Genomic DNA, 57671 nt, shown 5'->3' with positions numbered 1-57671 from the left:
TCGCGGCCCCAGAAAGCGCCAACAACTCGGCTGTCGGCGGTTCGATGATCCCTCTGCTGGCGCTTGGCATCCCGGGCAGTGCCACGACCGCGGTGATGCTTGGCGGGCTGACAATCCACGGGATCATCCCCGGACCGCTTATGATGACCGAGAACCGCGACCTCGTCTATTCGGTATTCATCGGCATGTTCTTCGCCAATATCCTGATGCTGGTTTTCGGCTTGCGCGCGGCCCGGTATTTTGCACGCATTCTCGATCTTCCCTACACGCTTGTCGGTCCGGCGATCGTGGTGTTGTGCATGACCGGCGTCTTCGCATTGGAAAACAACGTTGGGAATGTCGCGATCATGCTGGTCTTCGGGGCGGTGGGCTTTGGCCTGCGGCGCTTCGGCTATCCCATCGCGCCGCTGATAATCGGTCTGGTCATGGGCCCCATCGCCGAGAAGAGCCTGCGACAGGGGCTCTTGCTTACCGATTACAATGTGATCGATATGGTCAGCCGTCCGATCACAGCGGTTTTGCTGACCTTCAGCCTGTTGTCCCTGATCTATGGCTTCTACGGGCAGTTCAGAAAACCGAAGAGCTGACCATGCAGCGAGGGGTCACCAAGCGAGCCCGACCACGGACCTGAGTTTAATTTATATGCTAAAGTATGCATATCGCGCTTGGTGGTGATGGATGTGCGTCAAAATTTCAAAATTAAAGCAAAAACTTAGCGTCGTATAGGTTAAATGCTCGAGCATTTCCCTTGGCCGGCAATGTGGTGGTTCAGAGCTTGTTGGGGGCCGAATTTACCTAATGGATGTATCCAACATACTAAATTATGCTTTTCTCCACTGCATTTCGCTGTATACTGCCAAGTGGTGTAGTGAGTAGTAGTTCTATCTGCTTTTGTATAATGTTCCTTGTAGCGCCTGCAGGTAAGTGCCTGCAGGCGGTGCGGGATCACTTGGAGGCCTGAGGGCGTGGTGGCGAAAAAGGGTAAGCACGAATCGGTTGAGCGCGTCGGAGAGAACGGTACGCCGTCTTTCTCGGTGAGTGTGCCCGAGTCCTATCGGCAGGGGCCTCTGTCCAGCCTGAACGGGGCCGCGGCCAGCGCCATTGGCATGGGTCTGGTCCTGCAGAGCGGCCGGGCCGAGGCGCGTACCACCGAAAGTGGCGAGGCCGTGGTGCCGGACGAGGCGGTCCGCACCGAGGAACGTCAAAACATCATGGTCTAGGACACCGAGACCGTACCCGAAGCACCCGATTTGCAAGTGATGGCGCAGGCGTCTTCAGGAGAGATCGTGGAGGAGCCGGAGTCGGAACCGCCGGTCGAGGTTGCCGAGCTTCCGCCGTCCGGATCTGTCGCCGCTTCGGGCCGCACGTCAGAGATCGAGGATGCCGGCGAGGCAGCTGAGTCCGCCGCTGCCATGCTGGCGGAAGGCGACGAAGAAGAGTCCGGTATCCCGCGCGCCCAGGCCCCCACCGAGCCGCCGGAAGTTTATGTCGAGATCGAACCAACGGACGAGGAGGACGGCCTGTTGGGGTCGGTCCTCGATCCGGTGCTTGACCCGGTTCTGGGCGAGGACGGAGTCGTTGACAGCTTGTTGGGCGCGATTGCCGGTGAAGGCGGTATCCTGGACAGCCTGCTTGGCGAAGGAAGTGTCATTGACGATGTGATCGGTACCGTCGTCGGCGAGGGTGGCCTGCTGGACCTCGACGTGCTGGAAGACCTGCTGGGCGAGGACGGCTACCTTGGAGGCGCCATCGATATCGTGCTCGGCGACGAGGGATTGGTCGCGGATATCCTTGGCGAAGACGGGGTCGTGGACGACCTGCTGGACCCGCTGGTCGGGGATGAGGGCGTGCTGGACAGTATCCTGAGCCCGGTGCTCGGCGATGGCGCGGTCGATGACCTGCTGGGCGAGGACGGGGTCGTTCCGGGCCTCGTCGAGGACCTGATCGGTGACGACGGCCTTGTGGATGAGATCGTCGGAGATATTCCTGTGGTGGGCGACCTGCTTGGGTCAGACGGGTTGCTCGGGTCGGTGCTTGGAGAGGACGGCGCGCTGGGCGGGCTGCTTGGGCTGGGCGGTGGTGGCGACGATGGGTCGTCCGGCGACGGCTCCGGCTCCGACGGCTTGCTGGGTGGCGTGCTTGGCGATGATGGCCTGCTGGGCGGTGTGCTGGGATCTGGCGGTGGCGATGACGGGTCCGGCGACGGCTCCGGCTCCGACGGCTTGCTGGGTGGCGTGCTTGGCGATGATGGCCTGCTGGGCGGTGTGCTGGGATCCGGCGGTGGCGATGACGGGTCCGGCGACGGCTCCGGCTCCGACGGCTTGCTGGGTGGCGTGCTTGGCGATGATGGCCTGCTGGGCGGTGTGCTGGGATCTGGCGGTGGCGATGACGGGTCTGGCGACGGCTCCGGCTCCGACGGCTTGCTGGATGGCGTGCTTGGCAACGACGGTCTGGTTGGTGGCCTGCTGGGTGCGGGCGGCGATGATGGCGCAGACGAGTCTGGTGGCGGGTCGGCGTCTGGGTCTGGCGGTTCGGATGCGGATGGCAGTGACGACGCAGATTCAACTGGTGACGGTTCCGGTGGTCTGCTGGGCAGCGTACTGGGCGAAGACGGCCTGGTGGGCGGCTTGTTGGGAGCGGGCGGCGATGATGGCGCAGAAACGTCCGATGCCCAGTTGGCCGACGGGTCGGATACCGATGGCGACGACGACGGACAAGACGATTCCGGTGGTGATGCTGTGTCGGCAGATGGCGGCGACGGTGATGCCGCGCCTTCGGATGACAACGAGTCCGGTACGGGTGCCAGTGGTCTTCTGGGGTCGCTGGCCGGGAGCGCAGGGCTGCTTGGCAGCATATCCGGCTTGGTCGCTGACAGTGGAGCCGATGGCGATAACGCCGATATCGGCGATGATGGTGTCATAGATGACGGTGCGGATGATGTTGTCGCGTCTGGCGCCGGGGAAGGCGACAGCGCGGATGACGCCTCGGCGGAGGCTGGTGCATCTGACGTGCTGGACGCGAGCGCGGGTGCTACTGATCCCCAGCCAGGACCGGAAACGGTTTCTGACACTGACACGGACGTGCCGCAGGACATTGCGGAAGAGTCGGGAGATGACGGCTTTCTCGACAGCCTTGTCGGAGCGGGTGACGATGTTATCGCGGATCTGCCCGATAACCTGACGCAGATTGGCGGGAACATTTCGCTCGACGGGATGGATGATGTCCTGGCCGGGCTCCTTGGGGACGACGACACGTTCGGTGTCGAGGTCCCCGACAGCGAGATCGATGGCTTTGACGACCTTTTTGCCGGCCTTGTCGGTGACAGCAGCCTGACCGGCACGCTGGTCGGGACGGGCGGTGACTTGTTGGCTGATGGCGAGGTCGACGACCTTCTGAGCGAGATACTCGGGCCTGCGAGCGCGGATGTCACCGGCGGGGACGGCGACGTGATCGGGGCCCTGCTGGGCGATGCGGATGCCGATGGCGGGGTTTCGCAGGTTGGCGGTCTGCTGGCCGATATGGGCGGCCTGTTCGCCGACGCTGCCGGTGGCATGAATGCGGACAGTACGCTTCTGGATGACCTGTTCTCTTCTCAGGACGATAGCGTCTAAAGAACACAACCATCGGGTTCCGTTCTATTGAGGCTTAAAAGTATGGTGCACTACATCCAATTTGGTGCTAATTGTTATTTGTAGTTCTTTCGGCTGTAGGAGATCTTTCTTTTGCGGTTGAATCGTGTAACGTGGCTGAGTGTGGGGGTTGAATTTCAGGGAGGTGCCGTCCTTTTTGCAGTGGGGCGGCGCTAGTGGTGTTTTGGTATGAGCAAGCAGCGCGAGCTGTTATTTCGTAGGGTGGGTGCTTTTGAAAGCAATGACCGGGGCTTTTCCGCGGTGGCGGTCTTCGATGCATTGAACTGGCCAGTTGCGGCCATTGCCCTGTCTTTCCTTTTCATTCTTGCCATTGCCAGCCCGGCGCGGGCGCAGATGTCGTTGCAGGAGGCGGTTCTGCTGGCTGCGCAGACGGATCCGGGCGTCGAGGCGCTGCGACAGGAGGTTGCGATAAAGAGCGTGGATATCGATGCCGCGCGCGACGCGTATTTTCCTGCGATCAGTCTGTCCGGTGAAACCAGCACGACCGCCAGCGACGGGCCCGGCCTGGTGCTGAGCGTCACGCAGCTGCTTTTCGACTGGGGCAAGACGAAGGCGGAGATCGAGCAGGCCTCGCAGGTGCGGGTGCAGGCGATGGCGGACCTGAAGATGGCGGTCGAGGACCTGTCCTTCGAGATCGCGGGCTATTTCCTTGATGTCGAGGTGCTGGATCGCAAGATTGCCTATACTCGCGAATACATGAGCTTTTCCCGTCGACTGGCAGGGCAGGCGCAGGACCGTGCCAGGGGCGGTGTCGGCGATAACAGCGAGGTCGCTCGCGCCCGGTTGGAGATCGCGCGGGCGGAAGAGCAGATGTCGCAGCTCATGGCGAACCGGCAGATTGCGCTGGCGCAGCTGGAATATCTGGTGGGCCGGCCGCTGGGCGATGTGCGCACGCCGCCATCGATCGGGTTTGCGCAGCACTACGGGACGGTCGAGAAGATCCGGGCCGCCATCCGGATCGCGCCGGAATACACTGCGGCCCGGGCCGAGGTGGCCGAGGCCGAGGCGGGAATCGATACCGCGAAGGCGCAGCGCTTTCCCACTATCAACCTGCAGGCGCAGGGGCGCGCCGACCTGAATGGCGGAGATACGCAGACCGCGCTTGGGATCTCGGCCGGGGTCGATCTGAATTCGCGCGGCTTCGGTCAGCGACAAATCCAGAGCGCGCGGCTGGAGCTGGAAGGCGCAAAGGCTTCGATGCGCGGGGTGGAGCGCGAGTTGCTGAACACTACGACGACCGCGCTGGAGCGGCTGCAGCTGCTGCGGACGAGCGAACGCTCGAAGGCGGCGCAGCTGGTGGAATCGGAAAAGGTTCTGGCCTCGTACGAAGAGCAGTTCATCGCGGGACAGCGGGAGATCCTGGATCTGCTGACCACGGGGCGTGACCTTTACGACGCGCAGATCGACGAGATCGATACCTATGACGAGAGAAAGAGGACCGAGTACGAGTCCGCAAAGGAGCTTGGTGTCCTTGGCACGATGCTGTCGGCGGGCACGGTTGCAAGATGACGGGCAGAACAATCAGGGAAGAACGCAATGACTGACGTGGAAATGCACGATCCGCTTGTACTGGGGCTGCTGCAGCTGTGCCGGATCCAGGGCGTTACCACCTCTTCGGCACAGCTGACGGAGGGGCTTCCGCGGGAGGCAGGCAGCCAGCTGTCCGCGGACCTTGCCCCGCTGGCTCTGAGGCGGGCAAACATGAGCTGCCGGACGACCCGCGAGCCGCTGCAGTCACTGCCGGAGCACAGCTTTCCGGTCCTGGTTTTCCTGAAGAACGGCCGCACGGTCATCGTGGAGGCCTACAACGAGGGTCGGGCCAAGGTCATTCTTCCGGAATCCGGTGGTGGCAGGGCCGTCTGGACCGCCGAGGAACTGGACCGGTTGCGCGACGACAGGGTCCTGATCTCGAAACCCATCGACATCGTGTCGGGCCGCCTGGATGGCAAGAAAGAAGGGCGCGGGCACTGGTTGCTGGGCCCGGTCTGGGAAAACTGGTGGATCTATCGCGACGTGATGATCGCCTCGATGGCGGCAAATATCCTTGCGGTGGCCACGGCGCTGTTCTCGATGCAGGTTTATGACCGCGTGGTGCCGAACAACGCGATGGATACGCTTTGGATCCTGGCCAGCGGTGTCGGGATCGCCATCGTTCTGGAGCTGGTTCTGCGCCTGATGCGGTCATCGCTGGTGGACGTGTCAGGACGGGACCTGGACCTGCGTTTGTCGGCGCAGCTATTTGACAAAGTCGCGAATATGCGGCTGATCAACCAGCCTGCCTCGACCGGGGTGTTTGCCAACCAGGTGCGGGATTTCGGCACGGTGCGGGAGTTCTTTACCTCGAACACCGTCACGGCGATCTGCGACCTGCCCTTCGTGATCATCTTTCTTGGCGTGATCTGGTTCATCGGCGGACCCATCGCACTGGTTGTGTTGGCGGGCGTGATCCTGACCGTGCTGCCGGGGCTGCTGATGCAGAAGAAACTGGCAAACGCCTCGCGCGAGAACACCAGGGAGGCGGCGGCGCTGAACGGCCTGCTGCTGGAGACGATCTCGAATCTGGAGACGGTCAAGGCGGCCCGGGCCGAGGGCCGGCTGCAGCGGTCGCACGCGCAGCTGACGGCGACCATGGCGACCACGGCGGTCAAGACCCGCAACCTGACCGCGCTGATGACGCAGCTGGTCAGCACGGTGCAGCGGTTGGCCTATGCCGGTGTGGTGATTGTCGGCGTCTACCTGATCAGCGCCGGCGAACTGACCGTGGGCAGCCTGATCGCCTGCACGCTGTTGTCCACCCGCGCGATGTCCCCGATGGGGCAGGTCGCAGGCCTGCTGGCGAAATGGCAGCAGGTGCGCGCGGCGATGGAAGGTCTGAACGAGATCATGGCGTTGCCAGTCGAACGGCCAACGGACCGTCATTTCGTACGCGCCACGGACATGAGGGGCGATTACCACATCCAGGATGTGGTGTTCCGCCACGATCCGCAGGCGCCGCCCGTGCTGGCCATTCCCGAACTGAAGATCGACGCGGGCGAGCGCATTGCAATGCTGGGCGGAAACGGGGCGGGGAAATCCACGCTGCTGAGACTGCTGGCCGGTCTGACAGATCCGCAGGCAGGGAGCGTCCTGGTCGACAACCTTGCGCTGAGCCAGGTCGACCCGATCGATCGCCGGCGCCAGATCGGTTACCTGCCGCAGAGCGTCGCGCTGTTCCAGGGGACGTTGCGGGAGAACCTGCTGCTCGACCACGGGCTGCATTCGGACGAGGAACTGCTCGAGGCGCTGGACGCGGTGGGGCTTGGCACCTTTGTCCGGCAACATGTGCGGGGTCTCGACCTGCAGATCCAGAGCAACGCGAATGTCTCGGGCGGCCAGCGGCAGTCCATCGGACTGGCCCGCGTGCTGCTGCAGGATCCCAAGCTGGTCTTGCTGGACGAGCCGACCTCTGCCTTCGACCACGTGACCGAGGCGAAAGTGATCAGCTATCTGAAGGAGTGGTTGAAGGGGCGCACGACGATCATCGCCACGCACAAGCGCGAGCTTCTGGGGCTTACGGAACGGGCGCTGGTTCTCAAGGACGGAAGGGTCGCGCGTGACGGTGACCTGTTGGAGATCTTGAACGCGGCACGCGCCAACACGGCACAGAAGAAACCGGTGCAGGCAGTGACATGAGCCACGCGGACCTGGAAACCACGAGCCACCTGGACGGCACCTATCGTCGCCAGACGCTACGGCGGGCGCGCTGGGTGATCCGCACGGTCGTTCTTTCGCTGATCATCGCCGTGGCTTGGGCGGCGATGGCCGAAATCAACGAGATTACGCGCGGCGATGGACGCGTGGTTCCCTTGCGGCGCTTGCAGTCGATCCAGAGTCTGGAGGGCGGTATCCTGTCGGAGCTGCATGTCAGCGAAGGCGACATGGTGGAGGAGGGGCAGCTGATCGCGCGGCTTGATCCGACGCGGTCGGAGACGGCCTTCAATTCGACCCAGGCCGAGATCACCGCGCTGACGGCAGAGGTCAAGCGGTTGGAATCGGAGGTTCTGGAAGTGCCAGAACTGGATTTCGGACCGAACCCGAGTGAGACCGAAGCCACCGAATTGCGCCTGTTTGAAGCGCGGCGCAAAAAGCTGGATGCCTCGCTGGCGTCGCTGGAGCAGGAGCGCGAGACGGTCCAGAGTCAGATCGACATCACCAGCCCGCTGGCGGCTGGCGGCTCGGTCAGCCAGATCGACCTGTTGCAGTTGCGCCAGCAGAAGGCCGAGCTGGACGGGAAGATCAACGAGGTGCGCAATGCCTATGTGCAGGAAGCCTACAAGGACCTTGCCACGCGGCGCGCCAAGCTGACGACCTTGCGGCAGGACCTGATCCAGAAGCGCGACGAGTTCCAGCGGACGGAAATCAAGTCGCCGGTGTCGGGGCGGGTGAACAACATCAAGATCACCACGCTGGGCGGCGTCGTACAGCCGGGCGAGCCGATCATGGAAATCACCCCGACCGACGATCAACTGCTGATCGAGACCAAGGTCAAGCCGCAGGACGTGGCCTTTGTCGCGCCAGGGATGCCGGCGAGCGTCAAGATCACGGCGTATGATTTCGCGACGTATGGCGACCTGCTTGGCGTTGTCGAACAGATTTCCGAGGATACGGTCGAGGAGGAAACCGCGCAGGGGATGCAGGATTTCTACCGGGTGATGGTGCGGACCGAGAGCAGCTTCCTGGAGAGCTTCGGCGAGGAGTACGCCATCCGTCCGGGGATGGTCGCGCAGGTCGATATCGAAAGCGGGAAGCGTTCCATCCTGAGTTACCTGACGCGGCCGCTGACCCGTGCTAGGCTGAGATAGACGCCCGGAGGGGGCAGGCCGAAGCGTGCGGCAGGGGAGCCGCCGCGTGATGGCTTACTGAAAAGAAAGACGAATATGCTGCCGCCAGAAACCAGTTCTTCCCGGCGATGTCCGGGGGCACGCCTATGTTTTGCCGTTTTCTTCGCTTTTTTGATGTCGCTGACACCGGCGGCCTTTGCGCAATCGGTCCGGACGTTTGACACGGTCGAGGTGCGCGGTGCGGAATTCATCCCGGAACAGGACATAAAGGATACCTGCGGCGCAGTTCCGAACGTGCCTTACCTGGAGCTTGAGTTGCGGGCGATCGAGGAATGCCTGATGTCGACGGGCGTGTTCGAGAGTGTCGCGCTGATCCCCGAGGGGGACACGCTGGTGATCCAAGTCGAGGAATTGAACACGCGTCCCGGACGGATCGAGGGATCAATCGCATATGCATCCGATGACGGTCTGATCGCCGGCCTGTTCTTTGAGCGGTACAATCTCTTTCCCGACACTTACGGCTCGGCCCGCCTGGAAGTGAACGAGGATGTCAGGCGCGTGCTGGGACGGCTTTATCGTGCGGACGTCTTCGGTGATTCCATCGACCTGGGTTTCAAGGCGGGCTGGGAAGACACGTCCTATGACGACAACGCGTTTTCGCAGGAAACCTATCAGGCGGAAGCCTATTTGGCCTGGACGCCGAACGACACGACGCGGCTCGAGGCCGGGCTGGGGTACCGGGATCACCGGCTTTACGACGTGGCGCCGGCGACCAGCGCGCTGTTGCTGAAAGAACGGACGTCGGGCATCGAGGCGCCGTACCTGCGGCTGGGACTGGAGCACAGTTCGCTGACCGCGGAAGAGACCGGCTGGTCTTCCATGGAGTACAGCGTGGGAGTGGATCACTACTTCTGGAACATCGGCACCAGCGACCGTCTGTCGGATTTCAGGCTTGAAACGCGGTCCTACGTGCCGTTGACATCGAAGATGCGTCTTGTCTTCGGCCTGGACGCGGGGAAGGTTTCGAGCCTGGGCAGCAATCCGACCCGGGCGATCGACCGGTTCGCCTCCGGCGCCAACGGGTTCCGCGGTTTTGCGCCCCGGGGGATCGGCCCGCGCGACCAGGGGGCTGCACTGGGCGGGCAGAATTACCTTTTATCGACCATTGAATTGCAGCGAAACCTGGAGGACGTGTTCGAGGCGCCGCTGGTCGGGGGAGTGTTCTGGCAGACCGGTGGGGTCTGGGATCTTGACGACACGCTTGGCGGCTCGATCGATGACAGTTTTCATCAACGCAGTTCCGTGGGGATGTCGGTCTCTTTCGAAGTGGGTGAGACGCCGGTGTCGGTGTTCGTCGCCGTACCGGTCGAGAAGGAGCCGGGCGACAAGGAACAATTGTTTGGTCTGAGCCTGACCACGAGGTTCTGATTACGGGGCAGCGGCGGCGGTGAGATACAAGGACGGAAACTGTCTGTCCGGGGCAAGGCATGCAGCCGTAGCCTGGCGTGCGAATCATCCTGAGTTTCAAGACGTTGTCAGCGTGTCCGCATGCAGGAACGCGCCGGGCCGTCCCGTTTGCCGGGGCGCTCAGCGCGTTGGACGGCACACGAGGTGCCTGGATTTACGGCAGTATCCGAACCCTTTTATACAAGGGGATTGCACGCTGGAATGCGACCGGCATCTTAAGTGATATATACTAAAGAATGTATTATAAATAAATTAACTAGGCAAAAGTTCGTCCATGGTGTAAAAAGTATGTAGTCCGTGGTGTTTGAAAAGCTGCCGTTTTTACAAGACGCCGGGAATAATTTTTATCTGGTTTCGGTTCGATCCGAAGCCTCAGGGATGTTGATATTAGGATGAAATGGCTTCGATCCGCTCGGGCGAAATATGGGCCCTCTTCGGCACCCAGTCTTGCTGACCGCATTTTTCACCGCACCGAAGTCGAGATGGAGAGCGCGTGCTGCCTGCGCGCGGATGTCATCGGGCTGCTGCGTGTGAACCCGGATGCTGCCATTTCTGCGTGTACTGATCGAAAGAACAGGCCGACATCAACATCCGTCGACTGGATTTCCCGGGTTGGTTCCGGAGCGGTCAAAGACCTCGCGTGGGGTTCGTGACAGAGAATTTCGGAGGGGATGTTTCATGCTGCTGCACAATTTTGAAATGGAAACCGCGATACCCGTCGCCGGAAAGCCCCGGCAGGAGGAGCGGCGGGTCCTGGCCTTTCTCGACTGGGACCATCTGCCCTACGAGCTGAGCCGGCCCGGGCAGGGGTTTCGGATGTGGCTTTTGCGCGGGGAGGATTCGGACCGCGCGATGGGCCTTTTGAGAAAGTGCCAGGCGCCGCTGGACGTGTTGATCGTAGACGAAGATTTCTTCGGCTTTCCCGAGGATGCCGCCGACATTTGCCTGCAGATCCGCCGCATCTATCCGGATATCCGCATCGTCGCGGTCGAAAGCGAGATGTCCGAGGGCGACTCGGTGCTGGTGTCGCTTGGGCTGTGCGACCGGACGTTGCCGGCGGCCCCGGATGCCGGGGCAATCGCCGGCGCGTTGCAGACGCCGGACACAAGCCGCCCGCGCGCGGCCGCCGACGGACGTCAGATGTAATTCATGTCGCGCGCCACGATGACCGCCTGCGTCCGGTTGCTGGCGCCCAGCTTGGTGCAGATTGATTTGACGTGCATCTTGACCGTCGCCTCGGCCAGCGACAGCGCCTCGGCGATCTCGCGGTTCGGGCGACCTTCGGTCAGAAGGCCGAGAACGTCCATCTCGCGATCCGACAGCGGGGCCTTGGTGGTGCCGCGCGACTTGAGCCGCTGCTGGTCGATCAGTTCGACCGGAACATATCGGCCCCCCGCGGCCATGAAGCGGATCTCGTTGGCCAAGTCCTTGAGCGAGGCGGTCTTAAGAATCACGCCGGAGCTGCCCATCTGAAGAATTTCCGAGATTACCTGTGCCGCCGGGTCACTGGTGAGAAGGCCGGTCGGGCGACCGCCATTCGCTTCCATCGCCCGGGCAAGACCCTCGGTGCCGTCCATCCCGGGCATGTTGAGGTCCACGAGGACCAGATCAAACGGATCTTCACTATCGATGATCGAAAGGGCCGTATCGAGATCGGGGGCCGTGGTGACCTCGAAACCGGGCAAGTTGGAAAAGAAATGCTCGAACATTTCGAGCACCAATGCATGGTCATCGGCTATTAACACACGAATGATCGACGTCTGGAAACTTCCAGATGATGCAGCTGTCGTCACGTGCTTTTTCCTCTACGCTGTTACTCGCCTTTCGGCATCACTGATGCGCCACCGGGCGCGATGGCGGCGACGTTTACATGCAATGAACTAAGGCTTCATAAAGAAAATCATGTCACAAATACGATACGCGCGGAAGTGTGCGCTTTTTGAGACTCTGGAATGCAGAAGACTCTCAATCAAGTCTTTCAAGAGCGGCTTTCGTCTCCACGATCGCGGATTCTAGCTGAACGATGCCCGGTTCAGTTGATTGCTGATTCTCCAGCGCTAGCTCCAAGGCCCGCAGTGCGGCCTCGACCATCGAAAGTCCGGTCAGCGTACACGCTCCGGTGGCCGCGTGTAACATGCGGCCCGTATCCGGGCCGATGCCGTCGTCGCGCAGGCGGGACAGAACATCGGAAGCCTCGTTGAGGGCGCGTTGCATGAAGGAGATGGCTCCGGACTTCCCGAATTGCTCTAGCAGGTCGTTGACGATGTAGCTGTTGAGCGGGATTGGCTGCTCCTGCGGTGCGCTGGCGGACGTAAGGGCCGCGGGTGCCGCGTCGGCGCCATCCGCGCGGTTGGAGTCGATCACATTCAGGATGACTTCGCGCAGGATCGCGGGGCGCACGGGCTTCTCGAGGACCTTCTCGATGCCGCCGGCGTGACAGGCATCGACGATCTTCTGGCCGACATGCGCGGTCAGGGCGATGATCGGGCCGGTCCAGGGCACGCTTATCTCTTTACGGGCGCGATGTGCGAATTCGACACCGGTCATATAGGGCAAGGTCATGTCGGTGATTATGAGGTTCAGTTTGTCCCGAACGTCCGGGCAGTCCAGCAGCGACAGCGCCTCGGCCCCGTTCCCGGCCGCCCAGACCCGGGCGCCCGCGATTCTGAGGACCTGTCCGATCCAGTCGCGGCTCGAGGGGCTGTCCTCGACGAGGATGATGCCGATGCCGGACAATTCCCTGTATTCGGTCCCTGCTTGGTGTGCCGATGCTTCGGGGGGAATCTCCCTTTTGCCCCTCAGCATGGGAAACGTGACCTCGATCATGGTGCCGGTCACCGCGCCGTCCGGGTCGTCCCGGACGTGGCGGTCTTCGAGGTCAAGCTTTCCGCCGAGCTGACGTAGGGCATGGGCCAGCACGTTCAGGCCGGCCGAAGGTCGATCGGGCGGGTTGGCGGCGCTACCGCCCAGGGACCTGGTCTGACCCACGGCCTTGAACAGACGCGCCTTCTGGTCTTCGGGAAGGCCGCCGCCAAGGTCCTTGACGGTCAGGGATATCCTGAGGCTGTCGTCCGTGCCGTCGGTCGAGGGCAGGGCACGGCAGGTCAGGCTGATCTCGACCTCGGTGCCGCCGTGCTTGGCCGCGTTGTCGATCACGTTCTGGAACAGGGCGCGCACGAACTGCACCGGCCCGTGGACCCAGATATCCTCGTGCGGGTCGAGTCGCAGTTTCAGTTCAAGGCCGCGTTGCCGGGCGATCGGGCCGATCACCACGAGCATCGACCTGAGTTCCTCGGTGATGTTGAAGGTCTCGTCAGGGCGGATTCCCGCCAGGCTCTGGTCTCCGCGAATGACGCCGAGAACGTTGCTGATGTGGTCGAGAGCGACCTCTGAAGAGTGCCTCAACTGATCGCGGTCCTGCTTCCTTTCCGCTTCGGTTGCGTGCTCGGTCTCGATCATCTTTTCAGCGGTTGCCACGAGCGACTGAATTGGCGTGCGCAGGTCGTGCGCGACGCGCAGCAGGGTGGCCGAGCGGGAGCGATTGCGCAGCCAAGACGCCTCGTGGTCGTTCTCGGCCAGGCGCAGAAGGTAGCCGTCGCGCGCGCCGAGGGAAATATGCACCACCTCTCCTTCGAGCTCCATCGTGCCGAGCGAAAGGGAGGCGGCAGTGCTGCCGGCGCGGTAGGCCTGCGTGCACAGAGTAGGCCAATCGAACTTCTCCCGCAGGGCCGCCTGGTTGAGGCCGAGCCGTTGCGCGGGCGGGTTGGCGAGGAGGACCTTGCCGCTGTCGCTGGCCAGCAGAGACGCGCGGCGGTCCGTGGCGATCATGCGCGCGATTGTCTGGATCACCGGTCGCATGCCGAACACCGGCTTGCTGGATGACCTGGGCGTGTCGGACGTCATGCGCGTGCTTTCATCCCGGTACGATAGTTGAAATGGCGGATCGAAGGCACTGCGACCTTATGCGGAGCCGCCGGATCTGTCGCGTGCAATCTTGCCGAAAGGCCAGCGCCGAGAAACATGTTTGCCTACTTTTTGGTGAGGTTCTTCGGAAGCTGGCAAAGGTGCAACGCTGAAGGATATAAAAACTAGACAAAAGGTTTTATCTGATACATACCTTTGATAGTTAAATTGCCGTGGGGGCAATCCTAAGTTTGTGATTCTGGCCTCAGGGGGCCTTTTTAAAAGGATGTAAGATATGGCGACGAGTGGACAGATGGCGGGTGACGCCGTGAACGTTCAAATTTCGGTCAACAAAGACAGCGTAAGCCGATTCACGCGGTCCGGCGACGACCTGATGGTCGAACTGACGAATGGAGACACCATCCGCGTCAGTGAGTTCTACGGCGGCGCCGCGAACGGAGAGGCGCATCGCCTTATTTACGCGGACGGCAGCTATAGTGGCGTTGAAGGCGTGATGGGCGAGGAAGCCGTTGCAGGCCTAGGCGAGGGTTTCGGGATGAACGGTCTCGGGGCAGGGCTGGCGGCCGGGGCGGGAATCGGGGGTATTGCCCTGGCGTCGCACCTGGACGACAGCGACGGCGGCGTGGCGCTCGATCCAGACCCTGATCCGGACCCTGACCCCGATCCGGACCCTGATCCCGATCCCGATCCCGACCCGGATCCAGATCCCGAGCCGGAGCAAACGACCGGTGTGCTCGATTCAGTTATTGCCGACGATGGTATTCTTGGCGCAATCACTGGCAACGAGGGCGGGCTAGGCGCGATCACCGGCTCGGAAGGTTTGCTGGGCACGCTTGTCGGCGACGACGGCCTGCTGAGTGCGGTCACCGGCAGTGACGGTCTTGTTGGTTCCCTGCTGGGCGCGGGACTGATCGGTGACGGTTCGATGTCGGACGACCCGCTGGACAGCGTGACGGACGGATTGCTGGGGGACGAATCCCTTCTGGGCGGGCTGCTCGGGACGACGGGACTGACCTCTGGCCTTGTCGAACCGGACGGTCTTGTGGGTAGCCTGCTGACGGAGGACGGACTGGTCGGCGGCTTGCTGACGGAAGACGGCCTTGTCGGTGGCCTGTTGGCCGAAGACGGCCTTGCAGGCGGATTGCTGGGGGGCGACGGCCCCGTGGGCGGTCTTCTGGGCACTGACGGCTTGGCAGGCGGCCTGCTGGGCGAGGACGGTCTTGTCGGTGGGCTGCTTGGCGACGATGGGTTGCTGGGTGCCGTGACCGGAGACGATGGCTTGCTGGGCGGCGTGACTGGCGACGAGGGGCTGCTGGGTGGACTGCTTGGCGGCGACGATGGCCTGCTGGGCGGCGTGACTGGCGACGAGGGGCTGCTGGGTGGACTGCTTGGCGGCGACGATGGCTTGCTGGGCGGCGTGACTGGCGACGAGGGTCTGCTGGGTGGCCTGCTTGGCGGCGACGATGGCCTGCTGGGCGGTGTGACCGGCGAGGAGGGTCTGCTGGGTGGCCTGCTTGGCGGCGACGAGGGCCTGTTAGGCGGCGTGACCGGGGGCGACGGCCTGTTGAGTGGCGTCACAGGTGATGATGGTCTGCTCGGCGGCCTGACCGGGGGATTGCTCGGTGGCGAGGGCGACGGATTGCTCGATCCGGCACTTGCCGATGGCGGCCTGTTGGGCGACGTGACCGGGAACAGTGGCGTGCTGGGTGATGTGACTGGAAACGACGGTGTTCTCGGTGAAGTGATCGGCGACGAAGGGGTCGTGGCGGAAGCGACCGATCTCGTTCTGCTGACGGACGGAGATCCATCGGGCTCCGGCGGCCTGCTCGGGGGATTGACCGATGGCCTGCTGGGAGGAGATGACGGCTTGCTCGGCGGTCTTCTCGGAGGAGAAGACTCCCTCATCTGATCCGCCTTGCCGGATCGGCACCTTGACGCCCCGCCTTTTGGTGGGGCGTTCCTTATTCTGGGGGACTGAAACCGACCCGGCCTGTCCGGGGCTTCGGCAGCGGGCGCTGGAAAATTACCTTTGATGGCGCGGTCATGGCTTGACTTTTAGTGCTTAAAGTCGTCTGATACATACTTAAGACTTTCGCACATACTTAAGGCTGTATATTTCAGGGGCCTGTGCGAGGGGGGTTAAATAGGAGTGGAGAATATGGCGAATAGAACAATTCAAGCGTCCCCGACCGAGGTGCGCGTCTTTCTGGATGTCGATCAGACTGGGCAGGAAGTCTATACGCGGTCCGGCAACGATCTTGTCATCGACTTGGGCACCGGAGACACGGTGACGGTCAAGGATTATTATGTCGAGACCCAGAGCGGATCGCTGCATAGTATCGTGTATAACAATGGCCCGGTCGTCGATGGCGACCCCACCGAAGGCGGAGGCCTTGGTGCTGGCTTTTCGGAAGAAGGTATTGCCGCGGCCGTGCTCGGTGGCCTGGGCCTTGCGGCGGTGGCCTCAAGCGGCGGCAGCAGCGCGCCTGTTGATGATACAGACGCAGACGCGGATGCGGACGCCGATGCAGATGCAGATGCAGATGCGGACGCCGATGCGGATGCTGACGCAGACGCAGACGCCGATGCAGATGCTGACGCAGACGCTGATGCGGATGCTGACGCAGACGCAGACGCCGATGCAGATGCTGACGCAGACGCAGATGCAGATGCTGACGCAGACGCAGATGCAGATGCGGACGCTGATGCCGATGCTGACGCGGACGCCGATGCTGACGCAGATGCAGATGCTGACGCGGACGCCGATGCAGATGCTGATGCCGATGCTGACGCGGACGCCGATGCAGATGCTGATGCCGATGCGGATGCCGATGCGGATGCTGATGCAGACGCCGATGCAGATGCAGATGCCGATGCAGATGCTGACGCCGATGCGGACGCCGATGCGGACGCCGACGCCGACGCCGACGCTGATGCCGATGCGGATGCAGACGCAGACGCGGACGCTGATGCCGATGTTCAAGGGTTGCTCGATCCGCTGATCGGCGCTGGCGGGTTGCTGGCCGGCGTGACCGACGATGATGGTCTCCTCGGCGACGTCACCGGCTCGCAAGGGCTGCTTGGTGACCTGGTTGGTGCAGACGGCGCGCTTGGCGACCTTGGCAACGAACTTCTGGGGCAGCCGATCCTGGGGGATGGTGTTCAGGGCGACGATACCGGCCTTCTGGACGGCGTGGTGTCCGATGGCGGCCTGCTGGGAGACCTGACGGGCAACAACGGCGTTCTGGGCGATGTCACCGGATCCGACGGCCTGCTGGGTGACCTCCTGCTGAACGACGGGGCCCTGGGCGACGTGACCGGCTCGGGCGGTCTGGTCGGTGACCTGACCGGCACCGGCGCGCTGGGCGAAAGCGGCACGCCGGACGACGGTACCGGTGGTGGCGGCCTTCTGGATGGCCTGCTGGGCGGTGAGGGCGGTCTGCTGGAGGGCCTGACCGGCGACGAAGGTCTGCTGGGCGGTCTTCTCGGCGGCGAAGGCAGCCCGCTTGACGGCCTGCTTGGCGGCGACGGTGGATTGCTGGATGGGCTGACCGGTGAAGCCGGCCTGCTGGGTGGTCTGACGGATGGTCTGCTGGGCGGCGAAGGCAGTCCTCTGGACGGTCTCCTCGGCGGCGACGGCAGCCCTCTGGATGGTTTGCTGGGCGGCGAAACCAGCCCGCTTGATGGTCTGCTGTCGGGGCTGACGGGCTCGGATGCCGGACTGCTGGATGACGTGGTGTCGGACGGCGGTTTGCTTGGCGATGTCACCGGCAACAGCGGTGTCCTTGGCGACGTGACTGGCAATGACGGGGTGCTGGGCGATGTGATCGGCGACCAGGGCTTGCTAGCGGATGCGACAGACCTTGTGCTGATCACCGACGGCGACCCGTCGAGCGGCGGTGGTGTTCTTGGCGGTCTGACTGACGGCCTGCTGGATGGCGGGCTGCTGGACGGGCTGACCGGCGGAATCGACGACACGGCGATGTAATCCGACCCGATCCCGGCCCCGGAGCAGATGTTGCCCGGGGCCGGAGGGCCTTCGGCCCATGCGCGCGCAACTGTCATGCTGCTTTCCGGGGAAGGGAGACGCCTGCATGCCTGACTGGACATTGAGCAAGGTCGCCTCGATCCTGCCCGACTCGGCCTGGGTGCACGTCGAGAACGAACAACGCGTCGTTTCGGGTATTTCGACCTATTTCCCGACCTACCGACCTGGCGATATCGTTTTCCTTAGAACCGGCGAGATGGCATTCGGCATTACGCAGGAGACGCTGGCACGCGAAGATGTGCGCCCGCGGCTGGTGGTCGTTTCAGGTGAGGTGCCGGCGGCGTTTGAGGCGGAGGCGATCCTGAAAGTGCCCGACCCGATGACGGCGCTGATGCGGATGGCGAAAGATGCGCGTGGCCGGATCACGGCGCCGGTCGTGGCGATCACGGGCAGTTCGGGCAAGACATCAACCACGGATCTGACCGCCCATGCGCTGCGGGCGTTCGGTCCGGTCTACGCCACGCGTGAGAGCGGGAACCGACCGCGAGGCGTGGCCTGGAACCTGGGCTGTGCGTCGGAGCGCGACCGGTTCGTGGTGCTGGAGCTTGCAATCGGTGGCATGGCGGACAATTCCAAACTGGCACGGCCTGACGTCGCGGTGTTTACCAATATCCAGCTGGCACACGTCCTCTATCATCAGAACCTGCGCACGATTGCCGAACGCAAGGCGCGGATCTTTGACGGGATGCGCCGCGGTGCCCCGGTGATTCTCAACAGCGGAATGCACGAGGGTGCGTATCTGCAGAAGGTTGCCCGCAAGAAGGGGCTGGAGGTGATCCACTACGGACGACGGGCACAGGACCACGTCGTGTTGCTGGGGTTCGACGCGCGGCGTGGCGTGGCGACGATCGGCGTGGACGACAGGCGCCTGCAACTGGCGCAATGTCTGCGGCACGGGCCGCACATGCTGGAGAATTTCATGGCGACTTGCGCGGTGTATCACGCCCTGGGCCTGCCGCTGGACCAACTGGCGGAGCGTTTCGCGAGTTTTCGTGTCACCAGCGGAAGAGGCGAGGTGCATCGACTGCCGGTGCAGTCCGGGGCTTGCGTGCTGCTGAACCATTCCTACAACGCCAATCCGGCGTCGATGCGGGCGGCATTGATCCACCTGCGCAATACGCCCACACAGGGCCGGAGGATTGCGGTGCTGGGGGCGATGGCGGAGCTGGGCGATGTCAGCGCGCAGGAGCACGCCAAGTTGGTGGCCTATCTGGGCCAGCTAAAGCTGGACCGTATCTATACGCTGGGCCCGGAGTTCGAAGGCATCGATAACCTGTCCGGCCACCAGGCGCTGGATGGACCAGAGGACCTTCTGAATATTCTTGGGTCAGAGGTGCGGGCGGATGACGTCGTCATGGTCAAGGGCTCGAACGCAACTGGACTCAATCGCGTGGTGACCACCCTGCTGAACGAATACGCGGGCGAGACGTCTGCGGATGTGCCGTCAGGCGCCGATGCGACGTACGCCCGTGTTCAGGCCGGTAACTGTACCGGGATGGGCCGCGGAAAGAGATAGCACTCTCTGTTGGGTCTGCGGCCGAGGACTCTCAGTTCGAGCTGTAGCGCTCCGGGCGCGATATGTTCCAGAGCGGGCGGGCGCAGGCCGCAATGGTCATAGTAGATCGCTCCAGGCTGCCAGCGGGTGGTGGGCTGCATCCAGTCGCAGGGATCGTGGTCGGTCCCTTTGCCCCATTCGGCCGCGTGCCGTGATCCAAGCGGAATGGCGAGAACGCTGAGCCGAAGATCTTCGGCGACAGGTTTCGGGCTTGACCACCAGGTTTCTATCCAGAGCATCTGGCGGCCGGTGATTGCTGGGGGTTTTACCCTCATTCCCAGCAGCTGAAGCCCGTTCAGCGTCACCGGTGCGATGCGGGCATCGCCGGGAACGAAGCCTGCCTGTCCCAAGTCGGAATCGGGCGTGTAACGGGCCAGGAGGTCGTGACGGTAGCGGTCGGAGGGCCTGATGGCTGGTGCAGCGGTGCTGACGGAACGCGGTGCCGAGGGGGCGAGCTGGACGAAGGCCTGTTCCGCGGTGCGGGTGAGCGTTGTACCCAGCGCCTGACAGGCGCCATCGAAGCTGTCGATTGCCCGAGTTGCCGCTTCGCCGTCGAGACGCTGGCTGAAGCCGTCGCCGATACCAACGGGCACGTATTCGACCCAAGTGATCCCGGTCTTGCACAGGCCCAGGCGGAATAGCCCGCCGGGTCGGAACCACGCGCGCGGGGTGTCCGACAGCAGGGAGCCGGTGCCGTGGATGATCGGTTTCCCGTGATAGAGTTCGATCCCGTGGAGATGCGGGCCGGTCGTGCCGAGCACACCGTCGGCGCCGACATCGACAAGGGCGTGGGACAGTGTGCGAATGTCGCTGTCCCGGGTAGGAGTGCTTCGCGCGGCCCAATGCACCGAAACGAGGACGATATCGGCCTCGTTGCGGGCTGCCGCGATCCGTTCCGCCATCACGCGGCGCCATGCCCGGGGATCCGTGGGTGACAGGTAGGCGGTGCCGAAGCCATCATCGCCGGCGGCGAAGCGATGCTGGGTCGTGTCCACGCTGAGAAGGGCCACGCGCATGTCGCTCGCGCGGCAGACGGCGGGGTCGAAAGCGTCTTGTCGGTCTGCGCCGCTGCCTGTGCTGGCGATTCCGAGCGCGTCGAGAATTTCATGCTGCTGTTGCAGGGCGGTCGGCCCGTAATCGCCGCTATGGGCGTTGGCCACGGTGACGGCATCGACACCGGCGGCGGTCAGGACACGCAGCAACTCGGGGCGGGCGCGACAGTAGAAAGGACCGGCCTCGCCCTTGTCGGTGCCTTGCCTGCCAAGGGTGCTGACGACGCAGTCCAGGTTCACGACCGCAAGGTCGGCGGCTCGTAATTCGGGGATGTCGAGGACATTTTGTGCCCCGAGCTGGGCCGTACGCATGTGCTGGCGCCGGCCGAGGTTGACCGCACCGCCGCAGGCCAGCACCGCGTCGGCAGGCCGCGGCAGATCCCGCGCCGGGGCCGGGGCGGGCGACGGGAGCGTCGGTGCCACTTCGCGGTGCAGGTAGTGGCGTAGATAGGCCACGAAGCCGGAGAGGTAATGTTCCACGTCGTCGATGCGGACCCGGAACGCGTGATGGCGGATGAAGAAGCTCCCCAGAATGCGTCGCGGATTGCGGAAATACATCGCCGTTTCAGGCCAGAAGAACCCGTTCAGCATGTAGCGCGCCCGGGTCTCCAGCGCGCGGTAGAACTTGTCACGGTCGAGATGCTTGAGAAGGTGTCGGTGCGCCTCGCTCTGCTCCAGCCGGAGGATCATCTTGTGTGCCGCCATCATCAGTTCCAGCAGCGTCGGGAAGGTCGTGATCCTGTCGATGACGAAGTCGAGATGGGTGGCGACGTTTTGCAGACCGAAGCGGAAATAACGCTCTTCCGGGCGGTAGAGCGTTAGTTCGTTGACGCAGTAGCCGAGCCAGTGATCGTTGGTGCGCCAGTGTTCCTGCGCGATGAAGTAGTCGAAGGCCTTTTCCACGAGAGCCAGCCAGCGCGGGTCCTTCGTCAGGCCGTAAAGGCGCATCAGGCCGAAGGCGGCTTCACCGTCGTAATAGATGATGCGGAAGCGTTCCTTGACGGACAGGTCTTCGGCATGGAGCACATGCGACAGCTGCCCGGAGTCCGGGTCCTGCATGAGCGCGATGCCCTGCGCCAATTGTTCCAGAAGCGGCAGGTGGCGTTCGTCGCCGGTGAGTTCGGTATAGGTGACGAGGGCGAGAAGGCAGACCGCGCTGCCGCCCAGTTTCACCTCGTTGTTAACGTCGAGGAGATAGGCCACGCGTTCGCCACCCGGGACGGTGTATTGCCGGATGAGCCCCTCGGTCAGCAGGCGCAGGGCGCGGTCGATCGCGGCCTTGAGCCCGGCGTCGCGGGTGACCTGCCACGCTTCGAGCATGGCATAGACTGTGCTGGCGTGGCGCAGGGTGTTGTAGGACTTTATCTCACGGTCGAAGCAGGGGTGGACGCCGTAGACGAACTGGCCTTCCGGATCCACCTGGGCCGCGAGGAATCGGCTGGACTGGTCCACCATGTTCTCGACCGTGGCCGCGTCAAGCGGATCGACCTGGCGGCGCCCGGTGTCGCGGCCCTCGGTGCCGCCGCTGAACCCGTGCAAGGGCACCGGGGGCCGGTCCGGCTGAAGAAGAAAGGCATCGGTGGCGAAGAGGCGCACCGGATCGGTCGGTGCCTCGGGCAGGTGAAAGCCCCGGCCGAAGCGACGCTGACCGTAGATCTGCGTGTTTTTCGCATTCAGTCCGCCCTCGTGCCGGTCGTTGCCGAGGTAGAGCATGGCGTTGGCGTTCAGTTCCTGTTCGAGGAATGCCTGGCGAAAGTCGGGGTCGAGAGCGATGCCGTAGCGAAAATAATTGCGCTTGCTGCTCCGGATGGCGAGCTGGCACTGCTCCCATGTCAGGTTCCAGGTGCGGGTCACCCAATCGATACGCAGCCAGCGGACTTGCGGATCCGGTTCGGGCCAGGCGCTGCGCCACTCGTCGAACCGGCACCAGATCGTTTCGGAATCCGGACCGTCGACATGCACGACTCGGGCGCGGGTTTTGCCGTCGCAGATCGAAAAGAATACGCGCAGGGGCGCATCCTGTTCGGCCGAGGCTAGCGCGTAGGTCAGCGCTGACCGTGCCTGTGGCAGAAGGGATGACAGGGGGGCCTCGGGATGGGCTGCGATGGGCGGAACGAGATCCTTGATGCCGAGGCTCTCGAAGGGCGCGTGTGCGTTTTTCATGATGATCCAAAATACCGCATGGCCGTTGATCAGGGCAAGCTTGCGCTATGGAACCGTGGCAGCCTTACCGCGCAGCAGGCTGCGCCCTGCGACCGGATGCCGCTCGGACCCATCCGCGCATGTGATGCGATGCTGGATATCAATATCCTTCGGGCCGGCGCAGGACCAGGCCGGAAGCATCTTTGCGCTTTGCGGAGGAACGTATCATTTGGACCGCCGGCACGAGCAGCCCTGAAGCTGAGCCAACCAGCGAATAGAGGAGCAGCATGGTCCACAAACTAGCGCCGAAAAGGAGGGCGGTGATCGCGGCCGTCGTGCCGCAGATCATGCTTATGAGGATGATGCCTATGATGTTCCCACTCTCGCGCTCTGCGCCGCCAGGACCCGATCTATGGTGTTCGATGCTGTCGTGCCGTTCAAGTGCCGCCATAGCTTCCCACGTTTATTATCTATGGTATGTACCTTATAATATTAAGTATATGCGTAACATACAAATGTTTTTCCTTCAAGGGCCAGCCGCAAGCGAAGACAGGTATACTTCTCGAACCGAGCCTAATCCGCGGGGCTGCGCCGCTTTTTGTGAAATCAAAAGAAGAGACCCGAGTGCCTGTCGCAGATGTTTGAAGAAGAGCGCGACGAGCTGCTGAAGCATATCGAAGCTGAGGATGACGCCGAAGTGCGCGTTTGCATGGAAGAAGACTTGCAACAGGTCGCCCGGGTGCTCGAGATCGTCGAGAAGCTGGTCGAGAGGATTGGGTACTGGAAGGATCGGGATTCGCGCTTCGGAAGTCTTTCTTCGATTGCGGATTCCAGCTGGTACTAAGGGCGGAAACCCGGACCACCCGATGGGGGCAGATCAACCTGGATGGAAGAGAGAGGCCTGATCCGAGAAGTGACGCAACAAGGACGCTTCAGGATGTGGCGGATCGCCTGCCCCTGATCGCCCCCCCTTGATTGGCGAAGTGAGTCGCCTCACGCCTCAAATGTTCCGGGCAATCCGCCTCATTCAGCTTCTTTTGGGCCCGTTTTGGCCCAAATAACCGACCCCTATTCCGCCAACACTTCACCTTTACGCCTCTGAAATATATTCATAAAAAATTTTTGTGCACCTTGGGTATTGACCTGAAATACGTTTGAGTGTGCAATACGTATACTGAAAATGCATTCAATACCCGGATCCTGCGACTTGACCAGTACCGTCAACAAAATCGAAGGCATCGTTAGTGCCACACCCACGCCGATCGACGCAGAGGGTGGCATTGACCGCACCGCTGTCAGCGATCTGATCGAGAACCTGATTGCCGCAAATACCGCAGGCATCGCGCCCATCGGCGGTACGGGTGAGGCAACGGCCCTCAGCCGGCGGCAAAAGCATGGGATGCTGGATGCAACGCTAGAGGCGGTCGCGGGTCGGGTGCCTGTCATCCCGGGGCTTCTGTCGCCGGGGCTTGGCGACACGCTGGAAGAGGCCGCAGAATACGCCGCCGCCGGCGCCGACATGCTGATGCTGGTGACGCCATATTACGCACGCCCGACCGAGCAGGGCTTCGTCGACTATTTCAAGCGCGTCTCCGACAGTGTCGACCTGCCTCTGATGCTCTATGAAATCCCCTATCGCACCGGCATCCAGCTGTCGCTGGAGACCGTGGTGCGCCTGGCCGACGAGACTCGCGTAACCGCGATGAAGGCCTGCAGCCTCGACACGCGCTACCAGATGCAGACGGTGGAGCTGGTGGGGGACCGGGTCAGCATCCTGACCGGGCAGGAAGATGTCTTCCCGCTGCATATGGCGATGGGCGCGAGGGGCGGCATGCTGGCCGGCTCCTGCATCATCCCGAACCTTTGGAACAAGGTCTACAAGCTCTGCGCCGACGGCAAGAACGCCGAAGCGCTGGCCCTCCACCAGGAGATCATGCCCTTCATCTCGATGCTGTACCGGGAACATAACCCGGGGCCGATCAAGGCCGCGCTAGAGCTAATGGGCCTGTCGCATGGCGGCTGTCTGCCCCCCCTCCGCTCCGCCAGCCCAGAGGTTGTCGAAGCCCTGAAACTCGCCCTGCCTGCGATCCTGGAAAAGGAAAAATCGGCAGCAAACCAGAACTAACCTTCACTTGCCAACTGGGAGCTAACCAAAGATGAAGAAACACGTCACTCTGTCGCGCCGCAAGGTGCTTGCGGGCCTGACCGGCGCGGTTGCCGCGCCGATGATCATTCGCCCGGGCTCTGCGCTGGCGCAGTCCAACTCGATGACCTTCGTGACCTGGGGCGGCGCATATCGCGACTCCGTCGTGAAAGGCGTGATCGAGCCCTTCACCGCCGAAACCGGCATCGAAGTGAACATCGTCGATACGCCGGACCTTGCCAAGGTCAAGGCGCAGGTCATGACCGGCAACGTGGAATGGGACGTGTTCGACGCACCGGGCGCCATGGGCGCCTCCGGCGAGAAGGAAGGCTATTGGGAGCCGCTCGACGAGTCGATGCTTGACGTGGACGACATGACCCTCGCGCCGACCGAGACGCTGATGCCCTTCTACACTTGGGCCGGCGGCATCGCATGGGATGCGGACCGCTTCGGCGAGGGCGAGCACCCGACTACCTTTGCCGAGTATTTCGACCTTGAGAAATTCCCCGGCCTGCGCACCTTCCGCGACCGTCCGAGCGAAACGCTGGAAGCGGCGCTGCTGGCCGATGGCGTGGCCCCGGCCGATGTCTACCCGCTGGACGTGGAGCGCGCCTTTGCCAAGCTGGACGAGATCAAATCGCAAGTCGCCTCCTGGGTCAGCGCCACGCCGCAGACCATCGCGCTGCTGCGCACCGGCGAGGTCGATTTCAGCTACACCTATGCCAGCCGCGTGCGCACCACCGGCGCGCAAAGCGAAAGCGGCAACATCCAGTTCTCCTTTGACCAGACCCTGAACGGTCTTGAATATCTTGCCGTCGTGAAAGGCGCGCCGAACAAGGAAAACGCGATGCGGTTCCTCGAATTCGCCATGCGCCCCGAAATTCAGGCGGCGACGATGGAACTTCTCGGCAATGCGCCGGTCTCCAAGTCTGCTGTTCCTATGCTTACGGAAGACAGCCAGTCCTGGCTGCCCGATCTCAGCGACCCGGACCACCTTGTCCTGAACGACGCTTGGTGGGCCGATAATTTCGAAGAAGTTTCCCGGCGCTTCAAGGAGTGGGTCCTTATCTGACCCGCTCGCGGTCGGCGGCCTCGCCCGCCGACCGTTCCCGTGGCCTCGAATTTTTCGATCTGTCCGTAACCTCTTGAAGCAGGGGAATGATCCGTCATGCGCGACTTCCGCCAAGCGTCGATCTTCGTAACGCCGGCAGCGATCATTGCGATCTGCATCTCGGCGTTGCCGTTGCTCTACATCTTCTACACCTCGGTCGAGGGGCCGGACTTTTCGCTGGGGTCCTATATCTCGATCATTAAGAGCACGCTGTTCCACCGCACGCTGTCGACCACGATGGTCATCGCAGTCTCCTCCAGCGCGCTGAGCCTGCTGATTGGCTACGTGATCGCGCTACACCTTGCGCGCCAGCCCGCGAAGCGCCGGGCCTTCCTGCTCATTCTGGTGTTGCTGCCGTTCTGGACCAGCGTTCTTGTCAAGTGCTACGCCTTCACGATCATCCTTGGCCGCACAGGCATCATCAATTCGGCGCTGGACGCGATCAGCGGCGGGCAGCTGTCCATGTCGCTGCTGCTGAACCGCACCGGCGTGCTGATCGGCATGACCAACTACCTCACGCCCTTCGTCGTATTCCCGGTTCTGGCTAGCCTGCTGGCGATCGACCCTGCGGTCTATCGCTCCGCCTCGATCATGGGGGCGCGCCCGGCGCGGATCTTCTGGACCGTGACCCTGCCGATGAGCGTGCCCGGCATCATCGCCGCGTTGGCCAGCGTCTTCGTGATGGCGCTGTCCTTCTTCATCATTCCCGCCCTGCTTGGTGGCCCGCGTGACGCGATGCTGTCGAACCTGGTGGATTTCTACACCCGCGAAGCCCTGGACTGGAACACGGCTGCCGCCATCGGGATGATCCTGCTCGGGATGACCCTGATCGTCGTCGGGACCGTCTATGCCCGCAACCGCCGCGCCGCCCTGTGAGGACCGATCATGTCTGAGAAAATCAAGGATCCAATCCAAGCGCGCCTGAGCAGGTTCGGCACGTTGCTGGCCACCCTCGGCTATCTCTTCCTGCTCGCGCCGATTTTCGTCGTGGTGCCCATCGCTTTCGGCCCTCCGGGCGATCTGAATTTCCCGCCAGAGGAATTCTCGGTGGAACTGTTCCGGATCTTCTTCTCCTCCTCCGACTGGACGGACCCGGTGCTGATGAGCGCCAAGGTCTCGGTCATCACCACCATCGTGGTGCTGCTGACGGCCGTGCCCGCCGCCTACGGGGTCGCACGCTACAACTTCCCGGGCAAAAGCCTGATCTCCGGCCTGATGATGAGCTCGCTTGTCGTGCCGACCATCGTGACGGCGCTGGGACTGTATCTCTACTTTTCCTATCTGCGGATCACCGGCAGCACTTTCGCACTGGTGCTGGGCCACGTGATCTACACCACACCTTACGTGATGGTCATGATCATCGCCGGCATCCAGAAGCTGGACCGCAACCTGGAATTCGGCGCCCAGCTGATGGGGGCCAGCGCCATGCGGATGTTCTTTACCGTGGTGCTCCCGCAACTCGTTCCGTCGCTGATCGCGGCCGGTCTCTTCGCCTTCCTGATCTCCTTCGACGAGGTGGTGATCGCATGGTTCCTGTCCGGCTCGGACACGGTGACCCTGCCGGTGAAGATGTTCAGCTCGATCCGCTGGGAGATTTCCCCGGTGATCGCGGCAGTCTCCACTCTTCTTACGGCCATGTCGCTGGTCGTCTCGCTCATCGTGGCGGGGCTGCGCAAATCGACGCCGATGGCTGGCTAAACTCTCTGAACCAAAAGGACTGTATTGATGAAACAGGTCAAGAAAGACGAAACCTTCGCGGAGCTGAGCGAACGAACCGCTCTGGCAGGTGGCGTCGCATGGATGATGGTGTCCGGCATCACCGCCATGTGCTACCGCGAGAAGGGCGAGGATACGCTGGTCCAGATCTGGCGCCGCCTGCTGTCGTCAGAGCAGAAGGAACGGTTCATCGAGGCGCTCGACAAGCTGGAGATCAAGGACAACCCGCCGGCGGTGACCGCGGCCCTCTATCATTATCACTCCAACTCGATCGGCGGCCTGAACATGCAGATTGTGGTCGAGAGTGATCGCAAGGCTTGGATCCGCTACATGGCGCCCTGGGGCTCCTATCCCGGGATCGCGGCCCTTGCCGTGCCGCCCGCGGTGCGCCGCACGATCCTGTCGACCTGGCACCCGCGCAATGGCGAGTTGCTGGATTGCCCGCGCCTTGGATGGGTGGCCACCAAGTTCGTGGCGGACGGCCATCCCTATGACGAGGGCTACTTCTACGAATATGATCACGACCTGAGCCCCGAAGAGCGCTTTTGTGTCGAGCATGTGGAAACCTCGCCGGAATTCGACCCGGAGACCGCGCCCAAGCTGAACCCCGAGCTGTGGAGTGAAGCCCGCGTTCTGAAAGGCGGCTACAACTACAGCACCGACTACGTGCGCCACGTCGTCTCGATCCTGTACGAACTGCTCGGCGTGCACAGCGCGTCTTACGTCATCTCGATGGCGATGCGCATGCTTGGCGCTCAGTTCTCCGGTGATCTCGCCGCCAAGACCGGCTGCGAGGACAATGACCCGGAAAGCATCGTCAAGCTCTTCGCGACGATCTTCACCGCCTTCCGCAACGATGTCTCCGTCGAGACTGGCGAGAGGTCGGCCACTGTGGTGCTCGACGGCCTCGTGCCCTTCACCGACCAGCCCGATCCGGCGCTGCGCGAGGCGGTGTTCGAATTCGCCAAGATGGTGGTGCGCCAGCGCAATGGCCATTGCTCCATCACGCGGGAGTTCGACGAGACCACCTGCATCGAGCGCTGGACCGTGACGGATGAAGGGAAATGGCTTTGGTAACCCTCGCACAACATGCGGGACCACCGTACTTCGACGAGGAGGAGACGGTTGCGTCCCTCCTCGAGACGGCGGCGCGGGACAATCCGGACCATGTCTACCTGTCGTGGGATGACGGCCAGCTGACCTATGCCGGCCTCGACGCCGCGGCGGGGGAGATGGCCGGCCGGCTTGCAGGCGCGGGGATCAAATCCGGTGACCGCGTGGGCGTGATGCTCAGCCATCACCCGGACCATGTCATCACCTTCTTCGCACTGGCGAAGATGGGCGCGGTGCTGGTGCCGATCAACGTGGCGCTGCGCGGCAAGAGTCTGAGCTACCAGCTCTCCCATTCACAAGCGGCGCTGCTGATCGCCGATCGCATGTACGAAGAAGCCCTGGCCGAGGCAGAGGCGCCCCGCGTGTTGTGGCGTGATGGGGCGGGGGAGTTCGTCTTCTCCGATGGCGCCACTTACGGCGCCAAAATCGCCGACTTCACCGGCGCGGCGCGGCATTGGTCCGACCTGCGGATCATCCTCTACACCTCCGGCACGACCGGCATGCCCAAGGGCGTGCAGATGTCCGACCGGATGGTGCAGGCCAGCGCGCTCAGCTCTGCCTGGCTGTCGGATGTGCAGCAGAGCGATGTGCTGCATTTCTGGGATCCGATCTACCATGTCTTCGGCACCGAGGTGCTGGTCATGGCGCTGATGGTGCCCGTGCGGCTCCACATGGTGCCCCGCTTCAGCGCTTCGCGCTTCTGGCACGAGGTGAAGGAATGCGGCGCGACCCATGTTCATTTCGTGGGCGGCATGCTGCAGCTTCTGCTCAAGCAGCCCGAGGCCGAGATCGACAAGACCCATGGCGCGCGCATTGCATGGGGCGGGGGATGCCCCGTTGAAGTGTGGGAAGATTTCGCGCGCCGCTACGCGGTGGAAATCCGTGAGGGCTATGGCATGACCGAAACCTCCAGCTTCTCGACCATCAATATCGGCGGACCGGTCGGCTCTGTCGGCAAGGCAGCAGATTTTTTCGACGTCGAGGTGATGGCCGAGGATGGCACCCCCTGCGTAGATGGCGAGACTGGCGAGATCTGCGTGCGCGAGCGGGAGCCGGGTGTGTTGACCGTGGGCTATTACAACAACGACGCGGCCACCGCCGAGGCGCGCCGGGGCGACTGGTTCCCGACCGGTGATTTCGGGGTGCGCAATGCGGACGGCTATATCAGCTTCAAGGGCCGCAAGAAGCACAGCATCCGTCGCCGGGGGGAGAATATCTCTTCCGCGCAGGTGGAGATGGCGATCAACGATCACCCGCAGGTGTCCGAGACGGCCGTGATTGGCGTCAAGGACGACATGGGCGACGAGGAGCTGAAGGTCTACGTGCTGCCCGCCGATCCGGCGGATCTGGACATCCCGGCGATTGCCGAGTGGTGCAAGGGCCAGATGGCCGCCTTCCAGGTGCCGCGGTTCTGGGCCGTGGTGGACAGCTTCCCCAAGACACCGACACAGCGGATTCAGAAGCACTTGCTTCCGCAAACACAGGAGGCCGGCGATTTCGACACGGCTTGCACCAAGAATACCGAAAGGAGCTGACATGAAGCTTGAAGGCAAGACCGCCATCGTGACCGGCGCGGCGCAGGGTATCGGCGAAGGTATCGCGCGCGAATACGTGGCAGAGGGCGCCCGCGTGATGATCGCGGATATCCAGGATGAAAAAGGCCAGGCCTTGGCGGAAGAGCTGGGCCCGGATGCCTGCGGCTACACCCATTGCGACGTGACAAAATCCATAGATGTAGCCGCGCTGATCGCTGCCACGGAAAAGGCCTTCGGATCGATCAACATCGCCGTGTGCAACAGCGGAATCAACCACAACGCCACCATCCTCGAAATCGAGGAAGAGGATTTCGACCGCGTCATGGCCGTCAACCTCAAAGGCGCGTTCCTTGTGGGGCAGGCCGCCGCGCGCTGGATGGTCGCCCATGAGGTGAAGGGCTCAATCGTCAACATGAGCTCGATCAACGCAGAGGTTTGTAGCCCCACCATCGTGCCCTACGCGGTGTCGAAGGGCGGCATCAACCAGCTCACATCCGTTATGTCGCTCGGCCTTGCGCCGCATGGCATCCGGGTGAACGGCGTCGGCCCCGGCTCGATCGAAACCGAGCTGCTCAGCAATATCTTCAGCACCGATCCCTCGGCGATGAAGGGCATCCTTGCCCGGACCCCGATGGGCCGGCTCGGAACCGCGCGGGAAATCGGCCGGGCCTGCGTGTTCCTTGCCTCCGACGATGCCAGCTACATGACCGGACAGACGATGTATGTGGACGGCGGCCGCCTGCGGCTTGCCTATACCGTGCCGGTAAAAGACTGACCGTGAAAGGGCCAACCATGACCGACAGCCAAGCGCCGATCAGCATTTCCCTTGAAGGGCTTTCCAAGTCCTTCGGGAATGCCGTGGCACTGCAACCCACCGATCTCGCGGTGCGGCAGGGCGAATTCCTGACCCTGCTGGGGCCGTCCGGCTCCGGCAAGAGTACGCTTCTAAACCTGATCGCTGGCGCCATCGCGCCCAGCTCTGGCAAGATCATGCTGGACGGTCGCGACTTGACCAATGTGCCGCCGCGCGACCGGGGCATCGGCATGGTGTTCCAGAACTACGCGCTCATGCCGCATATGACCGTGTTCGACAACGTGGCCTATCCGCTGCGCACCCGCCGCGTGCCCTCGGCGGAGATCAAGACGCGGGTGATGGAATCCATCGAGCGTGTCGGTCTGAAAGGCTTCGAGGACCGCAAGCCACGCCAGCTTTCGGGGGGGCAGCAGCAGCGGGTCGGCATCGCGCGCTGCATCGTCTACTCGCCCGAGATCATAATGATGGACGAACCGCTGGGCGCGCTCGACAAGAAGCTTCGCGAGCAGATGCAGGGCGAGATCAAGCGCCTTCACCAGGAGATGGGCACCACCTTCATCTATGTGACCCACGACCAGGAAGAGGCGCTGAACCTTTCCGACCGGGTCTGCCTGATGAATGTGGGTGAGATCGCCCAGCTTGGCACCCCGGACGAGCTTTATTTCGAGCCGAACAGCAAATACGTGGCCGGGTTCATCGGTGAATCCAACATGATGGAAGGCACCGCGCAGGACGGCAACACGCTGAAGATCGACAGCGGCGACGTGATCCACGTGCCGACCTTCGCGCAGGCCGCCGGCACGCGTCTTGCCGCCATGGTCCGCCCGGAACGCCTGCACCTCGTGCATGCTGGGGCCGCGGATGCGGCATCGACCGAGAACAGGATCACTGGCAAGGTGACCGAAATCGCCTTTGTCGGCAGCACCACGCGTCTCACGGTTCAGGCTGCGGGCGGGATGGAGATGCTCGTGGCCACGATTTCCGAAACCTCCACCACGCGGGCGGCAATCGGGGATGAGGTCACCGTGGGCTGGCTGCCGGAAAACACGGTCATTCTCGACAAGTAACGGATTGAAATCATGACGGATCACGCAAGCACCCTGGGGCATATCAAGGATGTCACCGTTCTGACTGCGGCTCTGGACATGGCGCCGCACCTGATCGACTGGCGCAAGCGCCATACCGGCCAGGCGGAGTGCGTCGTGTTTCCGTCAACCACACAAGCCGTGTCGGAGGTGATGGCCTATTGCCACGCCAACCGCATCCGGGTCTTCCCGCAGGGCGGCAATACCAGCGTCTGCGGCGGCTCGGTGCCGGACGGGCAGGGCGGCTCCATCGTGCTGAACCTGTCCCGCATGAACCGCTTGCGGGAGATCAATCCCAACGATGACAGCATGGTCGTCGACGCAGGCTGCATCCTTGCCAATGTTCAGCAGGCCGCGGCGGATGTAGACCGGCTCTTCCCGCTCCGCCTCGGGGCTGAAGGCTCCTGCCAGATCGGCGGCAATATCGCGACCAATGCGGGCGGCACCGCCGCCGTGCGCTATGGCGTGATGCGCGACCTGGTACTGGGGCTGGAGGTGGTGCTGCCCGACGGCACCATCATCGACGCGATCAAGACCGTCCGGAAGGACAATTCCGGCTTTGACCTCAAGCATCTCTTCATCGGCTCCGAAGGAACGATCGGCATCATCACCGGCGCCGCGCTGAAGCTTTTCGCCCGGCCCCGCGGCATGACCACGGCGGCGCTGGCGATCCGGGATATCGACACGGCCCTTTACATCGCGCGCGATCTGCGCGGCGCGCTGCCCGGCGAGATTTCCGCGCTGGAGCTTCTGTCGGATAGCGAGATGGAGATCGTCCGAGAGTTCCGAGCCGAAGGCGCTCTGCGTATGCGGCAGGCGCCCTGGTACCTGATCGTAGAGGTCGGCGGGCGCAGCACCGAGGCGGAGTATCGCGATATCCTTGAAACCCTGCTCATGCCGGAGCTGGAAAGCGGCGCTCTGACCGATGCGATCCTGGCCGAAAACGAGCGCCAGCGGGGCGAGATATGGGGCGTGCGCCATTCGGTGACCGAGTGCAACATGCATGCCGGCATGGGCCTGACCCATGACATTGCGGTGCCGATCGGCAAGCTGGACCAGTACATCAAACAGGCCGAGGCCGAGCTGGCGGAGGCCTATCCGGACGCGGTTCCGGTGGTCGTGGGCCATATCGGCGACGGCAACCTGCATTACATCGCTATGTTCACGCATGAGGCATGGGCCGCGCAGACCGCGCAGGAAGCCGTGCGCGATCATGTCGGCCACATGTTCTACGACATTGCCGTGGGCCTTGGCGGCACCTTCAGCGCAGAGCATGGCGTGGGCTCGATCCACACCGGCGACATGGAGCGGTACAAGTCCTCCTCGTCCTTGCGCATGATGCGCGACATGAAGGCGGCATTCGACCCGCTCGGGATTGCGAACCCGGGCCGGATGCTGAAATTTTCCATTGATGAAAATGCTTTAGGCGGGGAGATCGAAAATGAATGAGACCAAGGGCAAATCGAACCGGGGGGGTGAAAAGGTCTATAGCGGCCTGCGCGAGGACATCCTGCGCCTCAACCTCAAACCAGGCAGCGTGCTGGACGAGGCCGCGATTGCCGCGCGCTATTCCGTGTCGCGCACGCCGATCCGAGAGGCGTTCATCCACCTGATCTCCGAAGGACTTGTGGTCCGCGACGGGCGCGTGGCGCTGGTGGCGCCGCTTAACTTCGACAATCTGTCCTCGATCTTCGACGCGCTTTTGCTGTCGAGTCGCGTGGTCAACAGCGCCGCCGCGAAGAACCGCACCGAGGCGGATCTGGAGAAGATCCGCGTGCAAATGCTGAAATTCGACGAGCTGTGCCCGAACGGCACCGGCATCCAGCGGCAGGACGTGAACCTCGAATTCCACATGGCCATCGCAGAGGCGGGCCGGAACGAGTATTTCTCCAACTTCTACGAGCGGATGCTGCTGACGGCGAGCCGCCTGCACCAAGCCTGTTTCTCCAACCGGATCGACCTAGAGCGCCGCTCGGAAGAGCAGAAATCGCTCGAACAGCACCTCACCGAGACCAGCAAGCAGCACCACAGCATGTTCGAGGCGATCCGCGACCGCGATTCCGACCTCGCCGACCATCTGGCTGTGGAACACCAGCGCCTGTCACGCACCCGGCTTCAGCAGGCCGTCTTCGGTCACAACAGCGACGCCTTCGACGCCTTCCCGCTTGAGGCCGCAACATCTGACCGGAACGGCTGACCGCCCGAGCTCCGCGACAGCGGATCGACTTAAACCAGGCGTCCGGATCCCCTCCCGGGAGGGCGCTGCAAGAACCAAGAAGGAATATAGGAAATGTGGCAGTTCTGGGTTGATCGCGGTGGTACTTTCACCGACATCGTTGCGCGTTCACCCGAAGGCGACTTCAAGACCCACAAGCTGCTGTCCGAGAACCCGGAACGCTACCAGGACGCTGCCGTGTACGGCATCCGGCAACTGCTTGAGTTGGGCGAGGGTGACGCCATCCCGCAGGACACGATCGAGACGGTCCGCATGGGCACGACCGTGGCCACAAACGCGCTGCTGGAGCGCAAGGGCGACCGCACCGTTTTCGTCACCACCAAAGGGATGCGCGACGTGCTGCGCATCGGCTACCAGAACCGCCCGCGCCTGTTCGATCTCAACATCGTGCTGCCGGAACTGCTGTATGATGCCGTCATCGAGGTGAACGAGCGTGTCGGCGCCCGGGGCGAGAAGATCGCCGCGCCGGATCCGGTCCTAATCCGGACCGAGCTGCAGAAGGTCTATGACAGCGGCGTGCGCGCGCTGGCCGTGGCCTTCATGCATTCCTACCGCTTCCCCGAGCACGAGCAGCTGGTCGGCCGCATCGCCGAGGAAGTCGGCTTCGAACAGATCTCTCTGAGCCACAAGGTCAGCTCTCTCATCAAACTGGTGGGCCGGGGCGATACCGCCGTGGTGGATGCCTATCTCTCCCCGATCCTGCGCCGCTACGTGGAGCAGGTGAGCGATGCGCTCGACGCCGATAGCGGGGCCTGCAAGGCGCTGATGTTCATGCAGTCGAATGGCGGGCTGACCGATGCGCGGCTGTTTCAGGGCAAGGACGCGATCCTGTCCGGTCCGGCGGGCGGCGTCGTGGGCATGGTCCGCACCGCCGAGATGGCGGGGCAGGACAAGCTGATCGGCTTCGACATGGGCGGCACCTCTACCGATGTGTGCCACTATGCGGGCGAATATGAACGCTCCTTCGAGACGGAAGTGGCCGGCGTGCGGATGCGCGCTCCGATGATGAGTATTCACACGGTCGCCGCTGGTGGTGGCTCCATCCTGAGCTATCGCAATGGCCGTATGCAGGCCGGCCCGGAAAGCGCCGGGGCCAATCCCGGCCCGGCCAGCTACCGCCGAGGCGGTCCGCTGACGGTGACCGATTGCAACGTCATGCTGGGCAAGCTGCAGCCTGACGCCTTCCCGCATGTTTTCGGGCCGGAGGCGAACGAGCCGCTGGACGTGGATGTGGTGCGCGAGAAGTTCCTCGCCCTGTCGCAGCAGATCGCCGAGGAAAGCGGCCAGCCGGCCAAGACACCGGAAGAGCTGGCCGAGGGTTACCTGCGCATCGCGGTGGAGAATATGGCCAACGCGATCAAGAAGATCTCGGTCCAGCGTGGCTATGATGTCAGCCAGTACACGATTAACTGCTTCGGCGGCGCGGGCGGGCAACATGCCTGTCTGGTGGCCGACGTGCTGGGGGTCGAGAAGATCTTCGTTCACCCTTTCGCCGGTGTCCTTTCGGCCTTCGGCATGGGCCTTGCCGATGTGCGCGCCCTGCGCGAGCAGCAATTTGGTGAGCCGATCGATGCCACTTGCGCCGCCGAGACCGCGCTGGCCGCGTTGGGGGAGGATGCGCGGGGCGAGGTGATCTCACAGGGGATCGACGCGTCGATCGTCGAGGTGAAGCGCATGGCGCATATCCGCACCTCCGGCGCGCACCAGACCATCGAGGTGCCCTTCGACGGTGCCGAGATCATGACTGCGTCTTTCCACGAGGCGCATAAGCAGCGCTTTGGCTACACCCCGACCGGCGCCGATCTGATTATCGAGCTGCTGACGGTGGAGGCTATCGGCGCAGCCGGTGCGGTGCCCGAGGCGGGCGGCATGGAGCCGAGCGGTCACTGTATGACCGAGGCGCAGATGTACACCCAAGGCAGCCGTCGCACCGTGCCGATCGTGGACCGGGCCAATATCGCCCCCGGCGCCACCGTCGACGGTCCGGCGATCATCACCGAGCCGACCGGCACCAACGTGGTCGAACATGGCTGGCAAGCGGAGGCGATGGCCGACGGCAACCTGATGCTGCGCCGCGTCATCGCCCTTACCCGGTCGGAGGCGATCGGCACGCAGGTCGATCCGCTGATGCTGGAAGTGTTCAACAACCTCTTCATGAATATTGCCGAGCAGATGGGCGCGACGCTCGCCAATACCGCCTATTCGGTGAACATCAAGGAGCGGCTGGATTTCTCCTGTGCGATCTTCGATCCCGAAGGCGGGTTGGTGGCCAACGCGCCGCACGTGCCGGTGCATCTTGGCTCCATGGGCGAAAGCGTGGCTACCGTGCTGCGCCAGAACGAGGGCAAGCTGAAGCCCGGCGACGTTGTGATGATGAACAACCCGTTCAACGGCGGCACCCACCTGCCGGACGTCACTATCATCACCCCGGTCTTCGACACGGCGGGGGAGAATATCCTCTTCGTGGTGGCCTCTCGCGGGCACCATGCAGATATCGGTGGCAAGACGCCGGGCTCCGCCCCGCCGGACAGCAGCCATATCGACGAGGAAGGCGTTCTGATCGACAATTTCTTCGTGGTGCAAGGCGGCGCCTTCCAGGAAACGGCCACGCGCCAGCTTCTGGCCTCCGGCCCGTACCCGTGCCGCAATATCGACCAGAACATCGCTGACCTGTCCGCCCAGATCGCGGCCAACGCGACCGGCGTGCGGGAGCTGCTGCGCATCGTCGATCAGTTTGGCAAGGACGTGGTGCATGCCTATATGGGCCACGTGCAGGACAATGCCGAGGAATGTGTGCGCCGGGTGATCGACGTGCTCAAGGACAGCCAATTCACCTACACTCTGGATTCCGGCGCGCAGATCGCTGTTAGCATCTCCATCGACCATGCCAGCCGCTCGGCCAAGGTGGATTTTACCGGCACGTCCAAGCAGGATCCGGGCAACTACAACGCGCCTCTGGCGATCTGCCGCGCCGCTGTTCTGTACGTCTTCCGCACGCTTGTCGGCTCTGACATCCCGTTGAACGAAGGCTGCCTGAAACCGATCGAGATGACGGTGCCTGACGGCTCGATGATCAATCCGGTCTACCCGGCCGCGGTGATCGCCGGAAATACGGAGGTCAGCCAGTCCATCACCGAAACGCTCTATGGCGCGCTGGGTGTGGTCGCGGGCTCGCAAGGGACGATGAACAACTTCGTCTACGGCAATGACGCGCACCAGAACTACGAAACCATCTGCGGCGGCACTGGCGCCGGCGACGGCTTCGCAGGCGCAAGCGGAGTGCATTCGCACATGACCAACACCCGCATGACCGACCCTGAGGTTCTGGAAGACCGCTACCCGGTTCGGCTGGAGCATTTTGGTCTCCGCGCAGGATCCGGCGGGGCAGGTCTGTTCCCCGGTGGTGAAGGTGTGGTGCGCAAGATGCACTTCCTCGAGCCGATGACGGCGACGGTTCTCTCCTCGCACCGACAAACCGCACCCTTTGGCCTTGCCGGTGGGGCCGATGGCCTGCCGGGCCAAAACCGGGTGATCCGCGCCGACGGTACCGAAGAGGCGCTTTTGGGAAATGATTCCAGAGAGATGGCCGTGGGCGATATCTTCGTTCTGGAAACACCGGGGGGAGGTGGCTTCGGGCCATGCAAGTCAAAGTGAGAGCCTGTCCGTCGTCAGATGATTTGGAACAGGGCGGCCTAATCGGTAGCGGAGGATCTGGCTCGTTGTGGTTTCAGTCTATGCCGCTGTCTGTCGGTGCAGCAAGCGGCGTTTCCGGATTGTCTTTGCCTTGATCTCCTTTCGTCGTGCGTGGATGGTTTCTGCCCGGCCGCAGTAGACATCGGCCGGGGTCAGGTTGCCCAGGCTCTCGTGGTAGCGCTGGTTGTTGTAGTGCTTGATGAAGTCACCGATCGCCTGCTCGAGCGCCCCGGGCAGATAATGGTTTTCCAGCAGGATGCGGTTCTTCAGGGTCTGGTGCCAGCGCTCGATCTTGCCCTGGGTTTGCGGGTGGTTCGGCGCACCGCGGACGTGATCCATGCGCTGTTCCTCGAGCCATTTCGCGAGATCGCCAGAGATGAAACTGCTGCCGTTATCGCTGAGCAGCCTCGGCCGGTGCGCCACCGTTGCCCGGTCACATCCCGAGGCCGCCAAGGCCTCCTCGAGAGTGGCGGTCCCATCGTCTGCTCTCAAGGTGGTACACAGTCGCCATGCCACGACGTATCGGCTGTAATCATCGAGGACGGTGCCGAGATAGAACCATCAGCCGTGGCTGTTTGTCATTCAGGTAGGCAGCTACAAGCTTCAAGCTTCAGAGTGACCGTATGGCCTAACCTGTATCGCCGTTCTAGGACATTATAAGATTAGATTTCACAAATATGAAACCATTGCTTCAAACGTATAAAACGCACGCTCTAGCCAGCCAAACGGTCTTCATTCTGCTCCATCGCGGTGAACTCCAGATGAAAATTCGTGCCAACGCCCATGGCGCTTTCATAGGTCAGGTCGCCTTGCATCTGACAGGCCAGCCGTTTGGAAATGTGCAAGCCTAGGCCCGAGCCTTGCGTCGAATGCTGGCTTTGGTTGGCGACCTGTTCGAAGCGCCCGAAAACGCGGTCTTCCATCCCCTCAGGAATGCCGTGGCCGGCATCCTTGATCGACAAGCGCAGCTTGCCGTTAGTCATATGCAACGTGCCTTCGACAGTGCCGTTCTCATGCGAGAACTTGATGGCGTTGGACAGAAGGTTGTCGATGATCTGGCGAATGGCGAAGGCATCGCCCTGGACCAACGCGTGCGAGACAGTGGACTTCTTCACAAGCGTTATCTTGCGCTCTGAGGCGAAGACGCGGTTTTCCTCGATGCTGTCTGTGAGCAGGCGGTCGAGATCGACAGCATCTTCCTCGAGTTGAAGCGCTCCGATGTCCATTTTCTGCGCCAGAAGAATCTGGTCGATCAGGCGTGATAGGCGAATACCGTTGCGGTGGGAAATTTCCAGCAGAGAGCGCATCTGGTCGCTCATCTCGCCGACACGACCGCTAAGGGCGATCGCAAGACCGCCTTTAAGAGAAGTCAGCGGCGTGCGCATCTCGTGGCTGACCACGGAGACGAACTCGTCCTTGGCGCGATTGGCGGCGTCGGCGGTCCTGAGGGCCTCCTGCAACGACGCGTTAATCGCCATGCGATCGGTGACGTCGACCAGGGTCACGCTCCATCCCAGAATTTCGGCGGATGGGTTCAGAGGGTTACGGACCTTCTGTATTCGAGGTTCGTAGGCCTGGTCGCCAATGCGCAGATGAGAGCCATCGGCCGCATTGGCCAAGTCATCATGCCCGTCGAAGAGCTCGCGCAGCACTTGATTGTTTCCATGGCTCAGCCCGCGCTTGCGGGCAGCGGCGTTCATCAGCACGATGTTTCGCTTGCGGTCGATCAGGACGACCGGTTCGCTGCTCGTATCGAAGAGGACCGACTGACCGATTGCGGCCATGTCCATGGTTTTGCTCACCAGCAGCATCCAGGAGAACGCCAGCACGCCCAGCGAGAACATGAAGGCGGTGGGATCGAGACCGAAGAAGGTGAAGTCCAGACCGATGTAGGCGGCGTTCACGACCAGCGGGGACAAGGTGATGGCGGTCAGCATGCTCAGCAGTGGCCAGGCGCTCCGCTTGGCGCGGACAACACCCCTTATCAGGCAAACGAAGGTGGCCATGACGAAGGTGTAGAGTAAGGCGATGATCGTGTAGAAGCCCGGCCCGTGAACGTATTCGATCTGATTGCTGCCGACCGGAAGCATCGTGTCCTCGGTATAGACGAGATGGTGCCACGAATTTGTGGCGACCAGGGCGAATATTCCCAGCGTAGTGCCAAGCAGAAGCGCAGTTGCGCGACGTGTGCGGACCCAATCGGCGTTTCCGACGTAATTGAAGACAAAGTAACACCACGAGGTGGTCACCAATCCGTGCCCCAGCCAAGCGACCGTCGCCCATTGCATATTGCAGGCATAAGTCGCTGACGCAGCTTCGAGACCAACGCTGAGAAGAGTCCACATGACACCGATGAAGGTGAGCGCGTAGAAACGCTTTCCGTTGAAATCCTGCGATTTCAGGGTCCAAATCATGGTCAAGGCAGCAAGTGCGATCACCGCCGCGGCCACTAGAAAGACCGGGCTTGAGAATGCTCCTTCAAAGCAAGTCATGAATCCCCCAACTGCAAGATACTACAGAGATAAATCATTTGAATTCGCCTATAATACGGCGTCAAGGTGGCCTTTTGAATCAGCGCACGTGAAGTGGGTCGAAATGACGTCATTCGCGTTACGTTTCCGTTAATATCAAAGATTTGGGAGAATGCAGTTACTTACGACTAAGAATCAATGCGAGGTTCCGCGTGAGTTGTGGATATTCCGACATGCGGAGGCAATCGGTCCCATCGCAAGGCAAGGTCCTGCCGGTAATTCGTATGGAGCGAATCAACTTGACCGATTGCTTCAAGCCTACGGCCAAGGATTTCGCATCGCCGTGGCCCTGAGCAGGCGACTGCGTCTGTCCGGTCTGCTGACGCGCCTGACTGTAGGCCGCCTGGAACCTCTACTGTCACAGCGACTGATCTTGCGTGACCTTGGCACCTGCATCGACTGGCGCATTCACCGAAAGCGCATGGCCGAACTGTTGCACGTGCAATACAACCGTGTGGCGCTCGTCGATTACAATCTACGACGTCGAAGAGGAAAGGCGGTTTCGACATCGCGTGCTGGGGTTTGGTCAATGAGATAGCCAACGCTCGCATGGCCAAAAAACGCCGGGTGCTTTGGTCCCCGCAGGGCGCACATCCGGTGGCAACGGTCAGAGCCGCGGTCTTGGACGGAAGGCTTGACGAAGGGCATCTCCCAGCCGCTTTATCTCCAGGTCCTTCCACTCCCCAGCGACACCCGGTCAGGTGCAACGCTTCCTGTCCGTCCATGATCAAACCGCCGCCCTGTTTCGCCCCGAACGCCACCGTCTTTCCGCAAGATCATACCGCCACGCTCGCAGCGATGCCTTCGCACTCTGGAGCGAATACACAAGCAAACTGACTGTATAGAACCCTCGCCCTTGCGAAACAATTCGCGGAGGCAAAACAACCTGACAAATCCGCCCCGCGCCCTTCGGCTGCTACCTACCGTTCACAGCCCACGTCAGCTTTGCGTGCAAACCGGCCGCGAGGAGGCATCAACCGGTGCCCTTGTCACGTAAGGACTCTTTCGGTGTACCGCGTCCGAACCTGAACAATCTGGTCACGATCACGAAGAACAGCGGCACGAAAATGACCCCAAGAACCGTGCCGGATATCGTCCCGCCCAGAACGCCCGAACCAATCGCGTTGCGCCCGCCCGACCCGGCGCCGGAACTCAGCACCAGAGGCAGCACCCCAAGCGAGAACGCCATCGAGGTCATGATGATCGGACGAAAGCGTTGCCTTGCCGCCTCCACCACCGCGTCGATGACACGCTCACCCGCCACGTGCCTGTCGCGCGCAAACTCCACGATCAGGATCGCGTTCTTGCCGGTCAGGCCGATCACCGTCAGCAACCCAACCTGGAAGAAGACGCCGTTGTCAAATCCACCGAAATAGGCCGCCGACAATGCTCCTACCACGCCAATCGGCATGGCCAGCATGACTGCGAATGGGATTGACCAGCTTTCATACAAGGCCGCAAGCGACAGGAACACCGCCGCAAGCGATAGCGCATATAGCAGCGGTGCCTGGTTGCCCGATTGCCTTTCCTCTAGGGACAGCCCGGTCCACGACAGCGCGAAGCCCGGCGGCAATTGTTCAGCCAGCCGCTCCATCTCGGCCATTGCGGCGCCGGTGGACACGCCAGGGGCCGGCGCGCCCTGCAATTGCATCGAGGGGATGCCGTTGAAGCGATAGAGGCCCTGCGGCCCGTAGTTCCACGAGCCTTTTGCGAAATTCGAGAACGGCACCAGACCGCCACTAGCATTGCGGACCCGCCACTTGTCGATGTCCGACGGGATCGAACGATCTGGCGCGTCGCCCTGCACGTAGACACGCTTGATCCGGCCTTGGTCGATAAAGTCGTTCACGTAGGAACCGGCCCAGGCCACCGTCAGCAACTGGCCCACGTCGTTGGCCGTCACGCCCATCGCGCCCGCCTTGCGCCAGTCGATATCCAGGTTGAACTGTGACGCGTCCTCCAGCCCGTTGGGCCGGGCCGACGCGATCAGTTCGCTTTGCGCCGCCAGCCCCAGCAACTGGTTTCTCGCCTGAAGCAATTCCTCGTGGGTTTGCCCCCCACGCGCCTGAAGATAGACGTCAAACCCCGACACGTTACCAAGCTCGATCACCGAGGGCGGCACAATGGGAAACACCATCGCGTCGCGTATTCCGCTCAGCGCCCCGAAGGCGCGCCCGGCAAGGGCCTGCACGCTTTGCCCGGGCGATTTGCGTTCGTCCCAGTCCTTCAACTGGACAAAGGCGATGCCCATGTTCTGGCCCTGGCCAGCAAAGCTGAACCCGACCACTCCGAACATAGATTTCACCGTGTCGGTCTCCTGGGTCAGATAATAGTCCTCGACCTGTTCCAGCACGTCTAGCGTCCGCTCGGCCGTTGCGCCGGTCGGTGTCTGGATCAGAGTGAACAGGATGCCCTGGTCCTCGTCCGGCAGAAACGCGGTCGGCGTGCGGGTGAACAGAAACGCCATCGCTACGGCCAGCGCAAGATAAACCAGCCCCACCCGGAACGGACGTTTGACGCTCCAGGCGACCGTGCCGGAATACCGGCTCAGGACCGCATCGAACCCGCGGTTGAACCAACCAAAGGCGCCTTTCTTCTTGTCGCGATCTTTGTGTTTGAGGATCGTCGCACACAGCGCGGGCGTCAGGGTCAGCGCGACCACCACCGACAGCGCCATCGCCGACACGATCGTTATCGCGAACTGCTTGTAGATCACGCCGGTCGAGCCCGGAAAGAACGCCATCGGCACGAACACCGCCGACAGCACCAGTGCAATCCCGATCAGCGCACCGGTGATCTGGCCCATGGATTTGTAGGTCGCCTCGCGCGGGGGCAAGCCTTCTTCCTCCATGATCCGCTCGACATTCTCGACCACGACGATCGCGTCGTCGACCAGCAGTCCGATCGCCAGTACCATGGCCAGCATCGTCAGCGTGTTGATCGTGAAGCCGGCCGCCGCAAGAACGCCAAACGTGCCCAGTAGAACCACCGGCACCGCCAGCGTCGGAATAAGCGTCGCGCGCAGGTTCTGCATGAAGAGGAACATCACCAGGAAGACTAGGATGATCGCCTCGAACAGGGTCTTGATGACCTCCTCGATCGAGATCAGCACGAAGGGCGTGGTGTCGTAGGGAATGACGTATTCCACGCCTTCGGGAAAGAACTCCGCGAATTCGGCCATCCGCGCCTTCACGGCCTCGGCGGTGTCCAGCGCGTTGGCCCCAGGTGCTAGGCTGACAGCAAGGCCCGCCGCCGGATCCTGATTGAAGCGCGCGATGGTGGCATAGTTCTCCGCGCCGATCTCCACACGCGCCACATCGTCCAAAAGCACCAGCCCGCCATCAGTCTCGGCCCGCAGGACGATCTGCCGGAAGTCCTCGGGCGAGTTCAGAAGCGACTGCGCGGTGATCGTGGCATTCAGCTGCTGCCCCTCGACCGTCGGCCGCGAGCCAAACGCCCCCGCCGAGATCTGGGCGTTTTGTGCCGACACGGCGTTCACAACATCTGCAGGCGTCAGCTCGAAGGCCGCGAGCTTGGAGGGATCCAGCCAGATCCGCATAGCGTATTGCGCGCCGAAGACCTGGACCGACCCGACTCCCTCGACCCGGCTCAGTTCGTCGACAAGGTTCGTGACCATGTAATCCGACAGGTCCACCTGGTCGAACCCGTTCGCGCGCGAGATCATCCCGATCACCATCAGGAAGCCGGCCGAGGATTTCTCGACCGTGACACCCTGCCGCTGCACGGTTTCCGGCAGCAGCGGCGTGGCGCGCGACAGCTTGTTCTGCACCTGCACCTGCGCGATATCGGCATCCGTGCCGGTCTCGAAGGTCAGCGTGATGCTCGACTGGCCCGCCGATGTCGAGTTGGACGAGAAATACCGCAACCCGTCCAGCCCGGTCATCTGCTGTTCGATCACCTGCGTCACCGTGTTGGCGACCGTCTCGGCCGAGGCGCCGGGATAATTCGCACTGATGGTGACCGAGGGCGGCGCGATTTCCGGATACTGCGCAATTGGCAGGATCCGGATTGCCAGCACCCCGATTCCCATGATCAGGATCGCGATAACCCAGGCAAAGACCGGGCGATCAATGAAAAAGCGCGCCATGGGAGTGGTTCCTTATGGGGATTTCTGGTCGTCCGCCTCGGCGGGGTCGTCGTTTGCGTCGCCGGTCGCCTCGGCCTGGGGCGCCTCGCGCTCCTCCGGGGCGACGGTCGCACCGACCCCGGTCTTCTGGAACCCGGCGACGATCACCCGGTCGCCGTCCTGCAACCCACCGCTGACCACCCAGTCGGCGCCGCGGTCCTGAAGGATGGTCACCTGGCGCTCCTCGACGACATTCTCTGCAGTCACCACCCAGGTAAACGGGCGGCCGCGCCTGTCGCGCTGCACCGCTTCCTGCGGCACCAACAGAACGTTCTCGGCGGTGCCCACAGGCATCTCAACCTGCACGTACATCCCCGGCAAGAGCAACCGGTCGGGATTGTCGAACTGCATGCGCAGCACCACCACGCCGGTCTGCGGGTCAACGTTTGGCTCCGCGGCGGTGATCGTGCCTGTCTCATCGAAATCCGATCCGTCCGCCAGCGTCAGACGCACCGTCGTGTCGGCATTGGTCAATTGGTCCTCGGTCTGTCCGCGGGTCCACCGCAGCAGATCCGCCGCCGACTGTGTCACGTCCACGTAAACCGGGTCGATGTCCCGGATAACCGCCAGGGGCTCGGCCTGGCTGGCCGTCACCAGCGCGCCCGGACTGGTCCGCGCCAGGCCGATCTCGCCCGAAAGGCGCGCGCGGATCGTGGTGCGTTCCAGCTCGATCTCGGCCGACCGCAACTGCGCCTCGGCCACCTCGACCGCAGCCGCCGCGGTGTCGCGCACCGCCTTGGCCTCGTCAAAGGCCCGCTCGCTCGTCACGTTGCGCTCTCGCAACTCCACCAGCCGCTCGGCCTCGACCTCCGCCGCATCCAGCTGGACCCTGGCCTGCGTCACCGCGGCCTGCCCCTGTTCGACCGCGGCGGAATAGGTGGCGGAGTCGATGCGGTAAAGCGCGTCGCCCTCCTCGACAAAGCCCCCCTCCCGAAACAGCCGCTCCGTGATGATTCCGTTGACCTGCGGACGCACCTCTGCCTCCGCCGAGGCTGCAACCCGGCCGGGCAACGTCGAAGTCAGCGTGACCGTCTGCGCCTGTAACTTGACAACCACGACCGGCGTCGGCTCTTGCGCCTGCTGAGCCAGTGCCCGCCCGGCAAACATGCCCGATACGGCCAGACCCAAGCTCACTGTCGCGATGGCTAGGATTGAACGGTTCATCATGCGTTTTGACCCCCGATGGCGGATGCTTGCCAAGTTACATATACACTGCATGCCTCATAGCCTCTTCGCTCCGGGGTATCCATAGAAACCATTACTGATGGTGATAACTTCAGCCTAATCGACTGATAAATTGGGCACTGAACTTCTTGCCTAAGCTGCCGAGCCATTGTTTCCGAAACGGACAATTGTGACCTCTCCAAAGGAGCAATGCAGCAACGAAAGCCGGATCCGCTCCGGCTGACTGCATTTTCGTGCCTCCGGCTATCTTGTAAACTCCGCAAACGCGACAAGTGTGACAGGATAAGCCGATGTTCAATCTCAAGGCCAGCAACGGCCAAGTCGTTGGAACCAGCGAATCCTATAGCAGCGCGTCGGGACGCGAAAATGGAATCACGTCAGTGAAATCCAATGCACCCGGTGCGCGGGTCGACGACCAGACAAGCTGAAGTCGGGGACTTCAGCTTCTAGCTGTCGAAAATCTTCGAAACAAAATCCGTGTCGATTACGGCCTAGAGTTCCAAAAATTGGGGCTCGACAGTGGGCTTGCCTGGGCACTGGAGCTTATCCCCAATTTCTGGGGATAGCTGCCGGGACCGATAAGGAGGGCCATTATCGTTACCGGCAGGAACGGCCCAAAACCGATTTTCGCCTCTCTTGCAACGAATGACGGCTTGGTGATCATAATGATCACCTGCCAAGGTGCCCGCTACCGGTGCCAAGCGATTGCAGTGCTCTAATAGTATCGGCTCTGAATACGGCTGAGCGCATGCGAGAGCTGCTCACTTTCGCGGCTGGAATTGAATTCCTCCGGATAAGGTTCCTTGCCATCTGCTATTTCTCGGGCGGTCTCGGACAGGCGCTCCAGCGGGCGCACGAAATGCCGTGTGAACAGGATCGAAAACGCTCCCAAGACACCGAGCAAGCTGGCCAGACTGATCCACATTGCGACCGAAAGGTCCGATACATCCTGACCGAAAGAAGCCGGCGGAACGCGCGCAACCAGAGAGAGGCCAGTGGGGGGCGCGTTGCCGACCGTGAGCTCGGGCGCAACGGCGTAGATGTTTCTCACGCCGTTTGCATCCTCGACGACCTGTGCGGATTCGATATTGAGAGAAAGGGAACTGAGACTGGCTGGTGTAAGGTCCACGCTGGTCTGCTGTTGCGTCGGAAAGATTGAGCGGCCGCGCTTGTCGACGACATAAGCCAGCAAGCCAAGGTCGTCCGCAGCAGCCTGAACGTAATCCTGAAGCCAACTTGCTTTCAGACTGTATACATATACTCCAGTAACATCTCCATCCGCGGATTTGACTGGCACGGCAATGTTCAGCACATCGTTCTGCTCATGCGCCGCGGTGGGGTTGGACGATGTTATGTCACCAAAAAACGGACCGCGAAGACCCTGTCGATACCAGTCTGTGCTTGATACGGAGGTGCCCACGCGGCTCCCATTGGAGCCGACTCTGATGGTGCCGGAAAGATCGGCGAGCCCAGCCCAGGCGACACGTCCACCGGCGACGAGTACAGCGTCGGTGAATGCGCGGATCTCTTCGTTTTCCATTGGAGCGATCTGTCCTGCGACGGCTTGAAGGCTTTCCCATTCCCGTTCAACCGCCCGGGAAACCGCGAGCCGAAGTGCCTTCACTCCGCGGATGGCATTCTCGGATTCGACCCGTGTTTCGAAGCTCCGCGCGTGCTGATGTATAGGCCACCAAATTGCAACCATGCCCAGCAGGCCGCAAATCATGACAAAGCCGAAGATAGATGTTGCTAGTCGTGGAGCGTGAACGTTTTCCCTGCCGGAACTTGTCAAATCAGGCTTAACCATTTGTCGAATTCCACTTACTTTTACTCATGAACGGGGTGCGCTCTGACTCTCACCACGGACATCCAAGACGACCACCCGATACTTTTCACAGCCGCATAACTTCGAATTCTGGCAGCAGTATGTGCAACTTTCCAAATTTCGTTCCACAACAGGAGCAAAGATGGAGTTGCATACACAACTCACAGACGAGCGAAATCTTCCTACACCATAGTATCGTTAATTTGGTTGTGCGTATAAAGGTTAAACTATGCTTGTAATTGCAAGAGGGGCCGACATTGCGGTATCTTCGCCTGTGTATTGGTTTTTTTCTCCTGTTTGGGGCGCTCTACGTCATTGTCGTGGAGCAGATGACCGGGGCCAGCGCGAATGCATTTGTTAACGCGCCTCTCTTGACCGCGCGTGCTCCCGTCGCCGGGGACGTTGATCTTCCGGATCGCGCGCCTGGTGCTTTTATCAAAGAGGGCTCAACACTCTTCTCCGTCGAAGATGCGAGGGCCGACCAGGTGCGCCTGAACGACCTGCAATTGGAACGAGACCTTCTGGCTGCGGATCTGACAAGCTACAAAACCGAACGCGATGCACGACGGGAAGCGTTGCGCTGGATCGAATCGACGGCCGGAAAGTACGCGGCTGCACGAACTCGGGAACTTGAGATCACCGCAGGTGGAGCACCGTCCGATCCAGACACCTCGCCAAATCGGGACCAGCCACCCTCGGAATCTGGCAGCCTTACCGTCGACGAGAACAAGCTGGCGCCCGATGAAAACGACCCCGATCGCTTTCTCGAACTTTCAGGCGCGTTTCTGGATGGCGCCATCGAGGACTTCGCCGGTTTGGAGGCTCTGCAACTGCTCGCAGCGCGGCGCGCGATATATCTTGACGACTCCGCAGGCGCGGCATGGAATATGGCACTGAGGCAGCGCGAAGCAGAGACCTCGTTGACACTTGTCGAGGCAAATATCGCCCGGACCGAAGAACAGCTGACGGCTTACGAAATCCGCATAGAGCGGGAGTTGTCGCGTCTCGTCAAGCTGCGCGGAGATACGCTTTCTTCGCCGGTCAACGGCGTTCTCTGGCAGGAATTGACTGCAAACGGCGTGAACGTCCAACGGGGTGATCCTATCATGAACATCGCCGACTGCGCCTCGGTGCTGGTCACGTTGTCGGTGTCGGAAACCATCTATAATTCGCTTTCCACCGGCGACACCGCGACGTTCCGCCCGCTTGGCGGCGACGAGGCGATGCAGGGGACGGTCGCCCGCCTCGCGGGCTCCGGCGCGGCCTCTGTATACGAAGGCATGGCGGTGGCTCCGAGCGAAGAACACCTGCAACGCTACGATGTAGCGCTCGTCGTTCCGGAACTGAGGACGGATCCGGTGGACGGTTGCAGCATAGGCAGAACGGGCCGCGTGTTCTTTGATGACCGCCCACTCGATATATTGTGGAAGTTCTGGGAGTAATGCTGCCTAACCTTTACCTCGGCGATATGGGCGCGAGCCTGGTGCACGTGGTTCCGATACTCGGCTTGGCACTGATTCTGCCGTATGTCATCGACCGTCAGGACACCCATCACCGTATCTTCCTGTTCGTGATCGCGATCATTTTCGCGATCAGGTACGCATGGTGGCGAACGACCGAAACGATCGCCCCGGTGGGCTGGACCATTGATTTCCTGGCAAGTGGGCTGCTGCTGGGGCTGGAGTTGATGGCAATCGTAAGTTCGATCAGCGCTTTCTTCATCCTCATGCGTCACCGTGACCGAAGCCCCGACGCCGACCGCAACGCCGGCTGGTGGGGGGACACGCCGCCGAAGGTTGCGATCCTGATCGCGACATATAACGAGGAACTGGAGGTGCTTGAACGTACCATCATTGGTTCCAAGGCTCTGCGCCATCCCGCCAAGGAAGTCATGGTTCTCGATGACGGACGCCGCGACTGGTTGCGTGATTATTGCGAGAAAGAGGGCGTCACCTACATGCGGCGCCCCGACAACAAGCACGCAAAGGCCGGCAACATCAACCACACGCTTCAGGTTCTCTGGGCGCGGGAGACGCCCCCGGATTACGTGGCCGTTCTGGATGCCGATTTCGTGCCGCATCGCGGATTCCTCTCACGCACGCTGGCCCTTTTTCACGATCCGGCGGTGGGTCTTGTCCAGACCCCGCAGCACTTCTTCAACGCCGATCCTATACAGCACAACCTCGGGATAAGCCGGTCCTATCCCGACGAGCAGCGCTTCTTCTTCGACGACATGCAGCCCTCGCGCGATGGCTGGGGCGTCGCCTTCTGCTGTGGGACATCCTCGATCATGCGGCTGAACGCCTTGAAAGATATCGGCGGCTTCCCCACCGACAGCATCACCGAGGACTACATGATCACGCTGTGCCTGCAGAACGCAGGCTGGCACACCGCCTATCTCAACGAGCCGCTGACCGAGGGGCTCGCCCCGGAAGGCTTGAAGGAATACGTCACGCAACGCTCGCGCTGGTGCCTGGGAATGATGCAGATCGCGCGCAGCCGGGTCGGACCGTTCCGCAATAACGGGCTGCGCCTGCGCGACCGCTGGAGCGTCATCGACGCCAGCCTCTACTGGATCACGACATTTCCCTTCCGGGTCGCAGCCATGGTTTTCCCGTTGCTCTACTGGTACGGGAACATCACCGTCGTGGATGCCAGTCCGGCCGATGTGATAACCTATTTCGGCTGTTTCTTCGCCTGGAACCTGATGGCCATCAACCTGATGTCGCGCGGCAACGTGGTGCCGATCCTGACCGATGTCAGCCAGTTGCTGGGCGCCCTGCCGATCACCCGCGCGGCGTTCACCGGGCTGGTGCAGCCAAGGGGCCACCCTTTCAGCGTGACGGCCAAGGGTGGGGACCGCAGCCGCATCGTGGTGCAATGGAACATGCTGGCCCCTTTCGCCATCCTGCTTGGACTTACGATTGTCGGGCTTCTGATGGGTATCGTGACCGACCGTTTTGCCTTCAACGACGCGGGCGAAGGCAAATGGGTCATACTGTTCTGGACGATCTACAACATGATCGTGCTGGCACTGACGATCATCGCCTGTGTAGAACTGCCCCGGCGCGAACGCCATGTTGCCGACACGCCCGAGCGCGTCACCTTCACCTCGGGCAAGGTATCACAGCGCATGTGGGTGACCAGCCTGACGCAGGACACCGCACGGTTGCGGGGCGGACAATTCGACGCCGGCACCTACGGAATGATCGACCTGCCGGGGGTTGGCGAACTGTCGGTGTTCGTACTTGCGCCGACAGCCGACGGAATGCGCGTGGAACTGATGCCCGACGATGAACAGCGCGACGCGCTTTTCATGAGGTTCTATACCGAAGACAATACACCCGGTATCAGCGTCGTGAACACCTGGAACATGCTAGGTGACATGGCGCGGCGCATATCGCGCATCAGCCGGGACAGGACAGCCAGGAAAGGAACAACACTTGACCGCAGGGAATAAGACCATGCGCTACGCCGCCGCGATGCTTGTGTTCGCGGCCCCGGCGGCACAGGCCGACGGAGAGTTCTTTCAACTGGATCTCGGCGAAGACACCACGACGGCCGTGATCTCGGTCGAGCGCGACCGCCTGTCATACGGCATGGTGTTCAGCGATTATACCGGGCCGGAGGATCTGAACCTGACGGCCAGCTTCAAGTTCTCGCTAGGGACGCCGGTCACCTTCCGCGCCGGACCGGCAATCCAGCTTGAGGGGCTCGAAACGGTCAAGGGCGGGATACGGTTCGTGGCCGAGCATTATCAGCCCACAAGTTTCGGCAGCGTCTTCCTGCTGGGCGAGGCAACGACGATCGATCGAGGTTACTTCGCCCTTGCCGCCATCGGCTTCGACAAGCCGGATGTGACTTTCGAGTTCAGCTATCTCGGGGACGACGACGGCTTCCGCGACAAGGTCGCGGCCGTGGCATTCGGGATCCCGAATACCAAGGCGAGTTTCCGTGCCGGCTACAAGCTCGATTCCGAGGAAAGTTTCATTGGGATCTCGATCAATACGTTCTGAGTTTAAAGATCGTGACAATCCGGTTGCTCAACCCGCAAAGCCGACATTCTTGACCTGAGCAGCGAACGGCAGCGCTCCGCCGAACCTACTATTTTTGACTGCCAAATTCCCGCCTTTCCGACTGGACTTCGCGTGGCAGTAGAGCGGTACTTTAACCACCGACGCAGTTAAGCCACTCGCGTCATGATCTTCGCCCGGACCTCCGGGCTCTGCCCGGTAGCAGGAGCAGCACGCTCCTGGAGCTAAGCAAAAGGAGACAATTATGACCGTACAGCTATCCCAAAAGCCGAAGAAGACAGCCGCAGGCAATGTCCGAACGACAAAGAAGGCGCAACTGATCCGGATGCTGCAAAGCAAGACCGGGTCCGACATCGGGGCGATCAGCAAGAAGCTGGGCTGGCAGAGCCATACGACGCGCGCCGCGCTCACCGGCCTGCGCAAGGCCGGCTTCGAGATCGCGGCGACAAAGTCGGAGGACGGCAAGCCGACGCGCTATCGCATCACGGCGGAGCCTGACGCCGAACGACAGACATCCGGTTCCGCGGAGGTTGCCCATGCCGGGTAAGCCACACCCGGAGCGAGACAGCGCAAAGGCGCGTTGGGAGGAGATCTTCGGATTTTCTCCTCCGCCGTACCTCTCGGTGGCCTTCATGGAGAAGGCGCTGGCCCATGAGCAGCAATGCCGTCGCCACGGAGGATTGTCTCCGGCGACGCGCAAGACCCTGACACGTGTTGCCGGCGGGCAGCCGGTCGCGGAGGCCTCGCGCGGCAGTCTCAAGCCCGGAGCCCATCTCGTCCGGGAGTGGAATGGCCGCACCTACCAGGTCGAGGTGACGGACACAGGCTACCACCTTGAAGGTCGCAGCTGGAGATCGCTCTCGGCCATTGCACGGCATATCACCGGAACCAACTGGTCCGGACCGCGCTTCTTCGGCCTCGATCGCGGGGCAGGGGGCAGCGCATGAAGAAGATCCGCTGCGCCGTCTACACCCGCAAGAGTTCCGAGGACGGGCTGGAGCAGGAGTTCAACTCGCTCCATGCCCAGCGGGACGCCTGCAGCGCCTAAATCGCCAGCCAGAAGCACGAGGGCTGGGTGATGCTGCCCGACGCTTATGACCACGGCGGCCTCTTCGGTGGCTCTCTCGCGCGTCCGGCGCTGCAGCGCATGATGGAGCATGTGCGCGAGGGCAGGGTGGATCAGATCGTCGTCTACAAGATCGATCGGCTGACCCGGTCGCTTGCGGACTTCGCCAAGATCGTCGATGTGCTGGATGAGGCCGGTGCCTCCTTCGTGTCGGTCACGCAGTCGTTCAACACCGCCACCAGCATGGGACGGCTGACGCTGAGCATGCTCCTGTCCTTCGCCCAGTTCGAGCGTGAGGTGACGGCGGAGCGGATCCGGACAAGATCGCGGCCTCGAAGCGGAAAGGCCTCTGGATGGGCGGGCAGGTCCCCATGGGCTACGACCCCGATGGCCGAACGCTGAAGATCAACCAGGCCGAAGCCGCTACGATCAGAACGCTCTATGATCTCTACGAGCGCCGGAGCACGATCCGTGCCGTCAAGGAAGTAGCGGATCGGCTGGGTCTCAGAAGCCGACGCCGGACAACCACGTCTGGTCAGGTGACGGGCGGCACTCCCTTCGGCCGGGGCCACATCCATCACATCCTGACCAACCCGATCTATGCCGGACGGATCCGGCACCGCGACAAGGTCTTCGACGGCGCCCATCCTGCCATCATCGAACCAGACCGCTGGGAAGGTGCAGCTTCAAGCAGGCACCGCCCGCAGTCGCCGATCGTTAACGGCTAGGCGCAAGAGCCTGCTTTGCGGCAAGCTCTTCGACGAGACCGGGGACCGACTCACGCCGTCGCATTCGAAGACAAGGAAGGGCGTGCGCCTGCGGTATTACATCTCTCATCGGCTGGTCGCGCAGGCGGGAGAGGCTCACTCTGATGCCTGGCGTCTCCCTGCCGAGGAGTTTGAGACCAAGGTCGGCAAGCTCGTCCAGATGATGCTTGCCAAGCATGGCTTCGCGGCGAAGCTCGTACGGGGCGCGTCCGCCGATGCCATCGGTCGGCATGCCGCAACGCTGGCCGCTCATGCTGCAGATGCTGATCCCGCGGCGCTTCTCGGCCTGGTGGGCCGGATAGACATCATGCCCGGGCAGCTCGAGCTGCGGCTTGACGCCGGTACCATTGCAGATCTGATCGGCATTGCTCCGGAACATCTGGATCGAACCCGGCTCAACCGATCGTTTCCGTTCCAGCTGCGCAAGCGAGGCGTGGAAACGAAGATCATCTTCGACGATGCAGTACCTGAGACAGACGGCACCCTGATCCGCAATATTGCGAAGGCGCATGCCTGGTTCGAACGGATCAAGGCTGGCGAGACGATCTCTGAGATTGCGGCAAGCGAAGGTACTTCGAAACGGCGCGTCCAGCAACTCGTCGGTCTCGCGTTCCTTGCGCCCGACATCGTTCGCGATGTCCTCGAAGGCCGGCAACCCATCGGCTTCACATCCGAGTGGTGCCTGCGGCATGACGTGCCCTCGGATTGGACCGAGCAGCGCCAGCTTCTGGCGACCCTCTGATACCACTCTTCTCAACCTCGTATGGTGAAAATGGCGACCTGAGACATTGCCGTATTTGCCGGCCATTTGAGCGGCGCATTCCGGTCTCAGGGAACGCGGCCATCCCGCAAGGCTTTGAAACCACGGCAGAATGCCGAGTTTACCTTGCATGGTCTGGATTGCAGAAAGTGCGTGGCTGGGGTGGTAGGATTTCTTGCTAAGTAATTGATAATAATTAAAAAATAACAAATATAAGGATATGGTGTCAATCCTGAGCCTGCGGAAGAAAAATCTTGGAGACTTAGGCGACTCAAATGCCGAGTTTCCGAGATTGCATAACAAGTATCTGCGCGACCTACCCTTAATCAATTGATCTGATCCGTGTCTGACGTTAGCGTCTTGACGCCGTCGGCCTTGCCCATCTGCGCGACGATGAGGATGTAATCCGCGGCAATTGGAGACTGAACCCGGTCTCCGTTTCCGACAGTTCGATCCAGTGATGGATTGGGGAGACATGCTGTACCGAGCGGTAGCCGTTGGGGCTGTTCTTCTGGTAGCCTCAGGTCAGACCATTCGCGTCCCGCATCCATGATGGCGAGTTTATAGGCTGTCGTAGCACCTGAGGTGCACATGGCTGCAAAGACGGTCGTTTCACATTCGTCAAGAAACCCTCAGAAATCCGGACCGCCCTCATGGTGGCAATAGCCGAATTGCCCGCTCTGGTGTCAGACCCAATAATAGATCGCTACAGGCAATATCGACAGCAGGCCGAGCGAAACAAGCGCCAGCACGCCGTCGCGGGTCAACAGGCTGGCGGCGAAGAGCGCGATCACGGCCGAAGCTATGGAGCCGGACGTTGGCACGATCTCCATGAACGGCATGAACAACGTGAGCGCCATCACGAGGGTCAGTGGCAGCCACGTCCAAGGATGGTCAAACAGCCAGGTCAGTCGCGGTTTCAGGAAGCGCTCGACAAGGCGGACGGGCCGCCGCAGCCAGCGGATGCCCTTGCAGAGCTTCACGGTCGACAACCTCCGACGGGTGACGAAACCCGGAAGCCAGACGCTCTTTCGCCCCACCATCATCTGCGCCACGAGGATGAAGACCAGCGCCGCCACCACGGCGGTGATCCCGGGGATGGCGCTGGCCGGCGAGGTGGAGACCAGCGAGAAGGCCAGCATCAGCCCGGCGAAGGAAGAGTGACCAAGCGTATCGACCACATCCTCGACCGAAATCTCCTCACCCGAAACGGAGCGCTCGAGTTCGTCGAGAACATCGCTCAGTGCATGGGTCGCGGGGTGGTGCATGCCGGTTTCTCCGTCATCCGAGTGTGACCGACAGGACGGTGCCACCGAGGCAAACAGTGCAGCCGCGATCCCGGCGAGCGAAGTGATGGCACCCGGCGCCCGCACTCCATCGATCAGCCGGGACATTCGCGTGCCCGAGAGCCAGACGACCACCGCTGGCCCCGGGAAGAGCGCCGCACCGTCTGCGAGCGGCAGGCTTGCGAACCCTGCTCATACCACCACGCGCGACCAGCCGCCGTAGCTGTGGCGGACTGGTCCGCGCGGCAGGCTGACGGCCATCAATGCCAGCCCGGCGGCGATGTCAGCGCCGCTCTGGACCCAGGTCGCCTCCATCACCAGCGCGCAGATGACCAGCGCTGCGCCGAGGCAGACGTTGAGGAACCGCGCGGCGCGAATGCTCTCGGCCATGGCGCTGACCCCGATGGTGACTGCCAGCGCGCCGATCAGGTGGTCGGTGTTGGCCAAGGTGCCTTCGGTGCCCAAGGTCAGCCGGGTGAACATCAGCCAGGTGCCGATCACCACGCTGACTACCAGGCCCCAGGTCACGCTCACGCCGCCGCCCAGCATCTCGCGCGCCACGGCGCCGGCGGGCCGTTCGAAGCTTTCGTCGCGGCGGTCGTCCGGCCCGTCATCGGTGTCGCCGGTCAGGAAGACCCGCAGGATCGGAGCGCCCGCCCGGTGACGGCGGCGCAGGAACTGGCAGGTCGCGATCAGCTCGTCCACCGCATAGGGGATCTGGACCAGCATGGCGGCGGCGGTGATCAGGCAGAGCGTGCACCACGTGCCTAGCAAGATCGGCTGGATGATGATGAAGGTGATGGAGATCACGCCCAGGGGAACGATCATGATGCCGAAGATGAGCACCAGCCAGGGCATCGTGCGCCAGCGGCGGGCCGAGCCGATGAAGCCGATGAGAATTTCCAGCAGGTAGGTCAGCGCGCCAAGGCCCGCGTCCGGCACCGGCCAGGCCTCGGAGATGTCCGAGGTGATTATTTCTTCGGTGCCGTTCTGCGGATTGTCGGGCGCGCCTGGGAAAAACGGCTCCCATACCCCGTCCACGTGGCCCATCTGGTAGGCGGCGAGGTAGCGCGACACAAAGAGCCCGATGAAGGCCAGCCCGATCACCGGCATCCGCTGGGTCCAGTCGGACGGAGAGTAATCCCAGCCGGGCGGGATCGTCGGCCCGGTTGTGGCCGACATGGTGCCGATCCCCGGCGCGGGGCGGGTGCAGACCGCGAGGCCGAAGATCGCCGCCCCCGCCAGCGTGCCGTTGAGGTAGGCCGCGGCACTTTCGGTCCAGAATACCAGCGGCGCGGTCATGATCCAGGCGGCGACCGCGGCGACCCCCCAGCGGACCAGTGCGGCGCGCCAGGAGAGCGCCAGGAAACTTCCGATCACCACCAGGACCCCCGCAGCAATGTCGCTGACCAGTAAGCCGGTCAGGTCGGTGTAGCCCAGGATCACCGGAGCGGTGATCATCCAGGCCCCCAGCCCGATGTTGAGGAACTGCGCCCACACGTTTCGGGCATGAGCGGTGCGGAACTGGTCTTCGTGACGTCTGCGCAATGCTTCGGGGTCGTTACGATCCTTCGCGGCCTGAAGCCAGTGCGGCTTAGTTAGACCATTGGCCTCATACCAGCCCTCCGGGTCGTTCTTCAGCCTGGCGATCATCGCCGGCAATTCCTCGCGGATCGAATGCTTCGGCGTCCACCCCAGCAATTCTTCGGCGCGGGAGATGTCGAGCTCGTAATGGTCATCCGCCATTCTGACCATAAACGGCTTTATGAAAGGCTCCTCGCCATGGTCGAAATCATCCGGCACGACCGGCTCGGCCTTCACCTGCGCCCAGGCCCCGGCGGCGGCGATCGGCTTGGGGACCGAGAGCGTCTGCCAGTCTTCGGTGCCGTGGATCAGCTGCGCGATGCGCCGTTGCAGCGCATCATAGCCCATGGCCTCGCGCTCGCCGATCAGGATCGTCACGTCC

General features: G+C 62.2%; 43 protein-coding genes and 3 pseudogenes (2 of these 46 running past the window's edge). 35 read left to right on the top strand and 11 right to left on the bottom strand.

Features of this window, described 5'->3' with window-relative positions:
- From PVV74_RS04200 to PVV74_RS04165, 8 genes are all read left to right on the top strand, one after another.
- Nucleotides 1-587 carry the end of a tripartite tricarboxylate transporter permease gene (locus PVV74_RS04200; protein ID WP_274592335.1) on the top strand. The gene continues 895 nt to the left of window position 1, outside the view, so 587 of the gene's 1482 nt are visible here — the last part of the coding sequence; its start codon lies off the left edge, out of view; it ends in the stop codon at nt 585-587.
- Nucleotides 588-968: 381 nt separating this feature from the next.
- Nucleotides 969-1220, top strand: coding sequence for a hypothetical protein (locus PVV74_RS04195; protein WP_274592334.1), 252 nt, complete (start codon nt 969-971; stop codon nt 1218-1220).
- Between the two features lie 66 nt (nt 1221-1286).
- A complete protein-coding gene (locus PVV74_RS04190; protein ID WP_274592333.1) occupies nt 1287-3611 on the top strand; it encodes a hypothetical protein in 2325 nt (774 codons plus the stop codon).
- A 207-nt stretch (nt 3612-3818) separates the two neighbouring features.
- Nucleotides 3819-5159 carry a TolC family protein gene (locus PVV74_RS04185; protein ID WP_103765064.1) on the top strand — a complete coding sequence of 447 codons (1341 nt, stop codon included), beginning with the start codon at nt 3819-3821 and terminating at the stop codon, nt 5157-5159.
- A gap of 27 nt (nt 5160-5186) precedes the next feature.
- Nucleotides 5187-7322: a type I secretion system permease/ATPase gene (locus PVV74_RS04180; protein ID WP_274592332.1), complete on the top strand. Its 2136-nt coding sequence runs from the start codon at nt 5187-5189 to the stop codon at nt 7320-7322.
- Nucleotides 7319-8491 carry an HlyD family efflux transporter periplasmic adaptor subunit gene (locus tag PVV74_RS04175; protein WP_103765062.1) on the top strand — a complete coding sequence of 391 codons (1173 nt, stop codon included), beginning with the start codon at nt 7319-7321 and terminating at the stop codon, nt 8489-8491. The genes PVV74_RS04180 and PVV74_RS04175 overlap by 4 nt, the downstream gene beginning before the upstream one ends.
- A gap of 153 nt (nt 8492-8644) precedes the next feature.
- Complete coding sequence (locus tag PVV74_RS04170; protein ID WP_170067276.1) at nt 8645-9898, top strand: BamA/TamA family outer membrane protein; 1254 nt, start codon at nt 8645-8647, stop codon at nt 9896-9898.
- A 717-nt stretch (nt 9899-10615) separates the two neighbouring features.
- Nucleotides 10616-11083, top strand: coding sequence for a hypothetical protein (locus tag PVV74_RS04165; RefSeq protein WP_274592331.1), 468 nt, complete (start codon nt 10616-10618; stop codon nt 11081-11083).
- On the opposite strand, the gene PVV74_RS04160 is transcribed toward PVV74_RS04165, so the two are convergent.
- The gene (locus PVV74_RS04160) at nt 11074-11730 is read right to left on the bottom strand and encodes a response regulator transcription factor (protein WP_245890588.1); all 657 of its coding nucleotides are present in this window, start codon (nt 11728-11730) and stop codon (nt 11074-11076) included. The two genes, PVV74_RS04165 and PVV74_RS04160, sit on opposite strands and share 10 nt — an antisense overlap.
- Nucleotides 11731-11902: 172 nt before the next feature.
- The gene (locus tag PVV74_RS04155) at nt 11903-13840 is read right to left on the bottom strand and encodes a hybrid sensor histidine kinase/response regulator (RefSeq protein WP_274592330.1); all 1938 of its coding nucleotides are present in this window, start codon (nt 13838-13840) and stop codon (nt 11903-11905) included.
- A 295-nt stretch (nt 13841-14135) separates the two neighbouring features.
- Here PVV74_RS04155 and PVV74_RS04150 point away from each other — a divergent pair, with 295 nt between their 5' ends.
- From PVV74_RS04150 to PVV74_RS04135, 5 genes and pseudogenes are all read left to right on the top strand, one after another.
- Nucleotides 14136-15770, top strand: coding sequence for a BapA prefix-like domain-containing protein (locus PVV74_RS04150; RefSeq protein WP_274592329.1), 1635 nt, complete (start codon nt 14136-14138; stop codon nt 15768-15770).
- 249 nt (nt 15771-16019) lie between these two features.
- A pseudogene (locus PVV74_RS22875) lies at nt 16020-16199 on the top strand (BapA/Bap/LapF family prefix-like domain-containing protein); the annotation flags it as partial.
- A gap of 154 nt (nt 16200-16353) precedes the next feature.
- Complete coding sequence (locus PVV74_RS04145; RefSeq protein WP_274592328.1) at nt 16354-16863, top strand: hypothetical protein; 510 nt, start codon at nt 16354-16356, stop codon at nt 16861-16863.
- Nucleotides 16848-17849, top strand: a complete 1002-nt coding sequence (locus PVV74_RS04140) for a hypothetical protein (RefSeq protein WP_274592327.1) — start codon at nt 16848-16850, stop codon at nt 17847-17849. Before PVV74_RS04145 ends, PVV74_RS04140 begins: the two co-directional genes overlap by 16 nt.
- A 106-nt stretch (nt 17850-17955) precedes the next feature.
- Nucleotides 17956-19425: a UDP-N-acetylmuramoyl-tripeptide--D-alanyl-D-alanine ligase gene (locus PVV74_RS04135; RefSeq protein WP_274592326.1), complete on the top strand. Its 1470-nt coding sequence runs from the start codon at nt 17956-17958 to the stop codon at nt 19423-19425.
- On the opposite strand, the gene PVV74_RS04130 is transcribed toward PVV74_RS04135, so the two are convergent.
- Together PVV74_RS04130 and PVV74_RS04125 are read right to left on the bottom strand one after the other, a co-directional pair.
- A complete protein-coding gene (locus tag PVV74_RS04130; protein WP_274592325.1) occupies nt 19383-22679 on the bottom strand; it encodes a CapA family protein in 3297 nt (1098 codons plus the stop codon). The two genes, PVV74_RS04135 and PVV74_RS04130, sit on opposite strands and share 43 nt — an antisense overlap.
- A 139-nt stretch (nt 22680-22818) precedes the next feature.
- Nucleotides 22819-23109 (bottom strand): hypothetical protein, encoded by a 291-nt coding sequence (locus tag PVV74_RS04125; RefSeq protein WP_274592324.1) that lies wholly within the window; start codon nt 23107-23109, stop codon nt 22819-22821.
- A gap of 186 nt (nt 23110-23295) precedes the next feature.
- On the opposite strand from PVV74_RS04125, the gene PVV74_RS04120 reads away from it, so the two are divergent.
- The 12 genes from PVV74_RS04120 (at nt 23296) to PVV74_RS04065 (ending at nt 38065) form a co-directional block, all read left to right on the top strand.
- On the top strand, nt 23296-23502 hold the full coding sequence (locus tag PVV74_RS04120; RefSeq protein ID WP_103765053.1) for a hypothetical protein: 207 nt from the start codon (nt 23296-23298) through the stop codon (nt 23500-23502).
- A gap of 363 nt (nt 23503-23865) precedes the next feature.
- The gene (gene dapA / locus PVV74_RS04115) at nt 23866-24783 is read left to right on the top strand and encodes a 4-hydroxy-tetrahydrodipicolinate synthase (protein WP_274592323.1); all 918 of its coding nucleotides are present in this window, start codon (nt 23866-23868) and stop codon (nt 24781-24783) included.
- Nucleotides 24784-24814: 31 nt separating this feature from the next.
- A complete protein-coding gene (locus PVV74_RS04110; RefSeq protein ID WP_103765050.1) occupies nt 24815-25873 on the top strand; it encodes a polyamine ABC transporter substrate-binding protein in 1059 nt (352 codons plus the stop codon).
- A 96-nt stretch (nt 25874-25969) separates the two neighbouring features.
- A complete protein-coding gene (locus PVV74_RS04105; protein ID WP_103765049.1) occupies nt 25970-26788 on the top strand; it encodes an ABC transporter permease in 819 nt (272 codons plus the stop codon).
- Nucleotides 26789-26797: 9 nt separating this feature from the next.
- Nucleotides 26798-27610, top strand: coding sequence for an ABC transporter permease (locus PVV74_RS04100; RefSeq protein ID WP_103765048.1), 813 nt, complete (start codon nt 26798-26800; stop codon nt 27608-27610).
- A 27-nt stretch (nt 27611-27637) separates the two neighbouring features.
- Nucleotides 27638-28705 (top strand): hypothetical protein, encoded by a 1068-nt coding sequence (locus PVV74_RS04095; RefSeq protein WP_103765047.1) that lies wholly within the window; start codon nt 27638-27640, stop codon nt 28703-28705.
- A complete protein-coding gene (locus PVV74_RS04090; protein WP_274592322.1) occupies nt 28693-30276 on the top strand; it encodes a class I adenylate-forming enzyme family protein in 1584 nt (527 codons plus the stop codon). Before PVV74_RS04095 ends, PVV74_RS04090 begins: the two co-directional genes overlap by 13 nt.
- A 1-nt stretch (nt 30277) precedes the next feature.
- On the top strand, nt 30278-31051 hold the full coding sequence (locus PVV74_RS04085; protein ID WP_274592321.1) for an SDR family NAD(P)-dependent oxidoreductase: 774 nt from the start codon (nt 30278-30280) through the stop codon (nt 31049-31051).
- Between the two features lie 17 nt (nt 31052-31068).
- Nucleotides 31069-32157, top strand: a complete 1089-nt coding sequence (locus tag PVV74_RS04080; RefSeq protein ID WP_103765077.1) for an ABC transporter ATP-binding protein — start codon at nt 31069-31071, stop codon at nt 32155-32157.
- Between the two features lie 12 nt (nt 32158-32169).
- Nucleotides 32170-33624, top strand: a complete 1455-nt coding sequence (locus tag PVV74_RS04075) for an FAD-binding oxidoreductase (RefSeq protein ID WP_274592320.1) — start codon at nt 32170-32172, stop codon at nt 33622-33624.
- Nucleotides 33617-34372 (top strand): GntR family transcriptional regulator, encoded by a 756-nt coding sequence (locus PVV74_RS04070; RefSeq protein ID WP_103765043.1) that lies wholly within the window; start codon nt 33617-33619, stop codon nt 34370-34372. Before PVV74_RS04075 ends, PVV74_RS04070 begins: the two co-directional genes overlap by 8 nt.
- Nucleotides 34373-34465: 93 nt before the next feature.
- Nucleotides 34466-38065 carry a hydantoinase B/oxoprolinase family protein gene (locus PVV74_RS04065; RefSeq protein WP_274592319.1) on the top strand — a complete coding sequence of 1200 codons (3600 nt, stop codon included), beginning with the start codon at nt 34466-34468 and terminating at the stop codon, nt 38063-38065.
- A gap of 78 nt (nt 38066-38143) precedes the next feature.
- On the opposite strand, the pseudogene PVV74_RS04060 reads toward PVV74_RS04065, so the two are convergent.
- Both PVV74_RS04060 and PVV74_RS04055 read right to left on the bottom strand, forming a co-directional pair.
- Nucleotides 38144-38665, bottom strand: a pseudogene (locus PVV74_RS04060) (transposase); the annotation flags it as partial.
- Between the two features lie 152 nt (nt 38666-38817).
- Nucleotides 38818-40596: a sensor histidine kinase gene (locus PVV74_RS04055; protein WP_274592318.1), complete on the bottom strand. Its 1779-nt coding sequence runs from the start codon at nt 40594-40596 to the stop codon at nt 38818-38820.
- A 487-nt stretch (nt 40597-41083) separates the two neighbouring features.
- Between PVV74_RS04055 and PVV74_RS04050 the strand changes: the two are divergent.
- Nucleotides 41084-41271 (top strand): annotated as a pseudogene (locus PVV74_RS04050) (ISKra4 family transposase); the annotation flags it as partial.
- 337 nt (nt 41272-41608) lie between these two features.
- On the opposite strand, the gene PVV74_RS04040 reads toward PVV74_RS04050, so the two are convergent.
- Entirely contained in the window at nt 41609-44743 is a 3135-nt protein-coding gene (locus tag PVV74_RS04040; RefSeq protein ID WP_274592317.1) for an efflux RND transporter permease subunit, read from the bottom strand.
- A 12-nt stretch (nt 44744-44755) separates the two neighbouring features.
- The gene (locus tag PVV74_RS04035) at nt 44756-45949 is read right to left on the bottom strand and encodes an efflux RND transporter periplasmic adaptor subunit (protein WP_371931652.1); all 1194 of its coding nucleotides are present in this window, start codon (nt 45947-45949) and stop codon (nt 44756-44758) included.
- Between the two features lie 308 nt (nt 45950-46257).
- Between PVV74_RS04035 and PVV74_RS04030 the strand changes: the two genes are divergently transcribed.
- Entirely contained in the window at nt 46258-46395 is a 138-nt protein-coding gene (locus tag PVV74_RS04030) for a YegP family protein (protein WP_103765038.1), read from the top strand.
- Between the two features lie 287 nt (nt 46396-46682).
- Here the strand turns inward: PVV74_RS04030 and PVV74_RS04025 are convergent, their stop codons facing one another.
- Entirely contained in the window at nt 46683-47774 is a 1092-nt protein-coding gene (locus PVV74_RS04025; RefSeq protein WP_274592316.1) for a HAMP domain-containing protein, read from the bottom strand.
- Between the two features lie 275 nt (nt 47775-48049).
- Here PVV74_RS04025 and PVV74_RS04020 point away from each other — a divergent pair, with 275 nt between their 5' ends.
- The 8 genes from PVV74_RS04020 (at nt 48050) to PVV74_RS03985 (ending at nt 54401) form a co-directional block, all read left to right on the top strand.
- Entirely contained in the window at nt 48050-49234 is a 1185-nt protein-coding gene (locus PVV74_RS04020) for an HlyD family efflux transporter periplasmic adaptor subunit (RefSeq protein ID WP_146050108.1), read from the top strand.
- The gene (locus tag PVV74_RS04015; protein WP_274592315.1) at nt 49234-51252 is read left to right on the top strand and encodes a glycosyltransferase; all 2019 of its coding nucleotides are present in this window, start codon (nt 49234-49236) and stop codon (nt 51250-51252) included. The genes PVV74_RS04020 and PVV74_RS04015 overlap by 1 nt, the downstream gene beginning before the upstream one ends.
- On the top strand, nt 51236-51808 hold the full coding sequence (locus PVV74_RS04010) for a hypothetical protein (protein WP_274592314.1): 573 nt from the start codon (nt 51236-51238) through the stop codon (nt 51806-51808). Before PVV74_RS04015 ends, PVV74_RS04010 begins: the two co-directional genes overlap by 17 nt.
- A 262-nt stretch (nt 51809-52070) precedes the next feature.
- Nucleotides 52071-52373, top strand: coding sequence for a DUF3489 domain-containing protein (locus PVV74_RS04005; protein ID WP_274592313.1), 303 nt, complete (start codon nt 52071-52073; stop codon nt 52371-52373).
- Nucleotides 52363-52773, top strand: coding sequence for a DUF2924 domain-containing protein (locus PVV74_RS04000; protein WP_274592312.1), 411 nt, complete (start codon nt 52363-52365; stop codon nt 52771-52773). The genes PVV74_RS04005 and PVV74_RS04000 overlap by 11 nt, the downstream gene beginning before the upstream one ends.
- A 131-nt stretch (nt 52774-52904) precedes the next feature.
- Complete coding sequence (locus PVV74_RS03995) at nt 52905-53294, top strand: recombinase family protein (protein ID WP_274592311.1); 390 nt, start codon at nt 52905-52907, stop codon at nt 53292-53294.
- Nucleotides 53264-53620, top strand: a complete 357-nt coding sequence (locus tag PVV74_RS03990) for a recombinase family protein (RefSeq protein WP_274592310.1) — start codon at nt 53264-53266, stop codon at nt 53618-53620. The genes PVV74_RS03995 and PVV74_RS03990 overlap by 31 nt, the downstream gene beginning before the upstream one ends.
- A gap of 82 nt (nt 53621-53702) precedes the next feature.
- Nucleotides 53703-54401 carry a hypothetical protein gene (locus PVV74_RS03985; protein ID WP_274592309.1) on the top strand — a complete coding sequence of 233 codons (699 nt, stop codon included), beginning with the start codon at nt 53703-53705 and terminating at the stop codon, nt 54399-54401.
- A gap of 704 nt (nt 54402-55105) precedes the next feature.
- On the opposite strand, the gene PVV74_RS03980 is transcribed toward PVV74_RS03985, so the two are convergent.
- Both PVV74_RS03980 and PVV74_RS03975 read right to left on the bottom strand, forming a co-directional pair.
- Nucleotides 55106-55813: an exopolysaccharide biosynthesis protein gene (locus tag PVV74_RS03980; RefSeq protein WP_274592308.1), complete on the bottom strand. Its 708-nt coding sequence runs from the start codon at nt 55811-55813 to the stop codon at nt 55106-55108.
- 84 nt (nt 55814-55897) lie between these two features.
- Nucleotides 55898-57671 carry the 3' portion of a vitamin K epoxide reductase family protein gene (locus tag PVV74_RS03975; protein WP_274592307.1) on the bottom strand. 701 nt of this gene lie beyond the right edge of the window, so only the last 1774 of its 2475 coding nucleotides appear in the window; its start codon lies beyond the right edge, outside the window — the gene reads right to left on this strand; it ends in the stop codon at nt 55898-55900.

The sequence above is a fragment of the Roseovarius sp. SK2 genome, assembly GCF_028807495.1.
Classification (GTDB): domain Bacteria; phylum Pseudomonadota; class Alphaproteobacteria; order Rhodobacterales; family Rhodobacteraceae; genus Roseovarius; species Roseovarius confluentis.
The sequence above is the reverse complement of the archived record's forward strand: the minus strand, read 5'-3'. Positions and strand labels throughout refer to the sequence as shown.

Coding starts and splice junctions, on each gene's coding strand:
- PVV74_RS04185 (WP_103765064.1), top strand. CDS start 3,819: ATGAGCAAGCAGCGCGAGCTGTTATTTCGTAGGGTGGGTGCTTTTGAA.
- PVV74_RS04180 (WP_274592332.1), top strand. CDS start 5,187: ATGACTGACGTGGAAATGCACGATCCGCTTGTACTGGGGCTGCTGCAG.
- PVV74_RS04175 (WP_103765062.1), top strand. CDS start 7,319: ATGAGCCACGCGGACCTGGAAACCACGAGCCACCTGGACGGCACCTAT.
- PVV74_RS04170 (WP_170067276.1), top strand. CDS start 8,645: ATGTCGCTGACACCGGCGGCCTTTGCGCAATCGGTCCGGACGTTTGAC.
- PVV74_RS04165 (WP_274592331.1), top strand. CDS start 10,616: ATGCTGCTGCACAATTTTGAAATGGAAACCGCGATACCCGTCGCCGGA.
- PVV74_RS04155 (WP_274592330.1), bottom strand. CDS start 13,840: ATGACGTCCGACACGCCCAGGTCATCCAGCAAGCCGGTGTTCGGCATG.
- PVV74_RS04150 (WP_274592329.1), top strand. CDS start 14,136: ATGGCGACGAGTGGACAGATGGCGGGTGACGCCGTGAACGTTCAAATT.
- PVV74_RS04145 (WP_274592328.1), top strand. CDS start 16,354: ATGATACAGACGCAGACGCGGATGCGGACGCCGATGCAGATGCAGATG.
- PVV74_RS04135 (WP_274592326.1), top strand. CDS start 17,956: ATGCCTGACTGGACATTGAGCAAGGTCGCCTCGATCCTGCCCGACTCG.
- PVV74_RS04130 (WP_274592325.1), bottom strand. CDS start 22,679: ATGAAAAACGCACACGCGCCCTTCGAGAGCCTCGGCATCAAGGATCTC.
- PVV74_RS04125 (WP_274592324.1), bottom strand. CDS start 23,109: ATGGCGGCACTTGAACGGCACGACAGCATCGAACACCATAGATCGGGT.
- PVV74_RS04120 (WP_103765053.1), top strand. CDS start 23,296: ATGTTTGAAGAAGAGCGCGACGAGCTGCTGAAGCATATCGAAGCTGAG.
- PVV74_RS04110 (WP_103765050.1), top strand. CDS start 24,815: ATGAAGAAACACGTCACTCTGTCGCGCCGCAAGGTGCTTGCGGGCCTG.
- PVV74_RS04105 (WP_103765049.1), top strand. CDS start 25,970: ATGCGCGACTTCCGCCAAGCGTCGATCTTCGTAACGCCGGCAGCGATC.
- PVV74_RS04100 (WP_103765048.1), top strand. CDS start 26,798: ATGTCTGAGAAAATCAAGGATCCAATCCAAGCGCGCCTGAGCAGGTTC.
- PVV74_RS04095 (WP_103765047.1), top strand. CDS start 27,638: ATGAAACAGGTCAAGAAAGACGAAACCTTCGCGGAGCTGAGCGAACGA.
- PVV74_RS04090 (WP_274592322.1), top strand. CDS start 28,693: ATGGCTTTGGTAACCCTCGCACAACATGCGGGACCACCGTACTTCGAC.
- PVV74_RS04085 (WP_274592321.1), top strand. CDS start 30,278: ATGAAGCTTGAAGGCAAGACCGCCATCGTGACCGGCGCGGCGCAGGGT.
- PVV74_RS04080 (WP_103765077.1), top strand. CDS start 31,069: ATGACCGACAGCCAAGCGCCGATCAGCATTTCCCTTGAAGGGCTTTCC.
- PVV74_RS04075 (WP_274592320.1), top strand. CDS start 32,170: ATGACGGATCACGCAAGCACCCTGGGGCATATCAAGGATGTCACCGTT.
- PVV74_RS04070 (WP_103765043.1), top strand. CDS start 33,617: ATGAATGAGACCAAGGGCAAATCGAACCGGGGGGGTGAAAAGGTCTAT.
- PVV74_RS04065 (WP_274592319.1), top strand. CDS start 34,466: ATGTGGCAGTTCTGGGTTGATCGCGGTGGTACTTTCACCGACATCGTT.
- PVV74_RS04055 (WP_274592318.1), bottom strand. CDS start 40,596: ATGACTTGCTTTGAAGGAGCATTCTCAAGCCCGGTCTTTCTAGTGGCC.
- PVV74_RS04040 (WP_274592317.1), bottom strand. CDS start 44,743: ATGGCGCGCTTTTTCATTGATCGCCCGGTCTTTGCCTGGGTTATCGCG.
- PVV74_RS04035 (WP_371931652.1), bottom strand. CDS start 45,949: ATGATGAACCGTTCAATCCTAGCCATCGCGACAGTGAGCTTGGGTCTG.
- PVV74_RS04030 (WP_103765038.1), top strand. CDS start 46,258: ATGTTCAATCTCAAGGCCAGCAACGGCCAAGTCGTTGGAACCAGCGAA.
- PVV74_RS04025 (WP_274592316.1), bottom strand. CDS start 47,774: ATGGTTAAGCCTGATTTGACAAGTTCCGGCAGGGAAAACGTTCACGCT.
- PVV74_RS04015 (WP_274592315.1), top strand. CDS start 49,234: ATGCTGCCTAACCTTTACCTCGGCGATATGGGCGCGAGCCTGGTGCAC.
- PVV74_RS04005 (WP_274592313.1), top strand. CDS start 52,071: ATGACCGTACAGCTATCCCAAAAGCCGAAGAAGACAGCCGCAGGCAAT.
- PVV74_RS04000 (WP_274592312.1), top strand. CDS start 52,363: ATGCCGGGTAAGCCACACCCGGAGCGAGACAGCGCAAAGGCGCGTTGG.
- PVV74_RS03995 (WP_274592311.1), top strand. CDS start 52,905: ATGCTGCCCGACGCTTATGACCACGGCGGCCTCTTCGGTGGCTCTCTC.
- PVV74_RS03990 (WP_274592310.1), top strand. CDS start 53,264: ATGGGCTACGACCCCGATGGCCGAACGCTGAAGATCAACCAGGCCGAA.
- PVV74_RS03980 (WP_274592308.1), bottom strand. CDS start 55,813: ATGTCCCGGCTGATCGATGGAGTGCGGGCGCCGGGTGCCATCACTTCG.